The following is a 57,671-nucleotide window of genomic DNA, read 5'->3' on the forward strand; positions in this document are numbered from 1 at the left end:
CAGGGATACCTCAGCGATGCCCGCATTCTTGCGCTGAACAGCTACGAAAATCGTGTATACCAAGTGGGCATTGAAGACAAAGACCCGCTGATTGCCAAGTTCTATCGCCCAGAACGATGGACCAGAGAACAGATCGAGGAAGAACACCAGTTCACCCTTGAGCTTAAAAATATGGAAATGCCGGTGGTCGCACCGTTGGTCAATGAAACGGGTAACTCGCTGCATGAGTTTGAGGGGTTTCTCTTTGCTTTGTTCCCACGTCAGGGAGGCCATGCTCCCGAATTGGATAACCCTGACAATCTTCTAACGATGGGGCGCACTCTGGGTCGAATCCATAAACTGGGTTCAGCTGTACCGTTTCAAAACCGTCCGGAAATCACATTACAACGCTACGGCATTGACAGTGTTGAATACCTGCTGGAAAACGATTTCATTCCGTCTTCACTGATGGAAGCTTATCAGACATTAACTCGTGACCTGCTTCATCGGCTAGACCGAATCCGTCAGCAAAATCAGTGGCAATCCATTCGTGTTCATGGCGATTGTCATGGTGGCAATATTCTCTGGCGGGATAACGCACCGCACTTTGTGGATTTTGATGACACCCAGACGGCGCCAGCCATTCAGGATTTATGGATGTTACTTTCCGGCGACCGACAAGAGCAAACTCTGCAAATGGCAGAGCTGTTGGACGGTTACAACGAATTTATGGATTTCAACCCGGCAGAGTTGAACCTTGTTGAGTATTTCAGAACCTTGCGTTTATTGAATTACAGTGGCTGGCTGGCGAAGCGCTGGGATGATCCGGCATTCCCCATGGCGTTTACCTGGTTTAATACAGAGCGCTACTGGGCAGAACATATTCTGGAGTTGAGAGAGCAACTGGCGGCACTGGATGAACCGCCTCTGGTGCTATTCGGTCAGGTTTAATTCTGACCGTTATTCATCATCAAAGCGCCCATAGGCATCGGGCGCCAAGTTCTCAAACCGGGTGAACTGCCCAATAAATGCTAAACGACAGGTGCCGATCGGACCGTTACGCTGCTTACCAATAATAATCTCTGCAACGCCTTTGTATTCCGTATCGGGGTTGTATACTTCATCCCGGTAGATAAACATGATAACGTCCGCATCCTGCTCGATCGCACCGGATTCACGAAGATCGGAGTTTACAGGGCGCTTGTTGGGTCGTTGTTCCAGAGAACGGTTCAACTGCGACAATGCAATCACCGGAACTTTAAATTCCTTGGCAATGGCTTTTAACGATCGCGAGATTTCAGAAATTTCGTTGGTACGGCCTTCGCCAAAACCGGGAATCTGCATCAACTGCAAATAGTCGATCATGATCATCCCCAGCTCGCCATGCTCACGCACCACACGGCGAACCCTTGAGCGCATTTCCGATGGGCTGATGCCAGCGGTATCGTCAATAAACAGTTTTTTATCTTTGATGCGCTCAACGGCAGACAATAGCTTCGGCCAATCTTCTTCTTCCAGCTGACCACTTCTCACTTTGGACTGGTTGATGCGACCAAGGGAAGACAGCATACGCATCATCAGCTGTTCACCTGGCATTTCCAGACTGAATACCATGACGCCTTTTTCGCTGTTCAACAGCGCGTTTTCCACAAGGTTCATGGCGAAGGTCGTCTTACCCATGGAAGGACGTGCCGCTACAATAACCATATCCGAAGGCTGCAGACCGGAAGTCATTTCATCCAGATCTTTAAAGCCTGTGGTGGTACCGGTAATGGCGTTACCGGCGTTGAACATTTCATCGATTTTCTTAACGGTGTTTTCAAGAATCTCCCGAACACCCACCGGCCCACCGGTATTGGGTCGATCCTCGGCGATGTTGAACACCATTCGCTCAGCTTCATCAAGCAGCGTCTGGCTGTCTTTACCGTCGGGGTTGTAGGCACCGTCTGCGATTTTCTGACCAGTGTTGATCAGCTTACGAAGCAGTGAACGTTCAAAAATAATATCTGCGTAGGCCCGAATGTTTGCCACGCTGGGCACGCTGCTGGCCAGCTCAGCCAGATAAACCAGACCTCCGACGTCATCCAGATCGCCCCGGTTTTCCAGCACCTCTGCCACGGTGAGTGGGTCAAAAGGTTTGCTCTCATTGGTCAGATAACTGATGGCAGCGTAAATGTGCCGATGGCCGGGATTGTAGAAATCTTCGGCCGTCAGTTTATCTACCACACGGTCCCAGGCCTGGTTGTCCAGCATCAGGCCACCCAGGACGGACTGCTCCGCTTCTATGGAGTGGGGAGGGGTTTTGATGGCAACCGTGGCTTCATCAATAGGAAGCTCGGGCTCCCGGGAAAGGGCATCCAGCATAGTTGGTCGTCTGAGAAGTAAACAGGAATTCAATATCTGAGATTTAGCATACCTGATTCCAGGTCAAAAAAGCACTGAAGATCATTACTTCTCTTATAGAGAATAGAGCTGAAGCATCACTTTTTACACCCACTGCGTAGAGAGTACGGGCCTGTTGTAGATTATTTATGGAAGAGTTTTCAAACGTTCTCGGCCAGCAAAAACTGACGAGGCTTTATTAACGAAACAGAGGGGAGAGCGTACTTGTGAGACTACTTTTGTGGTGTCACAAGCAAAGTTCTAATTAACTATCAATCGCCGTCTGGTTTTGAGCCATCAGTTTCCAGATCTCACCAATGATGATTTCAGACTGTTCTCTGGAAACCTGTATAAATTTGGAGGCTTCAAGCTCAGTAATATTGAAATCGTAGTTATGAACGGCTTTGTTTCTCAATACCCGAAGCTCACTCACAATCGAGAACGTATCAGAACTGATAATCTTTTTATTCACCAACGATTTCAGTATGCCGCTGAAGGAGTGAACTTTTTCCACAGAGTCCAAGTCAAGCAAACGATACGTCGATGTTACCGAGTTTTCCAGGGCAATCCATGATTCCAGAATGGCAGCTCTTGGTGAGGACTTTTTCACCTCGTCAAGGTAGTACTCTTCTTCTTTGTCTGGTGTTACCGGGTTAGGAAAAATGGATCTTATCGCGTCGGACCGATTCTGCAGCTTGTCCAGTTCATTGTTAAAATCCTCAGCAACTATTACCTGCTTCATCCCGGTCAATGTTGCGAGAATCTCAAGAACCGGTGTCTTTAAAATATAAACAACCAGTAATGTGGTGAGCGGCCAGACCAGAATCTCAAGCACGTCCGTAAAGAATTCCATAACACCCCTTTGTACCAATTCTGTTTTTAAATTTTGGGCTGCGCAGAGACTACCCCATCCTTTTGAAACAATACCAGCAAAAAAAAACCGGAACTCGAAAGGGCTCCGGTTTTTCGTATCAAGTCCAACCAAACTGATTACTCAGCTTCGATGAATACCTTGATAGTAGCGGCAACGTCAGAGTGCAGCTGGATACCAACATCGTACTCACCAGTAGCACGGATTGGGCCTTCTGGCAGACGAATTTCGCTTTTGGCAACCGCAACACCGGCAGAAGTAATTGCTTCAGCCAGGTCACGAGGACCGATAGAACCGAACAACTTACCTTCGTCGCCAGCTTTGGCAGTCAGGGTTAGTTCGATTTCAGCCATTTCTTCAGCACGCTTCTGAGCAGAGCTCAGAAGATCGCCAGCGGCTTTTTCAAGCTCAGCACGACGTGTTTCAAAAGTAGCCAGATTCGCTTCAGTAGCAGGCAGAGCCTTACCAAAAGGAATCAAAAAGTTGCGGCCATAACCGTTTTTAACGGTGACCTTGTCGCCCAGCTTACCAAGCTTGGCGATTTGCTCGAGCAGGATCACTTCCATTTCGCTAGCCTCTATCTAGTACCTGTCATCCCTGATGCAGTCGGTTATTCACACGGGTGCGAAAATCTAAAAGACTGTCCAGACATGCAGTTAAAACAATGACCGGGTACGCCAGCTGCGTGGCGAAGATTAACAGGATGTAAAAACCCACCAGCCAGAAACTTCCCATCTGTTTCATCCCTACTAAGCCGTGGATCATCGCCAGACCCGCTACCAGTAAAGGCAGCGTAGCCACAGGCACCACGACCAGTAAAGATGGAACAGCGGCAACACCCACAAGGGTAAATGCCAGAAGCCCCATAGCCATCGGCGCTGACAGGCGAATTCGATGAAACTCTTCACGGAATCCACCCGGATTGTACAGTTGCGCTTGCCAGGCTCTGCCCAGTATCAGCCCAAATATACAGCTCACCAGGTTAAACCAGGCGACCATACCGATTACGCAATATTCAACCAGCGTCCTGAGACCTACTATGTCGTCCGTAGACTGACCGGATTGTTGGAAATAGTCATGAATAAACTTCACGACCAATTCGCTGATCTGGGCAATCTGTTGTGGAGCCAGCTGGGCCATCACGAGAGCAGCAAGCACTCCGAGTGGCACCAGCGCCAGTAGCGTTTTTTGCCAGGAAACGGTGTTGCGTAATGTCACCGCCAGAGCGACGGTCATTACTAATCCTGTGATGGTGGAGAACTGTCCCATTGCTGCCCAGGCAATACCGGGCAAGATGGCCCAGCCGAGTACTTTCAGCCCTTCAGCGGTGCCGCGACGAAGCGTCACCAGCGAAATAATGGCTGCACTCACCCAGAACAACATGGGAATACAGGCAAAAATCGTCGCCAGAACAGTTGCCTGTTTCGGGCCACGCATTGCCAGTTCCGCCAATCCACGCATCAGTTATACCCTGTTAATAAGGTGACAGTATTTAATGGCGATCGGTGTATGGCAGCAGAGCCACGTAACGAGCGCGTTTGATGGCAGTTGCCAGCTGACGCTGATAACGAGCCTTGGTACCAGTGATACGGCTAGGAACAATCTTGCCGGTTTCAGATACATAAGCTTTCAGGGTGTTCAGATCTTTGTAATCGATCTCTTTCACGCCTTCAGCGGTAAAACGGCAGAACTTTCTGCGACGGAAAAAACGTGCCATGACAACGTCTCCTTGAATGATTGCGCTTGTATGGTTAAGAGAAGAGCTCTGACGACCTCAAGGGTCAACGCAGAAAACTTACTCTTCAGACTCGCCTGCATCGCTTTCAACAGCGACTTCTTCAGCACGCTCTTCGCGACGCTCACCGCGATCTTCGCGACGGTCTTCACGACGGTCACGCTTTTCGTCAGCCTGCAGCATGATAGAAGCTTCGGTGATGGCTTCATCACGACGAATAACCATGTTACGGATAACTGCGTCGTTATAACGGAAGTTATCAGTCAGCTCGCTCAGGGATTCATTGCCACACTCAAGGTTCATCAGAACGTAATGAGCTTTGTGGATTTTGTTGATTGGGTAAGCCAGCTGGCGACGGCCCCAATCTTCAAGACGGTGTACCTTGCCGCCATTTTCAGTGATTGTGCGAGTGTAACGCTCAACCATGGCTGGTACTTGTTCGCTCTGGTCAGGATGAACCAGGAAAACGATTTCGTAATGACGCATTATTTGCTCCTTACGGGTTAAATAGCCTTCTGCGTTACGCTAGTTCCGGAACAAGCCGAAAACAGTGTTATGCAGTAAGGCAAGGAGAGCGGGAACGCAAGCGTTCACCAATGTACTTTATATAGAACTTGATGCGTTGTGATCTGGAATACGCTTTAATGCGGCTTTAAAACAGCTTCAAAGCACTCAGACACATTGCCCCAAGCATATAAAGAGCGGAGATTCTAGAGATTTGTCCCGTGGGATGCAAGGGGAGCGAGCAACTTCCGTGCCGGTAGTATCCGGAACCGTAGTAGTCATTTACCTTTATGAAGCAAAACACCGCCACTACTATTGAAATATGATTAATCTTAATAGCCACCGGCTCATCAGGTATTTGCTCACCACAAGGTTTCGCAACCTGTGGTTTGCCGTGGCGATTATCTTGTTTTCCAGTACCCTCAAAGCCAGTGAAATCACATGGAAAATTAATGGGTTAGATAGCGAGCTCCAGCAAAATGCTTTGATGTACCTGAAAAACCTGCCTGAGTTTCCAGCCAGCCGTTATCAGGATCACCAACCTGAAATTCGCGAAGCATTGATTAGCGCACTGAAAGCCCTGGGTTATTACCAACCCTCGATCCAACTCACCTACAACAAAGATAAGCCCAAAACGCTCTCCATAGACATTAATGCCGGCCTGCCCGTGATTGTACGAGCGGTGAAGATAACCCTGAACGGTGATGCTCAATCCGACAAAGCCTTTAAACGCTTAATAAAGCAACAACCATTGACCGTGGGAGAAGTACTCAATGATGGCTTGTATGAATCGCTGAAGACCAGCCTGACCAGCTTAGCCCTCAGCCGCGGCTATTTTAATGCTGAGCTTTCCAGGCACCAGATCCGAGTTTCGCCTCAAAGGCAGTCGGCAGAAATCATTCTTGCTCTGGATTCAGGCCAACGATATCGGTTTGGTCAGGTGATTTTTGATCAATCCATCACCAAAGGCATCCGTAAACTGATCGCCCCGATGATCACCATGGAACCGGGCAGCCCTTACCTGGCTGAAAGTGTCAGCCAACTCAGCCGGGATCTATCAACAACGGGCTATTTTAATTACGTTGATGTGCAACCTTTAAAAGATCAGGCCATGAATGATGAAGTGCCCATCAGCATCAGCGTCACGCCAAAAACAGCTTGGGAGCTGGAAACGGGAATCGGTTACTCCACCGATGAAGGGCCAAGAATAACCCTCAGCATCGATAAGCCATGGCTGGGAGAAAAGGGTCACAGTTTTGCCAGCGACATCAAATATTCAGACAAAGTGAGTGAGCTCAGCGGACGCTATAAAATTCCCTATGGCAACCCATTATCGGAATACTACAGCCTGGACGGCGGTTATCAGCGAAACACGTTAGAGGATACCAACAGCCAACTAATCTCTACCTCGATCAACAAATGGAACAAAAGGCCTGGTAACTGGGATCAAGATTTCTTTTTCCGAGTAGATTACGAAGACTTTACCCAAGGGCTGCAGACGAGTAGTTCTTTGCTGCTCATTCCCGGTATGTCCCTTGATCGACGGAAGGTGCGAGGAAACCCTACCGACCCTCGATCCGGTAATGTTTTCAATTTTAAAATCGAAACGTCCTCTACCGCCTGGCAGTCCGATGTGGATTTTGTGAAAGCCTGGGGGCGAGCCAAATGGTTAACCCGTTTCCGTGACGACCATCGATTGATTGCCAGAGTTGAACAAGGCGCCATCTGGGTGGATGACATTCAGAACATACCCCCATCCATTCGCTTCTTTACCGGTGGCGATCAAACCATACGCGGTTACAGCTACAACAGCATCTCGCCAAAAGACAACAGTGGCCAACTAATTGGCGGGCAATATCTCACTGTTGGCAGCCTTGAGTATAACTTTGAGATTTCTGAAAGCTGGCGGCTGGCGCTGTTTATTGATAAAGGCACCGTGACCAACTCCTATGCAAAGGACAAAGTAGAGTGGAAGACTGGCGCAGGCCCTGGCATTCGATGGATAACACCCCTGGGACCATTGAAGCTGGATTTTGCGTTTGCCATCAGCGAACCCGGCTCACCACTTCGAATCAGTTTCACCATAGGGCCTGATCTATGAGTTCAGATCCCGCCAAAGCCGGACCACACGCTTTCCCTGATAAGAAAGCCAAAAGAAATATCACTCTGGCCACCAGAATCACATCGGTTCTTCTTGGCCTGGTTGCAGTTATCCTGTGTTTATTCAGCCTTCTGGTGTTTACCCAAAGCGGCAATGCATTAATCTGGCGACAACTGGCGTATTCAATTTCGCCATTAAACGGAGAGTTTGTGAAAGGAGAGCTTCTCTCCGGCTGGACATTAAACAATCTTACATGGACTGACCATCAAACACGCTTCAACGCCGACGAAGCCATACTGGAGTGGCACTTTGCCAAGCTGTTAAACAGAGAGTTACCTATACAACTTATTCGATTAAAAAACACACGACTGATAATAAATAACATCCCTGAAAAAGTAGATGTAGTAAAGACAGAGCCTGAAGCCGATTCACCTTTCAAGCTGCCCTTCAACCTCAGGGTTGACCAGATTTATCTGGATAATTTCACGTTGCAAAGCCCTAAAGCAGATCTTTCTGTCGGTATCCTGCATTCAGTCATTCAGCTAAAAAACAACCGGCTCACCATTCCAGAACTGATCGTTGATCAGTTTCACTTGAAGATAAAACCGACAGAACAAACACCGCCCTCTGCAATAGGCTCATTTTCGCTAGCAAAAGGTATAGACCTTTCTAAAACGAATCTTCCCAGGATTCAAACCCCGATCCCCATTACACTGGACAGATTTCTGCTAACCAATGCATCTCTTGAGAATCAGAATGTTAAGGAAAGTCTGCAAAAATTAGAGCTGGGCTTAACGTGGGATGACTCCGAAATAAAAAACCTTTCGGCTGCCCTGAAATCCCCAAAAATTGATGCTCAATTAATAGGCACAATGCAGCTGTCTGATAATTATCCTTCGGATATAAATCTCGAGGCCACGCTCTACGACAACTTCAACATAGCTGAACTGAATGGCATCAAGGATGAGCAACTAACCCTGAAAACCTCTGGTAACCTGAATCTGCTGACGATCGATGTTAAGACCAGAGGCCTGATCAACGCAGAGATACAAGGAACCATCAGCCCGTTAAAACCACAAATCCCCATGAATTTGCGTATCTCATGGCAGAACCTGAAGTGGCCGCCTCTGGCGGATGCGCCACAATTAATCTCTGACTTCGGATCAGTTCACCTTTTCGGCAAACTCGACCAGTATCAATTGACGATTGATGCTGCCCTGCACGCTATTGACCAACCTGAAGCGCACCTCAAACTGATAAGTAATGGCAACCTGGAAACCTTATCGATCAATGAACTGTCTGCTAATCCAGTAGACACGACCAATAAAGAGACAAATGCTCAAAAAGCAGTCAACATTACCGGTATGTTGAACTGGAAAAATGGCATTCAATGGCAGGGAAAAGTGCAGCTCTCACAGTTAACACCAGAGCTGTGGTTACCGGGTATTCCGGGTACATTGAATGGCACCCTGCAATCGCAGTTTTCGCTGCAAAATGAGAAATGGCAGTTACAACTTTCAGATATGGACGTCAACGGCACTCTGCTTAATCAGCCGGCATCCGCCAAAGGCAAGCTAAAAGCGACCAGTATACGTTCATCGTCTTATGCTCTGCCTTTTACCGCTACGGCCAACAACCTGCACCTTTCTTTGGGTGATAACCAGCTGGATGTTCACGGTACTCTGGCTGAAAAAGTAGCACTGCGAGCTGAAATAAATGCCCAAACACTTGGGTTGCTGCATCAAGACCTTGCCGGCCAACTTCAAGGTAACATTAACGTCAGTGGCACTAGCCAGCAGCCATCCCTGTCCTATTCAATTAACAGCTCCCGATTCGTTTATCAACAAACCAGCATCACCGGACTCAAAGCAACCGGCAACTTAACAAAAGGTAAAGTAACTGAAGGGAGGGCTAAAATAGGTGCTGTCGCTCTGAATCATGGGGCTTTGCAATTAAACGACTTTTCCCTCACAGCCAGTGGCGATGAGCTGAAACACATCATTGCGATTAAAACGGCTGGTAACCCCATTGGCGGTGAGCTCACCTTTAATGGTTCCTGGAAAGACAATCAATGGAATGCTGACATTCCTGAAGCATTATTGGCAACACCTGTGGATAAGTGGACACTGGAAAAGCCTGTCTCCATCCAATTAAACCGGAAACAAATTGCGACTATCTCAGATCAGTGCTGGCTATCAAGCCCTGCAAAACTCTGTATTGGGAGATCCCATTTTTCACCAAATCAAGCTACCACCAGCTTTGTGTTATCGGATCTCGATTTATCCACGCTGGGCCCTCTTTTTCCCAATACCTTTAATTGGGAAGCAAAACTCTCTGGCAACGGTGAACTTCAATGGATTGATGGTATTCCAAAAGCCAACGTCAGATTGAAAACGACACCCGGTAAGTTAATCAACAAATCTGCAGCATCCATCATCGCTGAATACCAACAGCTAAACGCCAGTATAAACCTTGACTCAGAAACCTTAACGGCGAAACTCGACTTCCTGTCCAAAGTACTGGGAACTGCACAATTAAACCTTTCTGTCAGCGATATTCAGAGGCAACAGCAATTGAGTGGCACCGCTGATATTCAGAGTATGCAGTTAACGTTCCTCCAACCTCTGATACCAGAGCTAAGCCGCCTCGATGGGCTCCTCTCTATGAATACCCGAATGGCGGGTACACTGAAAGAACCACTGCTGTATGGCAAGCTGCAACTCAGTGATGGCAACGCGATAACCCGGGGAGATACTGTCAGAGTCAGCAGCCTTAAAACGCAACTGGCCTTTGAAGGCGACCATGCTCGGATAAATGGCAGTCTCAAGGTGGGTGATGGTGATATGCAACTGTCGGGCGACATGAACTGGCAACAGCAACCACTTCGCGGGCAACTGACCATGAAAGGAAAAGACCTGGAGGCTCGTTACCCGGGCATTCTTCAGCTGAAAGCCTCACCGGATTTAACCATCAACCTTGGTGATTCCGACACCCTCTCCGGCACTGTTCATATTCCCTGGGCCAGAGTGCAAGTGAAGCAACTACCAAAGCAGGCTGTTAAACCGTCGGATGATGTCGTTATTGTCACCTCCGAATCCACAACAAAAACCAACTCTGCTACCACTTTATCCATGAATGTTAATATCGTTCTCGGTAACGACATCAAGATAGACGCCTATGGTCTGAAGGCTAACCTTGCTGGCCACTTGAGAATAAACCAGCAACCGGAAAAACCACTCACAGGCAATGGCTCAATCCAGCTACTGAAAGGCCGTTATCATCAGTTCGGTCAGGACTTGTTAATAAAAGAGGGTGATATTATTTTCTCCGGCCCTCTTTCCAGCCCTTATCTGGCGGTCAATGCCATTCGTAACCCCGACAGTATAGAAGGCAATGTAACGGTAGGCGTTCAAGTCAGTGGTCCACCGGATCAGCCTCAATTCACCATTTATTCTGACCCCGCTATGGCACAAGAGGAGCAATGGTCTTACCTGCTTCGTGGACATGGACTAAAGGGCGATGATAACTCTGCAGTACAGGCTATGTTAATCAGCTTTGGGGTCAGTCAATTTGGCGGTGTAGTGACAACATTGGGCAAAGCGGTGGGAATATCCGATGTGACATTAGCCACACAAGGCAGCGGTGATGATACTCAGGTGACCATTGGTGGAACACTGGCACCAGGGCTCAGAGTTCAATACGGCGCTGGTGTCTTCAACTCCATTGCCGAATTGAAGGTTCGCTATGAACTGATGCCAAGGTTATATCTTCAAGCCGTCAGTGGTGTTGCTCAGGCTGTTGACCTGTTTTATCAATTTAAGATCCAGTCCAACGACCATGATCCGCTAAGCATGCAATGAATCATCAACACACCATGATATAACTAAAAAACCTTCTCTGCTTCACCAAATACAAAGTGAATGTCTACTTTGTGAACTTTTGTCAGATTTTTTGATTATTCAAACAAGTGTTTGTATAGTAATTGATCAGATGAATCATTATCACGGTTTGTATTTACCGTATTTATGGTAAAGCGTTGATGCTTCATTGAATAAGGATCTGTTGAGTTCAAGGTGTCCCCCAGAACCTGATTGACAATAAAAATAACAATCAAGAGATCTCCTATGAAAACCAAACTAACCGGCTGCAGTCTGCTGGCTTGCGCTGCCCTGCTTTCGTCAGGGCTACAGGCCAACCCCGCAGAAGATGCAGTATATAGTCTTGCCCAGGGATGCTATGCCATCCAATCACCACACAATGGCAACTACCTTAAGAAGTTTTATAAAGGTGGCGCTGTTGATAACGGTTTAAGTTATCGTTTTGACAACAATAATATAGATGACGCTGCACGTTTCTTTATGAAGCCAACGTCGTTTTCTCATTATTTGATGACTGACGTTGATGGCCGTTACCTCGCATCTCATCTTCCCGCAGAAATCAGTGCCGGCCGCTACGCCGGTGAATTCGCTGAATGGCGCATTAACGCTGTACCAATTACTGGCGGTGAGCACTTGTTTAGTTTCCACGGTACAGGTCTAAACAGAACACTGCGCCACAACTGGGCAGATGGCGGGCTCTACTTCTTTGACCTGCTGAACCCAAATGATTACACCAGTGAAAACCGCTTTAAACTGGTTGCCCAGGAAGACTGTACACCGTTCCCTGAAATAGAAGTGAACGTTGCAGGCCCTATTGATGGACTGAAAGGCGACCCAGCCAGCCCGGTTCGAGGCTACGTTGATCCTCATACCCACATCACCTCCTATGAATTCATGGGCGGCAAAATGATGCACGGCGAACCATTCCATCGCTGGGGTGTAGCGGAAGCACTGCGCGACAGTAAAGACATTCATGGCCCTGACGGCTCTCTGGATATCATCGGTAATCTCTACGCCTTTAACGACGTAAATTTCCGTTACGACACCCGAGGCTGGCCTGAGTTTCCCTTCTGGCCAAACAATAAATCCTTGAGCCATATGGGTTACTACTATAAGTGGATTGAGCGAGCGTATCTCTCAGGCCTGAAGATGATGGTCACCCATCTTGTAGAAAACGAAGTGCTCTGTAATGTGCAGAAAACGGTCAACCCTGGCAGCTGGATTAATCCAAACAGCTGTAACACCATGGACAGTATTCGTCTGCAGATTCAGCGGTTGCATCAAATGCAGGCTTATATTGACGCGCAATCTGGCGGTCCGGGCAAAGGCTTTTTCCGTCTGGTCACATCACCCGAACAAGCACGACAGGTGATGGCCAATGGTCAGATGGCAGTGCTGATGGGCGTCGAAGCGTCAGAAACCTTCAACTGTGGCCAAAAAGATAAATGCAATCGCAACACCGTAGAAAGTGCGTTGAATGAATTGTACGACGCCGGTGTGCGAGTTATTTATCCAACCCATAAGTTTGATAACCAGATTGCCGGCTCCAGAGTAGAAAACGGCTTTATCAACGTGGGCCAGTGGCTTGCCGGTAACCGTTTCTTTGAAACCAAGGCCTGTGATGCAGAGACCAAAGGGGCAGCCTTTACCTCTGGTTTCCCAATCCTCGGTGAAGTGCCGTTTATCAAGGATATCCTTTCCGGTGTTGGCTTAGACCCTCAGTACGATGAAACCATCGAGCACTGTAACAAGCTGGGTCTTTCCCAACTGGGCGTTTACCTGATCAATCGCATGATCGATAAGAAAATGCTGATTGAGATGGATCACATGAGTCCGGATACTGCGACATCTGTTATGGACATTGTTGAAGCCCGGAATTACAGCGGTGTGGTTACTTCTCACAGCTGGATGAATGCAGCCCATGATGGTGGTCTTCATAAAAACACCAAGCGTGTGATTAAAGCCGGTGGTTTCTCTGCGCCTTACAACTCAGATGTCTACGGAATGGAATCGAAAGTTTCTACCTTCCTCGATGAAATTGAGCAGACGCCTTATCTTGCCGGTGTTGGTGTTGGTACCGACATGAGCGGCCTTGGTGGTCAACATGGTCCTCGCAGTGATGCAGAAACTGATCCACTTGAGTACCCGTTCACTTCTGAGTTTGGCCTGACCTTTGATGTGCAACAGTCGGGCAATCGAGCATTCGATTACAACAAAGAAGGCATGGCACACTACGGCATGTTGGCGGACGAAATTCAGGACATCCGTGAACGGGGTTCGAACCGGGTGTACGAAGCGGTAATGAATTCTGCAGAAGCCTACCTGCAAGTTTGGGAAAGAGCTGAAAGTAATACCGACGTCGCTTATATAGACCCACTTGAGCCGTTTGTGAAAATCGTCAACCGTGACGCTAACCGCTGTATGGACATCGATGGTCGCGATAATAATCTGGTTAACGGTGCCAATGTCCAGCTCTGGAATTGTGATGATTACTCCTACGATCAGGATTGGATCTTCAACAAACATTCCGGAATGCTTGAGAACAGAGCAGATCGCAGCAAGTGTCTGGATAACCGCGGCGAAGCCTACAACAATGGCGGAGTCGTCATCTGGGACTGTGTCGACAGTGATAACCTGCGATGGACGTATAATGCCAACAATATTTCCAGCATCTACAATCCGCTGATCGTTGCTGACGCCTATGGCTTAATCAACGGCAGTAATGTAGGCCAGTGGGAATACCATGGCGCCGCCAGGCAAGCGTGGGAGCTGCGCCCAGAGTCTGCTATCCATCGCTGGGTTGATTTCCGTGATAAGCGTTCAGGTAAATGCTGGAATGTCGCCAATGGCAGTAATACCAGCGGCACAAGCGTTCAACTCAATACCTGTAACGCAACAGCCGAACAGCAATGGTATTTTGATCCCATCAAAGGCACGATCAAAAGTCAGTTGCCGGGTAATATGTGTATGTCTGTACCTAACGGCAACACCGGAAATGGTACGCAGCTGCAAATTGCCCAGTGCGATGAGAACAACATCAGCCAACAGTTCAACAAAAATGGCGCTCGATTTAGCCCGAGGCTGAATGGTAACCAGGTGATTGATGCTGATGGCACCAGCGATGGTGTCGCCATTATCTTATGGAGTAGCCATGGTGGAAATAATCAAAAATGGCGGGCAGGTTTGAACTAATACCAATGGCGTTTTTAAATTTTGGAACGAGCAAGTTATTTTGGACGACTGGGCAAGGCGAAGAGACGAGTCATAGCCGTAGCTATGGCGAGGAACTTCAACGCAGATCCAGTCGGTCAAAATAGCTGCGCAGCCCATAATTTAAAAACAGAATTGGTATAACCCGATTTGCTTTTAAATACGACTAAGAAGCCAGCTCTTATGAGCTGGTTTTTTTTCAATGGCATCTTTCAGTTTTAAAACAATGATTCACCACATAGTAGTCCGTCGACACAATTAGAGATAGAACATCAAACACTGCGCTGCCGAACAGCCTCAAAAAGACACACACCAGTAGCCACTGACACATTAAGACTACTGACCGAACCCGCCATTGGAATAAAAATCAGAGAATCGCATAAATCGCGAGTTAAACGACGCATGCCTTTGCCTTCTGCGCCCATCACCAGCCCAAGTGGCCCTTTTAAATCGGACTGATAAACATTGCCAGAGCTTTCACCGGCAGTACCAATCATCCAGATACCACGCTCTTTCAACCACTCCATGGTTCTGGCGAGGTTAGTCACCTGAATGAGTGGCACATTATCCGCTGCACCACAGGCCACTTTCGTAGCAGTCGCATTAAGCGTGGCAGACTTGTCTTTTGGCACAATTACCGCCTGAACACCGGCAGCATCAGCAGTACGCAGGCAAGCGCCCAAGTTATGAGGATCGGTCACACCATCCAGAATGAGCAGAAACGGTGCTTCACTCAGAGCATCCAGCAGATCTTCCAAATCTTCTTCCCGATAAACCCGGGCAGCTGAGACTTTGGCCATAATCCCCTGGTGCACACCATCGACTTTGGCATCCAGGCGACTGCGCTCTACGAAACGAACCACAACGCCCTGATTTCTGGCTTCATCCACCAGCGCGTTAATTCGCTTATCCGTTCTACCCTTTTGAATCTGCAATTCCAGCACTCGTTCAGGGGATTTTTCAAACAGGCTCTGCACCGCATGCAGGCCAAAAATTACATCATCGTTCATGGATTTCCCGTCAGGCTGATCAGGAGAGATAAACCGGTAATACTAACAGATATGCAGCATCAGGAGGTATCGTCCGGCGCACCGGTCATAAATCCGCCTTGATTGACCGGTTTTGAGAAGTTACGCCAGAGCGGAACGATCTAAGCAGGGCTTCAAAACCGCAATACCCTGCTCTCTTTCTTCCCCTGTCGTATTTGCAAAGCCCAATACCAACCCCTGCGTTCTCAAGGATGAATAGTAATAACTGCTCAAAGGTGAACTTCCAAACTCCTGCTTTCTGAATTTCTTACTCACCTGAGCATCATCCATCCGCTGATCATCAAAAGTCAGTGCGATGTGCATACCGGCACTTTGGGCAACCGGCGTCATCAACCCCGTAAGGTGTTGTGTGCATAACTGCTGCATATGTTCCCACTTTTGTTGATAGCTTTTCCGGCAGCGGCGAAGGTGTCGATAGAAATGCCCTTCTTCGATAAAGTCGGCAACCACCGCTTGGGTAAACAGTGGCGTTTCACCACTGCTAAACGCTTTTGCATCCACAAAAACATCCACAAGGTGTTCAGGTACGACCAGGTAACCAAGCCGTAGTCCGGGTAGCAGTGTCTTACTGAAACTGCCCATATAGATAACCGGCGTCTGCTCCGCCATACCAGCCATGGCTGCAATAGGCTTACTGTAATAATGAAACTCACTGTCATAGTCGTCTTCAATGATCCAGCATTGGTTTCTTTCAGCCCACTGCAATAATTCCATACGTTCACTGGCGGATAAAATACCGCCCATCGGGTATTGATGGGTCGGCGTGCAACAAAGCGCACGATAATCGCCAGTCTCAGGCAGTTCTGAAATATTGATACCGTTATTACTGTGTCTTATTGGGGAAATGTGCGCTCCCATTGCAGAGAATGCGTTTCGGGCGCCGGTGTAGCCAGGCTCCTCCATTAGCACCTGATCACCTGAATTCAGTAATAACTGCGCACACAACGCCAAACCGTGCTGAGCACCCTGAGTAATAACAATTTGCTCTGAACGGCAATTCATTCCTCTACTGGAATTTAGATAGGCTGCCAGTGCTTTGCGTAAAGGCTCATAGCCCTGGTAATCGTGATAACCCATCAATACACGACGATCGCAATGACGACGAATCAGCTGCTGCCAGACTTTATTGGGAAATAATCGAAAATCAGGCAACCCAACCGTGAAAGGCAGGTTATCCATAGTCCCTTTTTTATCGTTCCTTGCAGAAAGCCTATGTAGACGACTGCCGTATTCAGAAAGCTCAGGCCACTGATTTAACCGTTTTCCTGACACCGCTTCAGGCGCAAGATCAGCCCTAGGCAATTGAGCACTTATGAAAAAGCCACTGCCTTCTCGACTGGTCACATAGCCTTCAGCACGTAATTGCTCATAGGCACTGTTTACTGTGTTTCTACTAATGCCCAGATCACTGGCCAGTACCCGGGATGCAGGTAAACGACTACCTGTGGATAACTGGCGAGCCAGAATCTTCTGCCGTAAAGCAAAAAACAGTTGCTGACTGAGAGAAGAGCCGTTTCTCTCTGGTACTGACTGCTGGAGTTGAATATCCCGTAAATCCAAATTGGTACCCAGATTATTATAAAATTGGATCTTATTAAGAGACCAATACCTTAAGATAATTATGCCCATCTGAACAGAATTGAGCCTTCAGGAATAAAGCAATGGATCAGGTATGCCCAACCAGACAACAGAAAGTTGATGATCAATTTTCCACCACTGCCCGCTCCACTGTTCTCCGTGGTAAGAAAAATGCCAGCTATGACAAGCAAGCGGTCTTTCAGCTGATTGATGATTTAAAACTGGGCCACATGGCATTTATGGATAAAGGCAGCCAGTGCCCGGTAATTATTCCCATGACCTTCTGGCGGATTGATGAACACCTGTACTTTCACACTCTGAATAAAACCCGGCTCGATACGCTGATTTCAAATGGTGCAGAAGTCAGTATCTCGTTTGCAGAAGCCAGCGAGTGGGTGCTTTCCAAATCCGCCTATCACACCAGCGTCAATTACCGGTCTGCGGTTTTGTTCTGCACTGGCAGTCGAGTAGATTCACCCGATGAATTTGATCTGGCCTTCCAGAAAATCATTGATGATATAGAACCCGGGCGATGGAGCCAGGTTCGTCCACCGAACGACAAAGAAAGAAAAGCCACCGCGCTCCTCAAACTGACCATTAATGAGGCATCTTTTAAATCCCGCACTGGAGGCCCTAATGAAGATGAAGAAGATCTGTCATTACCAGTCTGGAATGGCACACTACCGATTGACGGCCCGAAAGGTGGAGGGTGCCCATTCCAACGTTAGTTCCGCTGGTTATGATTATCCTCTTTCCCCATCTCCTCATTTGAAAACAATAAATAAACTTCTAATTTAGAGTTATCTAATATAGAATATACTGAATTAGGTCTTAGGGAAGTGGCATTGAAGAAAATACCAGCACACGTCATTCTCGCGAAGGCGGAGATGATGCCGGTATCATCTTCCCTTCCAGTTAGAGACTTGGAATTATTCAATCAGGCCAAGAGTTTATCTCTATGATGCTTAACGAGATGCAGGCAAATGCGTCAGAAGCTGCTGGAATTTTGAAAATCCTATCCCACCCAGCACGACTAATCGTGGTTTGTCAGTTGGTCGATGGCGAAATGGGCGCAGGGCAACTTCAAGAAAGCTCGGCCCTCAGCCAGTCCGCTTTTTCACAGCATCTAACCGTGTTACGAAATCACAAGTTGGTGAAAGTGCGCAAAGAATCTCAACAGGTTTTTTATTCTCTGGCAGACCCGAGAATAAAAGCACTGATACATGCCATGCACGAGATTTTTTGCAGCCAATAATAATGAAAAGAGGGAGATTTAATGGAGTTTGCAGTTCCATGGTCGTCTTTATTGGGCGGCATACTTTTGGGTGCATCAGCGCTTCTGTTATTACTGTTCAACGGTAAAGTTGCTGGCATCAGCGGTATTATTGGAGGCCTGATCAGCCCCGAAAAACAAGATTTTCTCTGGCGACTGCTTTTTCTTCTGGGAATGATGGGTGGCGGCTGGCTTGCTATCCAATTTTTGGGGATTACCTTCCCTTCCGATTTCAGCGCTTCTCCTATGGTCATTATTATCGCAGGTCTTTTCGTTGGGCTTGGTTCTGGTTTGGGAAATGGCTGTACCAGTGGCCATGGCATCTGTGGCATTGGTCGTTTATCAGTCAGATCCATTGCCGCTACCTGCACGTTTATGGCCGTTGCTGCGGTGACTGTTTTTATCCGACTTCACGTGATGTAAGGGAGTGTTGCTGATGTTTTATATTATCTCTTTACTCACGGGTCTGATATTTGGGATTGGCATGGCGTTATCCGGCATGATTGATCCCGCGGTGGTTATTGCTTTTCTGGATGTAGCCGGCGAATGGAACCCAGCTCTGATGTTTGTGATGGGCGGTGCGCTGCTGGTATTTATTCCGGGTTATCAGCTGCTCATTAAAAAGCGACAGCAACCGTTTATTGCAGCGAAATGGTCACTTAATTCGCTAAAAGCACTGGATCGACCGCTGATTATCGGTGCTGCACTGTTTGGATTGGGATGGGGAATTCTGGGCGTTTGCCCCGGACCCGCAGTGACGTCCATGCTTGCGGGTAACAGTGATGTATGGCTATTTATGGTTGCCATGATCGCAGGGCTTTTCATCAGTCAAAAGCTGAAGCAAAAGATCAACTGATCTTCCGCTTGCGGGGCTGCTTGCCTGCCGGTTTTCCTGAAGGCTTTTCTGAAGGGCTTCTTGAGGGCTTAGCTGTGCTGGCAGCACCTGCTTTATCGCCAGTCGCCTTTTTCTTTTTGGCGACGGTTTTCTTTTGAGCCGCTTTTACTGGCTTACCCTTCTTGGTGGTTTTCTTTTTTGCTGGTTTCTTTCCTGAGCGACCACCGTCTTCGGATTTAGCACCTTTGCGTTTCTTCGCAGCCTCTTCCGCTTCCTTCGCTTCTTTCAGCAGTTTTGCTTTAGCAGCAGAGGATTTGAAGCGACTGCCCAGCGCAGCACTGCCTGAGGATTTCGATTTGCCTGCAGATTTCGACTTTCCAGCTGATCTTTTACGACTCGGGTTGCTCACGGTAGAGAGCAGTTCAAAATCGATCTTCTTGTCATCCAGGTTGACCTTACTGACCATCACTTCCAGCTGATCACCAAGGCCAAAACGTCGCCCTGTGCGCTCACCTTTCAGGCAGTGGTGAACATTGTCGTAGATGTAATAGTCATCTGGCAGACTGGTAACATGCACCAGACCTTCGACAAACACATCTTTCAACTCCACAAACAACCCAAAGCCAGTGACCGCAGCCACCACACCATTAAAGGTCTGACCGATATGCTGCTGCATGTAATCACACTTCAGCCAATCCATAGCGTCTCGGGTCGCTAGATCTGCTCGACGTTCAGTCACAGAACAATGTTCGCCTAATGCCTGAATATCACCATGGTCGTAGGGATAAATTTTCTTTTTGGGAATTGGCAGAGCGCCCACTCGAATCACATGTTTCGATGCAATATCAGAACGTATCACGTGACGTAGTGCACGATGTATCAGTAAGTCAGGGTAGCGACGAATCGGTGAAGTAAAGTGTGCATACTCTTTAAACGCCAGGCCAAAGTGTCCTTCATTCTCGCCACTGTAAATGGCTTGGCTCATCGAACGCAGAACCACTACCTGAATAACATGGAAGTCCGGGCGATCTTTTACTTTAAGCAACAATGCCTGAATATGTTCCGGCGTAATCTTGCCCGACGGTAATGCCAGACCAAGAGTGCTCAGAAAGCTGTTCAGGTTCAGTCGCTTCTCCATAGTTGATCCTTCATGGACACGATAGAGACCCGGCAGATTATGCTTTTTCAGGAATTTTGCAGCGCAGACGTTGGCGCAGAGCATGCATTCTTCAATCAGCTTATGTGCATCATTCCGAACTGTTGGAACGATTTGCTCGATCTTACGGTTACGACCGAAAATGATTTGTGTTTCTACGGTATCAAAATCGATAGTGCCGCGATCCGCACGAACAGCGATCAATGTCTTATAGAGCTCATAGAGTTGATCAACATCTTTAGTAACGTGTTGATACTCTTTGCGCAGGGTCTCACCTTCTTCACTATGGGACAGCATCTCCCACACTTTGGTGTAGGTTAGGCGTGCGTGAGAACGGATAACCGCTTCGCAGAATTTGTAACCGGAGATTTTACCTTTGGCGCTGATGGTCATTTCACACACCATCGCCAAGCGATCGACTTCAGGGTTCAGTGAACACAACCCGTTAGACAACACTTCCGGCAACATGGGAATCACATGGCCAGGAAAATAGACCGATGTTCCCCGATTATTGGCTTCTTTATCGAGGGCTGAATCCGGTTTTACGTAATGGGACACATCCGCAATAGCAACAAATAAACGCCAACCGCCGCCTTTCTTGGGCTCACAGTAAACAGCATCATCAAAGTCACGGGCATCTTCACCGTCAATGGTGACAAACGGTGTTTCCCGAAGATCGACTCTCAGCTCTTTATCTTTTTCTGCAACTTCGGTTTTGAAACCTTTGCACTGGTTTTCTACAGTTTCCGGCCACTCATGGGGAATGCCGTGGGTGCGAACCGCCACTTCCACTTCCATGCCCGCATCGGCACGACCACCGAGGATTTCTTTCACGATCCCCATTGGCATATTGCGACGGCCAGGCTGGCGGGTAATTTCCAGCAGCACATATTGCCCTTCTGTTGGCATTAATGGCCCGGGCTGAACGATGACTTCGCGACTGATTCGCTGATTTTCCGGCACCACAAAAGCGGCACCGGATTCTGTATAAAAACGACCGACAAGTTGTGTCGTATTCTGTTCAATGACTTCGACCAGCTGACCTTCTCTGCGGCCACGGTGGTCCACGCCGGACTCTCGAACAACAGCTCGATCACCATCAAAGAGTTGACGCATTTCGCGAGGGGACAGGTACAGATCTTCCCCACCGTCGTCTGGTATTAAAAAGCCAAAGCCTTCTTTATTGCCTTGTACCCGGCCTTTGATCAGGTTCAGTTTGCTGACCAAGGCAAAAGCGTTCTTACGATTCTGCAGCAGTTGTCCGTCACGAATCATCGCTTTGAGACGAAACATCAATGCTTCTTTCTGTTCTTCTTCCGTGACGCCCATCTCTGTGCACAGAGTGCTATGGCCGGCTGGCGCGCCCCGCTGCTCCAGAAACTCCATAATATACACACGGCTGGGAACCGGGTTCTCATACCGCTGAGCTTCGACAGAAGCCTGACTATCCTGATCTTTCCACCCTTTTGACATGTGGTTTATTGCACCTCGTTACCAGCCAGAGGCTGCTTTTGAATTTGAAAAGGCTGCCGGTGTGTCATTCCGATCATGCAGGGGTATACCAATTCTGTTTTTAAATTATGGGCTGCGCAGCTATTTTGGCCGACTGGATCTGCGTTGAAGTTCCTCGCCATAGCTACGGCTATGACTCGTCTCTTCGCCTTGCCCAGTCGCCCAAAATAATTTGCTCGCTCCAAAATTTAAAAACGCCATTGGTATTACTATTGCATCCATTCTTTATTAGTACATCGTTAGGTGAGTTTATGCAAAACAGGCAGGGAGTATACAACATAAGAAGAATAGCCGATCCTGAATATGGATCGGCTATTTCATTGTGCTTACCCGAAAGAATGATCAGGCAAACGGCTGGCGCAGGATGATGGTTTCTACACGGTCAGGACCGGTAGAGATCAGGTCAATCGGCGCACCGGTGACTTCTTCCAGACGCTTGATGTACGCAACAGCGTTCGCTGGCAGATCATCAATATTCTTCGCGCCAAAGGTAGACTCAGTCCAACCTGGCATCTCTTCGTAAACCGGCTGAACGGCTTCGTACTCTTCCACATCCACTGGCGTCGTGATGGATTCGCCTTCGGCGTTTTTGTAATCCACACAGATACGGATGGTTTCCATACCGTCCAGAACATCCAGTTTAGTCAGACACAGACCGGTCACCGAGTTGATCTGAATCGCCTGTTTCAGGGCAACCGCATCAAACCAGCCACAACGGCGTGGGCGGCCAGTAGTAGCACCAAATTCGTTACCGACTTTCGCCAGGTGACGACCATTCTCGTCATCCAGCTCCGTTGGAAAAGGACCAGAGCCGACACGCGTCGTGTATGCCTTGGTGATACCCAGCACGTAATCCAGATACAGAGGACCAAAACCGGAGCCTGTGGACGCGCCACCAGCAGTTGTGTTGGAAGAGGTTACGAACGGATAAGTACCGTGGTCGATATCCAGCAGGGAACCCTGTGCACCTTCAAACAGAATGTGATCACCACGATCGTGGTGAGCGTGGAGAGAGTCGGCGACACGGTCAACCATCGGAATCAGTTCTTTGGCCATTTCCAACGTGTCGTCCAGAACTTTCTGGTAATCAACCGCTTCTACTTTGTAGTAGTTAACCAAAGAGAAGTTGTGATATTCCATCACTTCTTTCAGTTTCTTAGCGAAACGCTCTGGGTGCAGAAGATCAGCAACACGCAGGCCACGACGAGCTACTTTATCTTCGTACGCTGGACCAATACCACGGCCAGTCGTACCGATTTTCGCTTCACCACGGGCCAGTTCACGAGCCTGGTCCAATGCAATGTGGTAAGGCAGAATCAGCGGGCAGGAAGGGCTCAGTTTCAGGCGCTCACGCACCGGAACACCGGTTTCTTCCAACTGCCTCATCTCTTTCAGCAGCGCTTCCGGAGACAGAACCACACCGTTACCGATGTAGCATACAACGCCGTCACGCAGGATGCCGGAAGGAATCAGGTGCAATACGGTTTTTTCGCCGTTAATAACAAGAGTGTGCCCAGCATTGTGGCCACCCTGAAAGCGAACAACCGCTTCCGCCTGCTCAGTAAGCAGATCAACGATTTTGCCTTTACCTTCGTCACCCCATTGGGTGCCAAGTACGACAACAGTCTTACCCATGGTAATTGGTCTCTCAATTTCATGCGATACAACACAGGTACAATACAAGTGTTGCATATATTTTACCTGCAAAGCAGATACAGTTCTGAGCGGAAACGCCGCTCATCCAAACCCATGAAAATGGCTTCGGAGAGCCGCATTTTCATAGCAGTCACGACAATACGGTTTAGCCAATCGGCTCAACCAACCACTTGCCGCCTCGGCAGACCAGCTGACGGTTACAACCCATGTCCGCTGCTTCTGTCTTTTGCCCGGGCAGCTGACAAACTACCCTTTGGCCCTGTTGGCGCAATGACTGGACAGTTCCAGCATCCACACCCAAAGGTGCAAAAACGGTTAACTCTTCGGTCTGTTCACTGACGTTGCCAGCTTGCAGCTCCAATAACGCTTTCAAATCCGTACTGAAACCTGTTGCCGGACGTGAACGACCAAAGGCCTCACCAATCCCATCATACCGGCCACCTTTGGCAATCGCCTGACCTTGATCAGGAAGATAGGCCGCAAAAACGACACCTGTATGATAGTTGTAGCCTCTTAACTCACCCAGATCGAGGTAGAACCCAGTCCCCTGGTAACGAGCGCTGATATCACGGGCAATGGACTCAAGTTCATCCAACGCGACCTGCACACCCTTAGGCGCTTTTTCCAGAGCAGCTCTTGCCCGATCAAGAATGTCGATATCACCTGCCAGTTGAGGTAGTGCGTTCAGCATGGCTGCAACGTCTTTATCGATATCCCACTGATTCACTAGTTGCTCAATCTCTGAGATTGCTTTGCGCTGTAGCGCATCAAACAGCTCGTGTTCCTGAGCATCAGTCAAGCCGGCCTGATCCGCCAACAGTCGATAAATCTGCACATGGCCAAGATCCAGGTTAACGGACTCTGCACCCACTCTGCCCAGTGTTTCGAGCATCAGGGCAATCACTTCCAGATCACTTGCCACACCAGAGTGACCGTATAATTCGGCACCGATCTGAATCAGTGAGCGTGATGCGCCCAGCGTCTCCGGTCGAGTGTGAAAGACACTGCCTGAATAACACAATCGTACCGGGCCATCCTGATTCAGTGCGTGGGCATCAATTCTTGCTACTGCTGGTGTTGTGTCTGCCCGCAGACCAAGGGTTCTGCCGGTCAGCTGATCCGTCACTTTAAATATCTGCAGATCCAAATCGTGACCAACACCGGCGGTCAATGATTCCATAAACTCAAGATGCGGTGGAATCACCAATTGATAACCCCATCGATCAAACAGATCGAGTATGTCGCGTCTTAACTTTTCAGCACTTCGGGCTTTGCCTGGCAGAATTTCTTCAATTCCATCCGGCAGCAGCCAGCGATCAGCAACGGTCATAACAATCTCTCTTTTTGTTCATATCGAGTGTTACGGAAAAACCACCTAACAAGGTCGGTAACGCCAACAGCGTTGCCGACATAGCGAACTTCTCGTCGGCAATCCTTTGGATTACGACCTACAGGGTTAACAGGTTTAGCATTAACCATTTATAAGGTAGAGCAGACCAACACCCACCAGCATACTGATAAGGCCGCCCACTCTGAGCTGTTTGTCATCAATTTCTGCAAGTTTGCTCACCAATTGACGCCAGCGCTGGGGATAAAGAAAAGGCACTATACCTTCAATCACCAGCATCAGGCTCAATGCGATCAGCAACTGCTGTATAAAGTCTATTTCCACACAGCCCTCACACGAAAAAACCGGGCGGAGCCCGGTTTTGGTAATACTACCACGGTTTTTTCAGACTAACAGCACAATCTTGTGCTTACTTATCCTGATTAAAGTAACGGAAGAAGTCACCTTTTGGCTCAATCAGCATGATATTGCCGCTTTCGCCAAAACTTTCCTTGTAAGCCTGAAGGCTACGATAGAAAGAATAGAACTCAGGATCCTTCTTGTAAGCTGCCGCATAAATCTCAGCAGACTTCGCGTCACCATCACCTCGGATAATCTCAGACTGACGGTATGCATCGGCCAGCAGTACTCGCTTCTCACGGTCAGCATTAGCCATGATGCCTTCGGCCATTTCCTGTCCACGTGAACGATAGTCCTGAGCTTCTTTTTCACGCTCGGAAGACATACGTTCAAACACGGAATCGCTTACCTGAGGCGGTAGATCGATACGTTTGATACGAACGTCCATCACGCTCACACCCAACTCTTCCTGAGCCACTGTATTCAGCGACTTGGTCAGATCATCCATCATCTCGTCACGCTGTCCGGAAACCACCTCGTTCAGAGTCAGGCTACCAAACTGGTTACGCATGCTGGATTCTGCACGCTGGGCAAGCAGATTACTGGCACGGAATACATCACCGGCAGTTGCACGATAGAAGTCGTACACGTTGTGAATACGCCACTTGATGTAGGAATCCACAATAACCGCTTTCTGCTCAAGGGTCAGGAATCGTTCAGATGGCACATCCAATGTCTGCAGACGTCCATCAAATACCTTAACCTTGTCGATCAGAGGAATTTTCACGTGCAGGCCAGGCGGAATAGTGTCGCGCACTACCTGTCCGAAACGCAATTGAACCGCTCTCTCCCGTTCGGAGATAACAAACAGACTACCCCAAGCCAATATAACGGCCACTACGGCGATAATCAGTCCAGTGAAGGCTTTCTGACTCATCGGCTAACCCTCCCCCCACTGGCCCGTGAACTATTCACGCGCTTGTTCAATTCTTCCGTCACCCGGTTAGTAATCTCATTCAAATCCTGAGTAGACAGCTGTTTGGATGGCATGGCGCTATTGCTGCTGGACTGCATAATCTTGTCCAGTGGCAGGTACATCATGTTATTTCCACCTTCAACATCCACCAGAACCTTGTTGGATTTGCTAAGCACTTCCTCAATGGTTTCAATGTACAGACGCTCACGGGTTACCTCTGGTGCACGTTTGTACTCGGTTAGCAGCTTCACAAAACGATCAGCTTCACCTTCAGAACGTGACACAACCTCATCACGGTAACCATTGGAGTTTTCGATGATGCGCTGAGCCTGACCACGGGCTTCAGGAACCACCTTATTGGCGTAAACCTGAGCCTTGTTCTTGGCACGCTCTTCGTCCTCACGGGCACGAATTACATCGTCAAACGCCGCCTGCACTTCCTTGGGAGGATGCGCACTTTCAATGTTGACCTTGGCCACATTCAGACCAGAGCCGTAGCTATTCAGGTATGTCTGCAAACGTTCACGTACTTCAACCCCCATGACCTCACGGCCTTCGGTCAGTACCTGATACATTTCAGAACCACCCACTACATGACGCAATGCGCTCTGAGTCGCCTCTTCAAGGCTGACCAGTGGCTTGGCAACATTCAGCACGTAATCCTGGATGTTATCAATGTTGTACTGAACGGACATGGAGACTTCTACAATGTTTTCGTCTTCAGTCAGCATCTGCTGGAGAAGATTGTAGGTACGCAGTTCCGTCACACGCTCCTGAAACTTTTGTTCAATAGGAGGAAAATACACGTGCAGACCAGCACCAACAGTAGAGTGGTATTCACCAAAACGGAGAATAACAGCCTGCTCTTTTTCATCCACGGTATAGACGGCATTCCACAGATAAGCGATTGCCGCCAGAATCAAGATGCCGATGAACATTCCAGAAGACGAACCGCTTTGAGCGCCACCGCCGGAACTGCCTTTTCGGCCTCCACCGAACATTCCGTTCAGTTTTTCCTGAAATTTACGAAAAGCATCATCCAGGTCTGGTGGTCCCTGCTTATCGCCTTTGTTACCACCGCCCCATGGATCCTGGTTATTTCCACCCGGCTCGTTCCAGGCCATATATGTCTCCGTAGAGTCAGTATCTAATTGAATATTGGTCGCGCATCCCTAGCTTCTACAGACGATCGCGCAAGACAAAATCGCCTGTCATCGACATTCACTCCACCACAGAGGGGTTGAAAATGCAATGAACCAGTACCGCCAGAACTCATAGTGTACCTTATAATTGCGTTCAAGCTGAACGCACTTTGAAAGGCAATACCTGAAGCCAGATTGTAGGGTTTGGATAGCGAATAGCGCAAGCCGAATTAGTAAAGACCGAAACAGCTCATCTTTACAATTCAATTTTATGAATCAAAGATACGATCCAGCCAGCTGCGCTTTTTATAGCTTGCGGCCACACCTTTGGACAGCATAAAGGGCACATATTCACGATCTTCTTCGAGAATATGTTTACTCAGCCAGACTCTTAAAAAGTGCAGAAGTTCAAAGGTGACGTGCTGGCCATCCAAAACACGCCGATGCAGACCGTTAACTTGTTCGATTAATTGACCATGGTGTTTTTTGTGCTCTTCATAGTCTGGATAGTCCAGAACCCGCATCAGCGCTTCTTCGACGGCAAAATGGATTCGTGTATATTCCACCAGGCGACCTAGAATTTCAGCTGCCGCTTCAGAACCGTGATGTTCATGAATGGCTCGGTGCAACTCATTCAGCAAATCCACCAGCACACGATGCTGGGCATCAATTTCTTCGATGCCGATGCAAAACTTGTCCGACCAGGGAAATAATTCTTCGATATCTGCCTGCACTTCTGCCGCATTCATACTCGCCATTTTGATACCCTATTTCTATTTATTCTGATAAGTCTCTCTGCATTATTTACTCATTACATACACAACAATCGTCGTTAAGTGACAATTCACGGTAGCAAATGGTGGGTTTTTAAAGCAGATGAGATTGGTATGCACAATACTGACGGGAATGATTCCCACCAGCATTGATACAGATCAATATTTTGAAAGGGTTTTCAAGCTAACGATGAAGAGAAGCAGTCATCCGCCAAACCTTCCTGCTTGGCAATGCGATCATAATCTGGTCGGGATACGCGGATGTGCAACACAATGTCGCCAGTCTCCGAATAACCTTCAGACTGAATGGCGCCCAGTTTGTACAACCTCGCACGAGCCCGGCCTTGAGCCGGTTTCAAGGTTAACTCTCCCTCCAACATATCGTCAGAGAGCAATTCTTTGATGGCATCCAACAATAAATCAGTGCCAGCACCAGTGACTGCAGAAACCCAGACACGCACCGGGCGGCCTTGATCATTCCGCTGAATTTTCGGCTCAACGCCCTGCAGCAGGTCAATTTTGTTATAAACCTCCAGCATCGGGACTTCGTTGGCATCGATCTCTTTCAGCACTGACTCAACCTGATCGATATTATCCAAACGCTCAGGATCATGGCTGTCGATCACATGGATCAGAAGATCGGATTGCCGGGTTTCTTCCAAAGTCGCGCGGAATGCTTCCACCAATTTATGCGGCAAATGCCTTATAAATCCAACCGTATCCGCCAGAACAGCCGGCCCAATATCCTCAAGCTCAATTCTTCGCAGCGTCGGGTCCAGTGTGGCAAATAGCTGATCTGCGGCATACACCACAGATTCCGTCATACGATTGAAGAGCGTCGATTTACCGGCGTTGGTGTAACCCACCAGTGCAACCTGAGGCACTTCTGCTCTTACTCGGGAACGACGACCTTGCTCACGTTGCTTACGGACTTTATCCAGCCGACGCAGGATACTTTTGATACGAACTCGCAGTAGTCGACGGTCGGTTTCCAGCTGAGTTTCACCAGGACCACGAAGACCAATACCGCCTTTTTGTCTTTCCAGGTGCGTCCAGCCTCGAACCAGTCGTGTACTCGTGTGCTGAAGCTGCGCCAGTTCAACCTGCAGTTTACCTTCAAAGGTACGGGCACGTTGGGCAAAAATATCGAGAATCAGGCCGGTGCGATCCACTACACGACACTGAAATTCTTTTTCGAGATTTCGTTCCTGGCTGGGGGACAGCGCATGGTTAAACAGCACAACATCCACATCGTGCAGAACCACCAGCTCACGAATTTCCTGCACCTTGCCAGGGCCAATAAAGAAACGGGGAGTAGGATGCTTGCAAGTCGTAGAGATGAAGGCGGCAGACTCAACACCGGCAGAGCGAACCAGCTCCATGAATTCCTGGGGATCTTCCCGCTTGCGCTCATCGTTCACATCGATATGAACCAGAACTGCGGTTTCACCACCCTCATGGCGATCAAAAAACAAGCATAACTCCTAAACAACCATGTCAGTAAAATGAGAATGCTGCATTATCACTTCTCGTTCTCATGCCCTGAGGCTGCCGCAAAACCCGTAGGTCGGTAATTCTGTAAGAATTGCCGACATCTCGCAGGCCTGTAGGTGCTGATTGTCGGCAACCCTTTGGGTTACCGACCTACAACATCTGCTCTTGCTGATCTTTTGCGACACCCTCGCTATGCATGAGAATCCATAATTAATCTCAAAAGGCATGGAAGCCAGAGCTTAGAGATTTTGCAGCATTAAGAGACACAATATTTATTCGAAAACTGATATAGCAGAAACAACTAAAGGCGCATTAAGCGCCTTCAAGATGCAAAAAGCAAGATGCTGTTTTTCAAGCTTTACTCTTGCTCGCCTTCGGTACCCTGCATTGGCAGACGAACCGGACGGCTAGGAACCACAGTAGAAACAGCGTGCTTGTACACCATCTGGCTGACTGTGTTCTTAAGAAGAATCACGAACTGGTCAAATGATTCAATCTGTCCCTGAAGCTTAATACCATTAACCAGGTAAATAGAAACTGGCACACGCTCTTTGCGCAGCACATTCAGGTAAGGGTCTTGTAGAGAATGCCCTTTTGACATTTCTGTACTCCTTTTAATTCTCGAGTTTTGAATAGCCTAGTTTCACTCTGGGGGAGGACTATCCGCTATACCGGCTGTGCCAGTACTAATTGTTTAATAAGTGTACAGCCTGTAGAAAGCCGACTCACATTAAGCTAACCCCACATCGTACTCAATAAGTAATACTAGCTACTCCCGTCAGTCCTGCAGGAACTATTACGTGCACCAATGTACTATTTTGTAAAAGCCTTCAGACCAACTTCGTTCAAAAACCCGATAGGCTTTGCTTGCCAGCTGGTTATATACCCGAAGGATTTCAAGTTGCTACGCGGCGGCAAGTAAGCGAAGCCCCGTGAGCCTACAACGAGTAGGTGATCGGGGTGAGCGCACGCAGCCAACAAAGTAGCAACCTGAAAGGCGATGGGTATAAATACGTCAGACCTATATGAGGACGTTACCCAAAACTTTCAAGGCATCGCTTTCAAGATTAGGCGATAAGGTATCAAGCCAATGAACATCCGACCAGCCTCGCAGCCAGGTCAACTGCCGTTTTGCCAGCTGCCTTGTTGCGATGATTCCTCTTTCGACCATTTCTTCGTACGAAAGTTCCCCATCTAGATACGACCATACCTGACGGTAACCAACTGATCGAACAGCTGGCATGTTGACGCTTAAATCACCACGCGCATACAACGCTTTTGCCTCATCCAGAAAGCCATTTTCCAGCATAAGTCGAAACCGCAATGCAATTCGCTCATGGAGCACAGCGCGATCTTCCGGAGCCAGCGCAAGACTGGTGATATCCCATGGCAGCTTTTGCCCATCCTGCTCTTGGTGCCACTGGCTCAGTGGTTTGCCCGTTAATTGATAAACCTCCAGCGCCCGTTGAAGTCGCTGAGTGTCTGTCGGTTTAATGCGCTGAGCGGCTTTCGGATCCACCTCCACCAGTTGCTGATGCAAAAACGCCCAGCCTTTCTCTTCTGCCGTATTCAATAAGGCCTGCCGAACACGATCATCCGCCGAAGGCATGGATGCCATACCATCACGAAGCACTTTAAAGTACATCATTGTGCCGCCCACCAGTAAAGGAATGCGACCTCGTTTCGTGATGTCCGTCATCAAGGCAATCGCATCCTGACGAAAGTCCGCTGCAGAATAAGCTTCCGATGGATCCAGAATATCAATCAAATGGTGTGGCGCATCCGCCAGCACGTCGGGCTCGGGCTTGGCAGTGCCAATATCCATGCCCTTGTATATGAGGGCTGAATCAACACTGATTATCTCAAATGGATACGATTTGCTGAGCGCCACAGCAAGGTCGGTTTTACCCGACGCCGTAGGGCCCATTAAGAAGACAGCAGGAGGAAGCCGTTTTTCCTCAAATGTGGTCATTTAGCCGAAATTACCCAGAATTCTTGAAAACCGTTATTGTATAGGAAGATGTAGACCGTCGGTTACCGGAAAATATCCCGGGACGATGTCAGCCAGGCGTTTAATAATCATCAACTTTGCGGGATCAGCACAGAATATGGCGCTTTAGGGAAAGCCTTTTTCACTGCCAAGCTGTACGCTCTCGCCCTGACTCCGGACGATCAGAACTTGATTCTGCAAAATAATAAGAAAAACCAAAGAGGCATGCTGTAACAATGATCTCAGTCCCTGGTAATGATCAAGCCTTGACGCCGAACCGGTGTCATCCGGCATTTTATTGTCGTTTACTCTCGTTGTTTGCTGCCTTCTGCGGGCTTCTCTTTACCAACGTATCTACCGCTCAAGCGTCTGAAACGGAATACGCCATTATCAGTGATATGGCGAGTCAGTCACTGCTATTAGACATTACCCTCGCGCCCGAATCTGTTCGCCTGATCACCGTAGGCGACCGTGGTCATATCCTTTATTCCGACGACCACGGATCAAACTGGCAACAGGCAAAAGTACCGACACAACAAATGCTCACTGCCGTTTACTTTCCTTCCTCGTCAACCGGCTATGCCGTTGGCCATGACGCTTTGATTTTAAAAACTGTCGATGCCGGCGATTCATGGCACATCGTTTATGAAGACCGCGCCCTTGAAGCACCTTTGCTCGATGTCTGGTTTGAGAATGAAACCCGTGGCATCGCCGTTGGCGCTTTTGGCACCCTGCTTTCTACGGATGATGGCGGTAAAAGCTGGACTGATCGCACTTACGATCTGGATAACGAAGACGGTTTTCATTACAACGCCATCGCCGGAGATGGCGAAGGCAATGTCTATTTAGTAGGTGAAACCGGTTTACTCTTCCATTCCAGCGACAACGGAGACAACTGGAATCGTCTTGACAGTATTTATCAGGGCAGTCTGTTTGGTGTTTCCGCTGATAAAAAACGGGTCATGGTCTTCGGCCTTCGTGGTAATGCTTTTCTCAGCACCGACAAAGGCGACAACTGGCAACCCATTTCCACCAACCTTCAGGAAACGCTGTTTGGCTCCACCATACTTAACAATGGTCAGGCCATTCTTGTGGGAAATGCCGGCGCAATTGTCAAAGAGAGTCAATCAGAAGCGTGGTTAGCCACTAACAGAAGTAACCGACAGCTGTTGAATGCTCTGGCCGAAAACGCACTGGGCCAACTCATCGCAGTAGGGCAAGGCGGCATTCATAGACTGGACAGCCACCTACAAAACTAGTCGTCTTCCGTCTTTAAAAGATAACAACAAAAATCATTATCAAGGTCGAAGCCATGTCGTCTGACTTATCCACACTGCAGCACAGGCTGGAACGGGTTATTTTCACTAACCGTCCACTGGTTTGCCTGTTGATTCTGTTCGCCACTGTTCTCTTAAGCTGGAAAATGGTCACCGGACTGCGCATCGATGCCAGCTTTCAAAAAATGATTCCTATGGAACATCCGTTTATCCAGAACATGTTCCAATATATGGAGCGCTCTGGCTCTGGAAACACCCTTCGTATCGCAGTGAAAAATGATAGAGGCGATATCTTTGACCGCGAGTACATGGAGAGCCTGAAGAACATCGGCGACGATATTTTCTTTCTTTCCGGAGTAGATCGTGCCGGCGTAAAATCCCTATGGACACCCAATGTGCGCTGGACAGAAGTCACTGAGGAGGGATTTGAAGGCGGCCCGGTCATTCCCCAAACCTACGACGGTAGCCCTGAAAGCCTGGAAGATCTCCGCAGAAATATTCTGCGCTCCGGTCAGGTTGGCCAGATTGTCGCCAATAATTTTCAGTCCAGCATTATCAGCGCACCCTTGCTGGAAAAAGATCCAACCACTGGCGAAACGCTGGATTACGCTGCCCTTTCTGCGGAATTGGAAAATTTGCGGGAACAATACAAGGCGGAAGGCGTTAGCCTGCATGTTGTCGGTATTGCCAAGGTATTTGGTGACCTCTTTGAAGGCGTGAAAGCCATTGTCGTTTTTTTTGGCGCAGCGGTATTTATTACCCTGATACTGCTTTACCTTTACTCACGGTGCTGGCGCAGCACTCTGGTACCGCTGGTAACCTCTCTGGTGGCGGTAGTCTGGCAAATTGGTCTATTGGCGTCCCTGGGCTTCGGGCTTGATCTTTACTCAGTGCTGGTACCTTTTTTGATATTTGCCATCGGGGTCAGCCATGGTGTGCAGATTATTAACAGCACGGGTATAGAGGCAGCTTCTGGCATTGATAAAGTAGGTGCCGCTCGTCGTGCATTCCGGGCACTGATTATTCCGGGGATGATTGCACTGTTATCCGATGCCATCGGTTTTCTGACGCTTCTGGTCATTGATATTCAGGTGATTCGTGATCTGGCGGTGACTGCCAGTATTGGTGTCGCAGCCATCATCATTACCAACCTGGTACTTCTGCCAGTATTAATCTCTTATCTGGGTACAGGTACAAAAGCCATTGCCAGAATTCAGGCCAACCAGAAAGTTACCGGTGGTATATGGCAGTTGCTGTCTAATTTTTCGACTCCAAAGGTAGCACGAGTATCTCTGCTGATCGCCATCGCCGGTTTCGGTTTTGGTTTCTACCAATCTCAGGATTTGAAAGTGGGTGACCTTGATCCGGGCGCACCGGAATTCCACCCGGATTCACGCTACAATCGAGATAACCACTTCCTTACCAGCAATTACTCCACCAGCTCAGACCTTTTTGTAATGATGGTCACGAGCGCTCCCGACCAATGTTCATCATATCCAGTAATGGATGCTATGGATCGTTATATGTGGGAGATGGAAAATGTAGAAGGTGTGCAACAAGCCATTTCCATGGTGACTTTCTCCAAGCAAATGATCAAAGGGCTTAACGAAGGCAACCCGAAGTGGCAGACCCTTTCACGCAATGCTTATGTGCTGAATGGTTCAATCGCCAGCGCCTCATCTCTGTATAATTCTGATTGCTCCATGGCGCCGGTCATCGTATTTCTTGATGATCACAAAGCAGAAACGCTTGAGCGGATAGTGGATGCCAGTAAAGCATTCGCAGATAAATACGACAACGAACAATTTCAGTTCCGATTGGCAACGGGTAATGCCGGCATCGCCGCAGCCACCAACGAAGTAATTGATACAGCTCAAACAGAGATGAAAATCTGGGTCTATGCCGTGGTTTGTATCCTTGTATTACTGACTTTCCGCTCTTTCAAAGCCGTGATCTGCATCGTGGTTCCCCTGATGCTGACGTCTGTGCTTTGTCAGGCATTGATGGCGGCATTGGGTATTGGTGTCAAAGTTGCAACATTGCCGGTTATTGCGCTGGGGGTCGGCATTGGTGTGGATTACGGAATATACATCTATAGCCGTTTAGACAGCTTGCTTAAACAAGGTATGCCATTGCAAGAGGCCTATCACAAAACTCTGCAGATCACCGGAAAGGCTGTTACGTTCACCGGCTTAACGCTGGCGATCGGTGTTGGCACCTGGATTTTCTCACCACTCAAGTTTCAAGCGGATATGGGCATCTTGCTAACCTTTATGTTCGTATGGAATATGATCGGTGCGATTTGGTTGCTGCCGGCACTGGTGAGCTTGCTCAACCGCAATGCACCAACACCACAACAGAACTAACACTCAGTTCATCCCATCTTTTGAGCCAGTACACTGTACTGGCTTCGATAAGAACGCTTAAATTTAGTAACAGAATCCCGGCAGCTCTTTAGTACTACGCAGCACAATGAATCCTCATTTTCAAAACGACTTAACGCTCTTTGATATATGGCTGACCAATGGCTTTAGGTGCAATCGAACGCCCAATAAAACCAGCCAACAACACGACAGTGAGTATATATGGTAGCGCTGAAAACAACTGAGTTGGCATTTCACCGATAATAGGCAATTCAACACTTTGCAGCCGTGTTTCCATGGCCGACAACACACCAAACAACAAACAACCTAACATCGCACCCACGGGTCGCCACTTGCCAAGAATCACCGCAGCCAGTGCAATGTATCCCTGCCCAGCGGTCATCTCTCGAACAAAAGCCGCATTCTGAGCCATCGACAGATACGCTCCAGAAAAACCACACATGACGCCGGTAATAATCAATGCCTGATAGCGAACTTTACTGACCGAAATACCTGCCGTATCTGCCGCTTTTGGCTCTTCACCCATAGCTCTGACCCGCAGACCAAAACGCGTTTTAAAAAGGACAAAAGCAGCAACAGGCACCAATAAAAAAGCCAGATAGACCAGCACGTTATGCCCTGAAATCACATCATGATAAAAACTACCCAATACCGGAACATGCTCTGCCACCCACTGAGCACCAGGCCATTCAAGAGCATTAAATCGCTGATCGTTAGACAGAGTTGGTGTTTGCCCGCCCATATCAAACAACGCATGCCCAATAGTCACCGTTAAACCGGATGCAAAAAAATTAATCGCCAGTCCGGATATAATCTGATCTCCACGCCAGGTGATCACCGCAAAGCCGTGCATCATTGCCATTAACACCGAACTCAATACGGCAGAAACCAATCCCAACATGGGCGAACCGGTGAGCGCACTGGTCGCCGCCGCTGCAAAAGCAGCCATCAGCATTTTTCCTTCCAAACCAATATCCACAATGCCGGAGCGTTCTGCATAGATACCGCCCAGAGCTGCAAATACCAACGGCACTGCCAAGCGAAGGCTGGAGTCCATTGAGGAGTAAACCCAACTTAATACGTCCATGGTCAGCCTCCTGCCTGCAGATTTGCACGGGTTGATGTATAGAGCGCTTCTATTGGGTTACGCACTAAACGCTCCAGAGCACCGGTAAAGAAAATCACCAGCCCTTGTATCACTAGAATCAATTCCGGGTTCAGCCCTGGCATTTCAAATTGCAACTCCGTGCCGCCCTGATACAAAGCACCAAACAACAAAGCCGCTAAAACGACACCGATCGGGTGATTTCTCCCCATTAATGCCACGGCGATACCGATAAAACCAAAGCCATTGGTGTAATTCAGAATCAAACGACTATGGGCGCCATACACTTCGTTCACAGCCATCATGCCCGCCAGAGCACCGGAAATGGCCATGGTAATAATGATGATCTTTTTAGCATTGATGCCTGCATATTCAGCCGCAGAAGGATTCTGCCCCATAACACGAATCGCATACCCCAAACGTGTTCGCCAAATCAAAACCCAGACCATGACCGCACAAATCAGAGCGATCAGCAGAGTAGGGTTCAGTAAACTAAAAGCCGCACCTTCGAACAGTTCATGCCATTTTGGAAAAACAGCGCTGGACGCAAAGTAACGACTGTCCGTCGCTTCGCCAGACAACGGCGCAATGATACTCACCAGCAAATAACTCATGAGCGCTGCGGCAATAAAATTGAACATGATGGTGGTCACAACAATGTGAGCGCCGCGTTTTGCCTGTAATATTCCCGGAATTACTCCCCAGAGAGCACCAAACAGTGCTGCAGCAATAATCACCAGAGGCGCCATCAACCACATGGGCAGCAGGTGATCTAACGACAGGGCAATAATAGTAACGCCCAACCCACCCAGATAGGCCTGACCTTCACCACCAATATTGAACATCCCTGCATGAAAAGCGACAGCCACCGCAAGCCCTGTAAAGATAAAATTCGTGGCGTAATAAAGCGTGTTGTGCAATCCACCAAATTCCAGATTCAGCGCTCCCTGAACCATCACCCGGAAGGCCTCTATCGGATTTTCTCCAACAATCAACACCACCAGGCTGGAAACCATTAATGCCAGTGCCAGCTGCAACAATGGAATAACCACCGATGTCAGCCACACTGGCACCTCCTGAACATTCACACGACTCATGGAGAAACCTCCTCAGGCAGGGTGACTTCTAACGTTTCCCTGATAGTGCTGGCGGCATTAGACATCAGCAGACCTAACTCCTGCTCATTGGTCTGACTGGGCATTACCTCACCGGATATACGACCATCAACCATCACAATAATCCGATCAGAGAGCGCAAGAATTTCTTCCAATTCAACGGACACCAGCAATACAGCAGCACCTTCATCCCGAGCTTTGATTAACTGTTGATGAATAAACTCAATAGCACCAATATCCACGCCTCGGGTTGGCTGCCCAACAATCAAAATGTCAGGCTGACGCATCATCTCCCGGGCAATAATCAATTTTTGTTGATTGCCGCCAGAAAAGTTGGCGGTTTTTAATTCAGGAATGGCTGGCCGAACATCAAACGACGCCATCATCGTCTTGGTGTCCGCTACGATATTGTCTGTAGACAACAGGTGTTGTCCATATTTGGCATCACCTTCATAACCAAGAATGGCGTTTTCACTGGCGGCAAAATTGGGCACCAGACCTTGCTTTAAACGATCTTCCGGCACATGTCCGACACCCAACTGCCGGAACAAACGGGCATCTCTGCTCTCGTTTGCGACAAACCGCTGCTCACCTTTTGATGTGAGAATATGCAGCTCGCCCTGTTGAGCAGTGATCACACCACTGAGAATTTTTAACAGCTCCGACTGACCATTCCCGGCAACACCCGCGACACCGAGAATTTCTCCCGACCTTAGCTCAAGATTGATATTGTGCAGTCGTTCGATACCGCGGCTATCTGTGTAATGAACACCGGAGGCGGTTAATCGGGCTTCGCCAATCTGTGTTGAGGGCTTGTTTTCCATCAACCCAACCTTGCGCCCAACCATCAGGCTGGCTAATTCATCGGTTGATGTTGCCACTATACGTCGATGAGCGACCATTTCCCCTTGCCGCATCACGGAAACCTGATCACAGATGTGCATGATTTCCCGGAGCTTATGAGTTATCAACAATACGGTTACGCCATTGCTGCGCAACTGATCAAGAATCTCAAATAAGCGATCCGCTTCCTGAGGTGTCAATACGCCCGTCGGCTCATCAAGAATCAGAATACGAGCACCGCGATACAGTGCCTTCAATATTTCAACACGCTGCTGCATGCCAACCGGTAATTCGCCAACGATGGCGTCTGGGTCGACCTCCATGCCATGGGCTTTACCAATACGTTGTAAAGCTTTACGACCATGATTTAACACTTTGCTCAGTAATGATTTTTCTTCCGCACCTAACAAGACATTTTCCAGAACTGAAAATGTCTCCACCAGCATAAAATGCTGATGCACCATGCCAATGCCAGCATCAATAGCCTGTTGGCTACTTTGAATAGAGAGAGGCTTACCATTGATCGCTATCTCGCCGGAATCTGCTGTGTAGAAACCATAGAGAATGGACATAAGAGTGGATTTACCGGCGCCGTTTTCGCCGACAATTCCGTGAATAGTGCCGGGCATAACAGTTAAATCAATATCCCGGTTAGCCCATACCGGACCGAAGCGTTTATTGATTCGTTTAAGGGAGATGGCAGGTGTTGGCATAGAAGCACGCAGGTGTTTTATTATTTACAACAGCGCAGCGCGAGCTAAATAAGCCCGTGCTGCGCGAGTTATATTAACCGACAATTAATCAGTAAGTGCAGGACTGGGTGTCTTCCCAATTATGTACACTGATGTTGCCGTCAATAATTTCCTGTTTGAGGTTATTGATCTGAGCAACCACCGTTTCGTCCAACAGCGGCTGGTTGAACTCATCCAATGCCCAATCAACACCTTCTTCTTTCAGGCCGAGCACCTGCAGTCCAGAGGTGAAGTTATCATTGGCGACGTCTTCAAAAGCTTTGTACACGGCAACGTCTACACGTTTGACCATAGAAGTCAGCATGGTGCCCGGGTGCATATAGTTCTGATTGGAATCCACGCCGATAGCGAGTTTGCCGGAATCCACTGCAGCCTGATTGATACCAACACCGGTTCCACCAGCAGCGCCATAAACGACATCAGCCCCTTGATCGAACTGCGCACGAGCCAACTCAGAACCTTTTGCTGGATCATTCCAGGCAGCAGGTGTTGTGCCCGTCATATTCTGAAGGACTTTAACGTCATTGTTCACATACTTCGCACCCTGCTCATAGCCGCAGGCAAACTTACGAATCAGCGGGATGTCCATACCACCGATAAAGCTGACGGTATCGGTTTTACTTTTCAGGGCCGCCAGAGCACCCACCAGGAAAGAACCTTCCTGCTCTTTAAAGACGACGGAGCGTACATTAGGAAGATCAACCACCGCATCAATCAAGACAAACTTGGTGTCAGGGAATTTCTTGGCAACCCGCTCAACAATGGGCGCTTGCTGAAAACCAGCCACTACGATAGGAGAGTGACCACGCTGAGCCATACGCAACATAACCTGCTCACGCTGGGCTTCGTTCTTGATTTCAAAGTCTGCGTATTTTGTACCCGTATCTTTCAGGTACTGTTCGGCGCCGTTGTAGGAGGCTTGGTTGAAGGATTTATCAAACTTACCTCCCATGTCGTATATTACAGAAGGTTTGAGGGCAGCTTGAGCCGTCATGATGGATAAGCCGGTCACCAAGCCGGCGAGGGCCATTATGCTTTTTTTCATGGCTATTCTTTTCCTGAGCATTTTATTTATTATGATTCGAAAACTGCATCAAGAGTCAGTTTTAAAGCATCCGGCTTGAGTAAGCAATGGTTTATACCCGTCGCCTTTCAAGTTGTTACTTTGTCTGCTGCGTTTATGCCCTCGGGTGCTCGCTCACCCCAATCACCTACTACTCGTAGGCTCATGGGGATTCACTCGGTTGCCGCCGCGTAGCAACTTGAAATCCTTTGGGTATACACTCGAGAAATCAAGAGCTATCTCAACAAAGACAGCTCTTTTGGGGAGGGTTAGCCTTTCAACTGATCACAAAGGTTTTTTGTTTGATTCATAGCGAAGTGAACATTCTTTGTATCAATGCTATTGATGGGAAGCTTCAAAGCGTCTCTTTCTTTTTCATTCATGACACCTTCAATGAATGCATTTTCCAGAACAAGGCCGGCCTGACGCATCAGCACTTCTGCCTGAATCACATCCGCTTCACTGGACAGTGGGTGACTATCTATATATTGCGATGCATTTTCCAAACGCACGCTGGCAGCACAAACCGCATCTCTCAACAGAACATCATTCTGAATGGGCTTATAGCGAGAAATACCGCCAGTCATCGGGTCGATCAGTGGACCAAACAGTGCGCTGCTCACTGCGCGGCGAATAGGTGAATGAGCAAGGTAGTAACCACCATCGGGGCCGACCGTTGTCGTTGATACTGATTCTTCAATACCGGGCGCATAAGAAATTACTTTTCCGGTTTCACGATCAAGTAACCCAACACCAATGGATATCGGCATTCTGAAGGCGCCTTTTTCAAAACCGCCTCCCAACACGACAGCTATACCGTTAGCAGTGACAGATGCAGTCAGCAGATTCATATTTTTATGCCCGGCCTTTTCCGGAAACATGTCCAGATCCGCTGCCCAAACCAACTCACCAGAATCACCGTTGTCCTTTAGCTTGAACAGCGCTCCGGCAGTGATGGCGTACAACTCATTATTTTCACTGGCCACGGTGATGGACGCTAAAATCTGTTCACCGACCGATTGTTGCCAGAGTTTATTGAGTTCCATATCAAAGGCAATCACATTTCCATTGTCGTCTGATACATACACTCTCTTACCATCCGCACGAATAGCCGGTGTCGAGCCAGTGCCACCTTTGAAGAACGCACTTTTGGTTACTGATAGACGATATTTTCCAGAGCCATCTGGTTGCATATCGATGCCATACAGTGCTCCGTTTTCGGATGCACCATCAACGGTGCCATCTTTCTCGTCAGGCGCTGTGGCGGCAACCATCATGCGGCCAGATTCCGGATTGATGGAAAAATAGTTGGCTATTTTGACGTTACGACCACCCAGAATATCGAGCACACGGCTGAAACGACCACCAACCGCAGGGTCTTCACCAAATACTTCCTTGAGTTTTTCATCGGTGCGCTCAGTCAGCCACTCTCCCGGCCGTGTCGAATCATCACCTTTTGCGGGAGCGCCAGGAATAACAAACGGCTCACTTAACATGGGAGCACCGGTTTTACGATCCAATACAAATACTTTGCCGTCTTCCACTATCCCAACAATAGTATCCGACTGTGGATGATAATTTGCCCCAAAGTTATGAGCTGAACGCTTATCGCCTGATTGTACAACCGGCTCCCTGATCCCGGTTTCTACGTCCCAGATAATCGTGCCATCGGGTTTAACCGCCAGTGCACGTTCATACAGCGTCAGATAAATAATCTGTTCTCCGGGGTTATCAGGGTCATCCAAAACCAGTGGTGTTCCACCACCGGCGGACATTGGTTTTCCCGGAATAGCCCAGCGTCGTTCTCCTGTGTCTTTATCCAGACTGACCAGCACCACAGATTCAGACGGGGCAATTGGGCTGAAATAGAGATGACCTTCACGATCAATGGAGGGCCCTTCAGCAATAAACAGATGTTCTTCAGCCACCCAATCCAGCTCTACTTTCGGGGCGGTTGCTGTCAGCACTTCATCAGAGTTTCGAGTACTGCCATGCAACGAACGAAAAGTGTCGTTTATACCAAGAACCGGATGAACCGGCAGTGCATGACGTGGAGAGTCTGGCCGCCATTGGCTGACATCGGCCACCTCATACTCTTTGGGCGTTTTAAGATGGCCGCTTAAATAAAAACCACCAGCACCCAGGACTGCAACCAGTGAACCGGTGAAAAACAGGGACTTTTTCATAAAGTGTTCTTTTTATTATGGTGTCTTTTATTGCAAACAATAAAAGTACAAATTAGAGGTGCGCAGCACTCATGCTCCCACAGTGCTGCGCTCAGATAGTCAGTTAAGTTTATTTACCCCAGCGACGTATAGCAGCCGGTGTGTAATCAGACTTGCTGGCCATAACACCAAATTCAAGAGGCTCTTTAATGGCGTTGGCCAGGCCATTGGTCACATAGCGACCGGAATTCAGGTCATAGAAAACCTCATTCACCAGCCAGGGTACCTGCTTGGGGTTGTACTGAATGGCGTGCGCTTCCCCCATTCTCCACAGTTGATTTCGACTATCGTAATGATCGACGATGGACGCCTGCCAGGTATCTTCATCAACGTAGAAGGTTCGCTTGCTGTATACATGACGCTCGCCTTCTTTCAATGTTGCTTCCACTTCCCAAACTCTATGTAGTTCATAGCGAACCAGATCAGGGTTGATGTGTCCTGGGCGAATAATGTCGTCATTGGTGAGATTTTTGTCGTAGAGGGCATAGCTGTTATAAGGAATGTACAGCTCTTTTTTGCCGATCAACGTCCACTCATAACGATCTGGCGCACCATTGAACATATCTGAGTTATCAGCTGTTTTCAGGTTATCCGTTCCGCTGGCTGGATTGTCGTAAGCGACATTCGGCGCCCGACGTACACGACGCTGACCAGGCAAATATTTCCACGCTCGCCGAGGTTCTTCTACCTGGTTAATAGGTTCATGCACCAGAGTGACTTCACCCGCCAGTCTCACAGGTGACAATACTTTGGATTTATAGAAAAACAGCAGGTTCTTGTTGTCTCCAGCATCGGTAATGCTGGGTGCAAAGTGCCAAACCGTTTCTTTGGTTACTTCCTTGTATCGACCACTGGTTTCTGCAACCACTTGAGACAATGGCAAGGTGATGCTGTCACCGCGATAGCGCAGCATATGATTCCAGATCACTTCAATGCCCGTTGTCGGGGTTGGAAAAGGAACGCCATTGGCCAGTTGGTTTAATCCATTGCCATTATCGGTCAACTGGACTTTTTCTGGGTTGGTCTTTGTGGCTTGATAGTAAGCTTCTGGATAACTGGCACTGCGCCGGGTTGGATAGACGTTCATTTTATAAGTGTCTGGATGACGCTCAAACATGGCAATCTGACCATCGGAGAGTCGGTCACGATACTTATCAAGGTTTTTTGCTGTGATCGTGAATTGCACAGCATCATTTTTGAATGGATTATCCATTGAACCATCAGACTGCAGAACCCCTTGGTCCGGTAATAAGCCACCGTTCCATTCAGGTATGGTACCGTCAGTATTGCCCGCTTTTTCTGCGCCCACCGGTGTCAGACTACTGCCCAATAATTCGGTATCAGCTTGCGCCTGCATGGCCAGAGGTGTCATGGCCAACAATGCGCTGAAAGCCAGGCTTTTTGCTGCTGAGCGTTGAGATATTGTGTTTTCAGGTATCAGGTTTTTAGTTTTCATTATTATGTTCCCCGATTAGAAGCTGGCGCTAACGCTGAAACTCACGAAGTCTCGATCATCCAGCGTGCTGTATTTGTTGTTACCGAAGAAACCGGTGTAGGCAATATTTGCCGTATAATTATTTTGGTAAGTCGCAGACAGGCCAAGGGTTGATGCCATTTGCCCTTCCATGAAGGAGCCGCCTGACTCATAGGAGTAACCGTCAACGTCATGTCGGAATGACAGAGAAGGCTTCAGAAGCACTCCCGGAATGATACCGCTGTACGCCAGCGCCGCTCTCAAACGATAACCCCAGCTGTTCGCAGTGGTATAACCTTCATTCGTACAAAACTCGGTGGTTACGTTGGGCTTAGGGGCAGCGCAGGCACTTGAACCAGCCCCAGGGCCAAACATAGCACTTCGACCGTATCGATTGCCGTCATCCAGATCGGCAATATGCACATAGCCAATTTCACCGGCCAGAGAGAGTTCGGACGCGCCCAATACTTGTGGGAATGAATTCAGTAACGAGATTTGGAGCTGTGTCACTGGTTTCGTCACGAAACCTTGAACAGATTCACCATCCCGCGATGCCGCTGCTTTACCTAGCAGATCATTAATATTTATCTGCTGTGGCATATCCGGGCGATAACTGAGTTCACCACTGATAGACCAACCACTGTCGAGGCTTGTATTAAAGCTCAACCCGTACAGTTTGATGTCTTCTGGGAAGGCCGCATTATAGGTAGCGCCTTCAACAAATCGAATGGTCGGTGAAGGTCCCCCAGGTGTGATATTGATAGGAAAATCAACATCGCCGGAAGGCACTCCGGAGATTCCACTCCAATCGGCATTAACAGCATTCACGAAAGGCAAACGACTGTGGTAGTTCATTGCGTATAAGCCAAACTCAGTGCCATTTAGTGCTTCTGCATAATATTTGAAGGAAACACCCCACTGACCGCTGTCTCCAGGCAACTCATCAGCAGTACGATCAATCACTGATCTACCTAAAGCTTCTTCTTCAGCATTGCTCTTATTAGCCTGAGTATAAATCCCTTCACAGCCCGGCTGAATGGCATCCGTTGTGGCAAAGAATGTGCTACAACCATCCAGTACCGTGGGTCGCCAATTCATTTGATAGAACGCTTCCAACGTCACTTCAGGGGTCAGCCCCATGCTGGTATACAACGCTTCAACAGGTAGCAAACCTTCCTTGAGCTCAACACCGGGACGATTGAACGCCGCAGCATCCACAGGGTTGATCACATTAATACCACCCTGAAGAAACATCCCTTCGCCCCAACTGATGACTTGTTTACCCAGTCGTACATCAACCGGCACTTCACCAACATCAAAGTAAGTCCAGCCGTATGCATCCAGCAATTCAACACCGCTAAAACCGGCAAGATCATCAAAGCCCGTATCGTCAAATTCGGTATAACGTCCGCTCTTGGTTTCCAGCCAGTGGTCATACCAATACTTCACACTGCCCTTGAATCCGTAATTCTTATAATCCAGAGCCAGTTCAGTCAGACCTTTATATTGGTTAGAGATCACATCACCTTTGCGGTAATTCAATCGCCCATTGTCAGCATTAACACCCGTGCCTTTTCCCGGCGTAATGTCGTCTAGCCCTTTACTTTCTCCGTAAGTGTAAAGATTCTTTTTCGGATCTTGAGTGCTGACACTGACACCAGCACTCAAAGTGGTGTTGATGGAGCCAGAGACTTCACCATCCATAAACTCAAAACTGGCTGCCGATGACTGGCTAGCAGCCGTCGCCAGCAAGATACCCAAGCACAGGGGCGATAGCGAAAGTGGTTTATTCACATCCATTCCTTTTTTTATTGTTGTAATTGCAATGTCGTGTTTATTTCACAGGATCAAACATAGAGAGAAAGCTAACCAGCGAAGGCAGCTCGATAATGCCGCCTTCTACCGACAGCTTGCCACTGGCCAGAGCCGCAGGAAAACTCCCACCGCCGGCAACCAGATCAATCCAGTCATCAGCGCTCACAGACACCTGGATGTCGGCCTGTGCATGGTCACCTCGGATAAACTCAGCTACGCCATCTCTGACATGAAGGGAGTACTGCTCATTGATATCGTTGAAATTAAACGTCAGAACTTCATTAACACCTGAGCTTTTTTCAGGGTTTAAAGCGACAGTCATCGCCTGAATAAAGTTCTCGATAGGGAACGATTTCACCAGTTCCAGCATTTCTGGCGTAATTTCTTCTTCAGGGAAATCATGACCTTCCAACTGCAATGCCTGTGTCAGGTAATAGTTACGCCCATTGGGGTTCATGGAAGCATGGCCAAGGTTACGCATCGCTTCGGCCTTCAGGGCTATGCCTTTCGGATGTTCTGGCTGGACAAACAGCAGATAATTCACCAGCTCCAGTGCCCAGCGATTTTTATCATTTTCGATGGCTGTTTGAGCTTCGGTCAGGAGTTTCTCTTCCCCAAGCAGTGCGAGCATATTCTCGCCACGCTCTTTCTCGGTGGCTTTGGATAACGTCGAAGCATCTCCGTCAAACCACCCCAGATAGCCATTGAAAATATTGCGTACAGACCATTCCACTGTACCGTAGAGTTCCAACAGGAAAGGATGATCCACTAACGAATCCGGCAGCTGAACGTATTCCACTAACTGATCTTCCGTCATGCCAAGGTTCATACCACGAATGCTTTGATCATGAACAAATTGGATGGCGTCACGATAGGCCGTCAGGGTTTCCTGCACTGCTTCACTGCCACTCAAAGGGCGGGTATGGCTTGGCACAAGATATTCAGGGTTCAACTCGCGCATTGTATCCAGGCTGCGAGCCCAGCCGAGAACATCGCGATATAAGGTGCCACGTATGGTGTAAAGGTTTGGAAATGCGCGATAAATATTATCCCCGGGCATCAACACATCATGGTCTGGCAGATAAACAAATATCTGGTCGTTGGTTTCACCGGGCGCGTGGATCATCTGGATTTTCACACCGGCGATTTCAACGTCAAGCTCATCAGAAAATGTTTTATTTGGACGGATCAACGTCGGCGTACCGCCACCATGACCTGCATCCAATGCCGGACCAATCCCGGCATTAACAAGGCCGTTGTCGCCTTTTTCAAGCAAGTTGCCAAACATTCGACTGCTTCGCTCTGTAATCACTGGACGAAGCTGGTTCACTATACGATTGATGTATTGATTGGTGGTTTCATGGGCATACACATCCACCTCACCAGAAGGGACAAAACCTTTCCCGCCCAGCACATGATCTGCATGATTGTGAGTGTAAATAAGAGCCTTGACCGGCTTATCGGTGATCTTGCGAAATTCTTTCATAACCGCTTCGGCGGCTTCTTTACTCTCCATCACGTCAACAATGATGATGCCGTCATCGCCTTCTATCATGATGGAGTTAGCAAGCCCGAAACCCACAGCGGAGTAAACACCGTCGGTTACTTCATAAACCTTACGGTCAAATTCGTAGGTATGTGCTTTGAGGACAGGGTGAGCAAGGCTTTCTGTAGCATGGGCGGCAGCTGTTGTTGATGCTTCCTGTTGGTTACAGCCAACAAGCAGGGCTGAGATGGAAAGAAACAGAGCAGTCTTTTTTATAGTTCTCATAGGACCCTTGATACAGCAGGTATTGTTGTTTTTATTGCGCACAATGGTATAACCAGAAAACCCTCAACGGCTTGACATAAACAGACACTGTTTTGACATGACGTGACACTTACGCCGACCAATTAAACGACAAAGATTTGCTATAAGCGCCTAATCAGCTGAAAATATATCCCTGTTCAGCTGCCTACCGACAGACCCAATAACAATCATGACAATGACCACTCAGCACAGCACCAAAGCCATTACGGTTGATGATGATGCCACCACACTCAGTACAAGTGCACTGTCGTTGGTGAATGCGCTGAAAATTCGTAATTGCCCTGTGGACGCCATGCTGCAGGAAGCGGATATTGACCCAGCACTTCTGACGCAGATGGGAAAACGCATTCCTATACGTAAGATGGAGGTGTTCTGGAAAGCGGCTGTCCGTGAGACAGGCGACCCGGCCATTGGCATCACCACAGCTGAACACTTCAAAGCCAACTACCTCCACGCTTTTCATCATGTGATTCAAGCCTGCGACAGTATCGGTGAGGCACTGCAACAAATCGTGCGTTTTTCTGCGGTGATCAGTACGGTGATAGAGATTGATTTTCTGCAACACAAAGAAGAAGTTGAGCTGGTTTTTCGGGTTAGAGAGGGTTATCCAAGCCCTTGTCATGAAGCTATGGATGCCGTTGCGGCCATTACGCTAAATTCAACCGTCGCCAATATTGGTTTATCCAAAGAAGATGTCACGCTGATTCAGCTGCCAAGAAGCCTTCCTGATAATCCTGAACTATGGCTAAAAAGGCTGGATGTCCCTGTGTCTTTTGGAGCCGATTTTCTGCGTATTGGTTTTAAAGCCAACGCCATGAATAGACCGGTACTCACCGCCAGCCCTGAAATTGCTGATACTAACAGTGAGCTTTTGCAGCGATATCTGGAAGGGCTGAACCAGAACTTTGTTTCTCGAGCCAGACAACAACTGACAGATCTGTTGAAAGTCAGTGAAGGCACTCAGGAAGCTCTGGCGTCGGCATTAAATATGAGCGCACGAAGCCTTCAACGGCGACTTCAGTCGGAGAATACGTCCTTTCGACATTTGCTGGATGAGATTCGACAACAACAGGCCATGTCTGAAATGAAGTACTCACAAAAGCCCATCACAGACATTGCCCTTGAGCTGGGTTTTTCAGACTCTGGTAGCTTCAGCAGAGCATTCAAGCGCTGGACAGGGCTCGCACCCTCTCAATACCGCCAGCAGAATGCTACCTCATGAACATATAAAGAAGTCAGCGACCACGCAAAAATAGCTTGTCTAACTGATCCATCGTCAGCAGCGTCCAAGTTGGACGACCATGGTTACATTGCCCACTGCGCTCAGTTTTTTCCATATCCCGTAGAAGTGCGTTCATCTCTTCGATAGACAAACGACGATTGGCGCGAACAGAACCGTGACAGGCCATCGTCGCCAGGATTTCATTGATGTGAGCTTCTACTCGATCACTGTTGCCGTGTTGCATCAGATCAGAAAGTACATCTCTCAGAAGCTGTTCTACATCCGCATTCTGCAGCATGACGGGGATCTGACGAACCAACAGGGTTTCTGGCCCCATTCTTTCCAGCGTTAATCCAAGCCTTACAAAATAGTCGCTATGCTCTTCGGCACAATCGGCTTCACGTTCACTAACCGCAACGGACTTTGGCACCAGCAATGGCTGAGCACGAATACCCTGCTCTTGATAAGACACCTTCATTCGTTCGTAGGTGATGCGTTCATGGGCGGCGTGCATATCCACCAGCACCATGCCCTTATCGTTTTCTGAAAGAATATAGATGCCTTTTAACTGGGCAACAGCATAGCCGAGCGGTGGCACATCAGAATCACTTTCTGGCAGTGATACCGTGACTGCTGGGGTGCTATAAGCAACATTAGCTTCTTGAACCACGCCATCACCCACGGCTTTTGCAGCACCATTATCCAGAGCCTCTGCAGCGGTTGAATAAAGCTGACTATAAGCCTCGATCTGTCGTTTAACCTGCCCGGGAGAAGGTGCTTCTGTCTGTGGAGGACGAGCACCACCGAAGCCAGAACCGCTGGAAGATCCGGAAGGCTGTGGTGCCAGACTCATATTTTCCTGCCCCTGAAACTCTCCGGCAGATACGCCGGAAATCATGGGCTGCTGTGCCGACGATAAAGCAGCAGGTGCTAACTGATCTTCAGGCCGAACGGCACCTAGTGCCCGATGCAGCGTACTGAACAGAAAGTTATGCACCGTTCTGCCATCACGGAAACGCACTTCATGTTTGGTTGGGTGTACGTTGACGTCTACAAGAGCTGGGTCTAGCTCAAGATAGAGAACAAAGGTTGGATGCCTACCGTTGTATAAAACATCCCGATATGCCTGCCGAACCGCGTGCGCTACCAGTTTGTCGCGAATTACACGACCATTCACGAAGAAATATTGCAGATCTGCACTGGAACGGGAGAAGGTTGGTAAACCCACCCAGCCATAGAGTTTCAGGCCAGATGCATCCACATCAATAATAACGGCATTTTCGATAAATTGAGGGCCACACAGGGCAGCAACCCTTCGATCTTTTTCAGCCTGAGTCGCTGCAGGTCGTAACTGGTGGATGCTGCGCTGATTATGGCGCAGGGTAAAACCGACATCGAAGCGTGACAAAGCGAGCCGCTTTACCACTTCTTCCAAATGGGAGAATTCCGTTTTTTCAGTACGGAGGAATTTTCGTCGAGCCGGTGTATTGAAGAAGAGGTCTTTTACTTCAATGGTGGTACCTACCGGGTGAGGCGCAGGCATCATCTGGGCTTCCATATCTCGCCCTTCGACTCTGGCCTCCCAGCCGGATTCCTGACCTTCCACATTAGACGTCAATGTTAATCGGGAGACAGAACTGACCGATGCAAGGGCTTCTCCACGAAAACCGAGAGTGGCTACGCCTTCCAAATCTTCCAGCTCAGATATTTTACTGGTCGCGTGTCGTGAAAGTGCCAGGGCCAATTGCTCTTGAGGAATGCCATGGCCGTCATCACGAATTCGAATGAGCTTTACGCCACCGCTTTCAACTTCAACAGTGAGCCGTTTTGCGCCGGCATCAATGCTGTTTTCCAGCAGTTCTTTTACTGCGGATGCAGGGCGCTCCACCACCTCACCGGCAGCAATCTGGTTAGCCAGTCGATTATCAAGGAGGCGGATCGGTCTCATAGTTCAGCTTTACTCTGTAAATATCTAATTCGGGATAACTAACACCTGTCCAACTCGAATATTATTGGCGCTGGACAACCGGTTCGCACGTTTCAAGGCGCTGAGGCTGGTATCAAACTGGTTCGCTATTCCCAGCAAGGTGTCACCGGCTTTAATCACATACTTGGATGGACGGGTTTTAAGAGTACCATCCTGCTTCCACTTGGCAACCAGTGTATCCGGTGGTGGCTTTTTATAGAACCAGGTTTTCGTACCGCTAAAAATTGCTTTTGCCATAGCCTGCTGATGGCTACGGCTCTTGAGCTTACGGGACTCTTCAGGGTTGGTCAGAAAGCCGGTTTCCACCAGAATGGAAGGAATATCCGGCGATTTCAGCACCATAAAGCCCGCCTGCTCCACATGTTTTTTGTGCAGTCGGTTGATAATGCCCATATTGGTCAGCACCTTGCTGCCCACTTCCAGGCTGGATGACAGCGTCGACGTCATGGACAAATCCAACAATACACCCGCCAGCACATCGTCTTTATCCCCAAGTGATATGCCATCTTCACCACCAATTTGATCCGCCGCGTTTTCTTTCTGAGCAAGCCAGCGAGCCGTTTCGGACGTTGCCCCTTTATGAGAGATAGCGAAAACCGAGGCACCTTTAGCACGTCGGTCTTTAAAACCATCGGCGTGAATAGAAATAAACAGGTCAGCGTTATTGTCCCGGGCAATTTTTGTTCGACGGCGCAGGTCAATATAGTAGTCACCCGTTCGCACCAACACTGCTTTAAACCCTTTTTCCCGATTAACTAAAGCCGCAAGGTCTTTGGCGATGGCCAATGTGACGTGTTTTTCGTATCCACCACCGTAGGCAATGGCGCCCGGATCTTCACCACCATGACCAGCATCAATGGCAATGACAATATCCCGCAAACCCGCAGGTTGTTTTTTAACAACAGGCTTTGGCTTACGGCTTTCGTCGTCAAATAAGTCGATAACCAAACGGTGACCATAAGTGCCATAAGGTTTTAGCAGGAAAATCTCATCGGACACTTTCTCAGTCAGATCGAAAACAATCCGCAGATCTTTTTTATTTCTAGTACCATGACGAATCTTGCTGATTGGCGTGTTCTTTAATTCCAAGCCGCTGAAAGAGCCGCTGAGCTTGGCGTCATTAATATCAATAACCAGCCGGCTTGGATTACTCAGATGGAATTTCTTGTGTTCAACCGAATTGGTAACATCAAACACCAGACGTGTTTTATCCGGAGACCGCCAGAGTCGAACGTTTTTGATTAATCGATCAACCGCTTCTGCGATCTGCACTTTCAACACAGAAATACCAACAGCCAGAATACCCAACTGTCGAACAAAACGTCTTCTGCCCAGCGAAGCAGCTGCTGACCTACTGTCTACCTGCTGTAATGTAAACAAGCGACGGGTTAATGCATGGAAGACTCGACGAACAGTCCCTGTCCTCTGGCTCATCCGGCCTCCTGTAATGCTTGAATCGTAGACAGTGCTTTCAAGCCGGCTTCAGAGTTAGCGACAATAGACGCTTTTCTGCCGGGCAGGTTGTAATCGAAAGTGATTTCTAAATCTGCAGCTGGTAACTCACCGTGACCACGGGATGGCCATTCCACAAGACAAAGCGCCGCTTCACTGAAATAATCTCGGCCACCGATGTACTCAAGTTCTTCCGGGTCTGCCAGGCGATAAAGATCAAAATGGTAAACCTTTTGACCATTCACCTCATAAGGTTCGACCAGGGTATACGTCGGGCTTTTTACTGCCCCCTGATGTCCAAGATGACGCAACACACCACGACAGAACGTGGTTTTTCCGGCACCGAGGTCACCGTGTAGATAGACGACACCTCTTTCACAAACGGCGCCAAGTGCTTCTGCCAGATGACCACCCAGTGTGACCATTGCTTCTTCGTTGTCTATCAGCAAATCATATCTGGCTGACATAAAAATTCGTTCCGACTAACTTATTCAAGTTCTGCCTGATCACTGGAATCAGCTCCGTTGCCCGAAGCCCGATCTCACCTTGTCTGGCAACAATGTCATCCGCTGCAGTGGCATGCAGCCATGCGCCCATTCGAGCCGCATCAATAGGTTTTAAACCCTGAGCCAGCAGTGCGCCAATCACACCACTGAGCACATCACCCATACCTGCAACTGCCATTCCGGGATTACCATCGGAGCAGAGAGATATTGCATTTCCATCAGAGATCAGCGTGCCTGCACCTTTGAGTAACAGAGTGACATTCCTTTCGCCTTCTGCCTGATCCCTGAGTTGTTTGATGCCGTTTGTCAGGGCAGTAAAACGATTCTTTTGAATATCTGCAATGCTATTCCCCAATATACGACCAAGTTCACCTGGGTGGGGAGTGAAAATCATCGGCAACTTTCGCCCTTTTAGCAATTGTGGATGATCCGCTAAAAGGTTCAGTGCATCGGCATCCAGTACCAGCGAGCAATCTGCGCTCAATGCGTCTTGCAGCAGTTTGAATGCCCACTTATCTTTGCCAAGCCCGGGACCAATAACAATCACGTTTTTGCCACTGATGGCGTTTTCAAGCCCTTGTTCGCTATCGATAGCCATGCCCATCACTTCTGGGCAACGCACCGCTAATGGCGTCAAGTGTTGCTTGCGAGTCGCCACCGTCACTCGTCCTGCTCCGCAGGACATGGCACTCTCCGCCGCCATCAAAATAGCGCCGGGCATACCTTTGTTGCCGCCCACCAGCAGTACATGACCGAAGTCGCCTTTATGAGCGGCTCTGCGTCTTGGCGATAATAAACCGGCAAACTGTTTGGGCGCTATTCTCTGGGATTGGCTGGCAACGTTTTCATAAACCGCTGGCGGAATGCCCAGGTTATCAAATACCAACTGGCCGCAATATTCCGGGCCAAACCCCGTCAGCAAGCCCTGTTTTAAACCAATCAATGAAACCGTTACATTCGCTCTTACCGCATCGCCCAATGGTGCGCCCGTATCAGAACAAAGACCGGACGGGATGTCCACCGAACAGATCTCACAATTGGATTTATTAACCCATTGAATTACTTCTGAATAATCACCTCGAACATTACCGGTAAGACCGGTTCCCAGCAGAGCATCAATAATAATATCGGCTTTAATCAGAGGCTGATTATCATAAGATCGGATATCAATATTGGCCGCCGCACAAGCGAGATAAGCCGTCTTTGCATCGCCCTGTAGCGCCTCCGGATCTTTAAGAAACAACACGTTCACCGACAATCCCGCTTCTTTTGCCAGCTTCGCAACCAGATAGCCATCGCCACCATTGTTTCCGGCACCGCAAAGTACGAGCATCGATTTCGCGTCTGGCCAACGCTGCTGCACAGCTAAGAAAACCGCGCCGGCTGCTCTGCTCATTAAATCAAAACCCGGTATCCCGAATTTGTGGATCGCCACATGATCCAATCGGCGAACCTGTTCGGCGGTGTAAAGATCCTCTGGTAAGCGCTTATTCATCAGGGTGTCCACAGTGGTACAATAACCAATTGTCAATTATGCCAGAGAGCGCAAAGAGTTTCGTGACTGATCAGCCACCTTTACCATCCACTGTACCTGCAATGCCGAGTGACTCGCCACTGCCGGATATGGAAAAACTGACAGAGAAAATCCGTATCTGGGCCAGAGAGCTTGGCTTTCAGGCTATGGGGGTCAGTAAAGCCGAGGTGCCTGAGCGTGATGTCGAGCATCTGAAACAGTGGCTGGCAAAAGGTTTTCATGGCGATATGGGGTATATGGCGCAGCATTTGGCATTGCGTGCCAATCCTGCCGAGCTTCATCCCGGGGCGCTCAGAGTCCTATCGTTTCGGATGGATTATCTGCCCGCTGAAACCGAAACCGTCAAACTGCTTGGTGAACCGGAGAAAGCGTATGTGTCCCGTTATGCCCTTGGGCGTGATTATCACAAATTGATTCGCAAACGACTGACACAACTGGGCAAGCAGATAGAAGCGGAAGTGGGCGAACACGGATTCCGTGCTTTTGTGGACAGTGCGCCCATTATGGAGCGACCGATTGCCCAACAGGCTGGCCTGGGCTGGATGGGCAAGCATTCTTTAATTATCAATCGTCAGGCGGGTTCTTTCTTTTTCCTGGGTGAGCTGTTTACCAATCTGCCGCTGCCGGTGGATGAACCCTATGAAACCAATCATTGCGGCCGTTGTTCATCCTGCATGGATAAATGCCCAACCGGCGCCATTGTTGCGCCTTATCAAGTGGATGCCCGCCGCTGTATTTCTTATCTGACCATTGAGAACAAAGGTTCAATTCCTGAAGAACTGCGACCTCTGATGGGCAACCGGATTTATGGTTGTGATGATTGTCAGTTGGTTTGCCCCTGGAACCGCTTTGCCAAATCCACAAAAGAGAGTGACTTTCAGCCACGGCATAATCTGGATGCCAGTGATCTGGTGGATTTATTTAGTTGGACAGAAGAGCAGTTTCTGGAAAGAACGGCAGGATCACCTATCCGCCGGGCTGGTTATGAAAGCTGGCTGAGAAATATTGCCGTGGCGTTGGGGAATGCGCCTGCCTCAGGCGCAATTATTGCCGCATTGAAAGCACGTTTGGAATACCCTTCAGAGCTGGTGAAAGAGCACATTATTTGGGCTCTTTCACAACATGAGGCCAACTCTTAACCGGGAGAGGGCAAACCAAAGCGCGGCAATGAAACATTTTTGTAAAGTGCCAGCAGTCGTAAAATTAACACTGTGATCGCCGCAATTACGGCGGTCATGTCATTGTCGTTTAATACCGGCGCCAGTAACACATACACAACACCACCCACCATGGCTGCAGATGCATAGATTTCCTTTTTCAGTACCATCGGCACTTCGCCGGCCAGCATATCCCGAATGGCGCCACCACCACAGCCAGTGAGAACCCCCATCATGATCGCTACCAGCGGGTCCGCGCCATAGGTCAACGCCTTCGTTACGCCAATCACCACAAATACCGCCAGCCCCAGGGCATCAGACACCTGCATAATCCACTTGCTGCTTTCATGCCATTTGCGAATCATCAAAGCCAGCAGGGTAGTGGCAAGAATCACTTGCATGTAGAGCGTGTCCTGAATCCAGAAAACTGGCGTAGCACCTAACAACACATCACGTATGGTGCCACCGCCCACGGCAGTGACAAACGCCAACACCATGGCGCCAAACAAGTCCATATCTTTACGGCAGGCCAACCATACACCACTGATGGCAAACACGCCGGTACCAAGCAGGTCTAGCAGATAAAGCAGCATTGATAATTCTACTAATAAATTTTATAAGACCATGTGATTATAAATGGCTACATTCACTGCCCATATAGTCATAAACCATTACAACCGGTGAAATCTCTTCTATAGATAGTCATGACTTATTCATCATCACTGAATGACCGCTATGAGTTTTCCTGCTGATTTTTTATGGGGTGCGGTCACCTGGTGGGCTGAGTCTTTTGGCTTCCACTAGTATTACGACCCGATTCTAAAAGGAGAATACCCTGCGGAATACACCCGCTGGAATTGGGAAATCTGCCCGGATGCACTGCACGATGCAATGAAGCGAATTCACGCTCGTTATGGTGATATCCCCATCTATATCACCGAGAACGGTTTGGGTGATGAAGATTTAGTGGTCAATGATGAGATTCTGGATGAACCCCGCATTGACTATATCCGCCGTCATCTATTTGCCTGCCAGCAGGCTATTGAGGAAGGTATCAAGCTAAAAGGTTATTACGCCTGGTCCTGGATTGATTTACTCAGCTGGCTGAATGGCTACAAAAAGCAGTATGGTTTTGTCTATGTGGATAGGGACAACAAATTAAAGCGAATAAAAAAGCAGAGTTATTTCTGGTATCAAGACATTATTGCGACTAATGGGGTGTCACTTTGATAGCGGTTTATAAAATTAATATGACTTCAGTAGCTATTTGCTAGCAGTCAAAAAAAGCTCCAGCAGTACTGGAGCTTTTCTAACTAAAAACAAGCTTTAGATATCATTTTTTTTCTTCTGCTGCTTTTGCTCTTTGATATCAGCTGCTTTTAACAATACATCACTCGCCTTATTAATTTCATCAATCTTATGTTGTGATACAACTTTTACAAAAGCTTGAAATTTCATATGATTCTTATATTCATCAACAAGCTTCAAAGCATGGTGTTTCATAAATGCATGGTATTTAACTTTATTAAGCACTTCCTTCTTCTGAGCTGGAGCCATTTTTTCATATTTGAAGCGTCGAGCATTGTGTTTAAACAAGGCTTCATGGATAGCTGCTGTTCTTTGCTTTCTCTTTAGCCTCGTTGCAATTGCTCTCATTCGCAATCCTGCTACTCTGTTTGCTTCATAATAGCTATCAAGAGCATCATCACGGTCAGCAATAGCCTGATCCAATTCCTCAAGCGTATAAGAGTCAAGCGTCTTTTTTATACGAGGCTGCTCAGCAACTTTTGCCACTTCTGCTGTTTCAACCTTTCGCTCACTGAGTGATTTAAACCCGAAATTTTCAGCAATCTTTCGAAGCAACTTAGTAGCTCCGTTTGAAGCCACCTTAACAAACTTACAAAAAGATTTAAATTTGCGAAAAACAAAGCTTTCTTTCTTTTTCGCTTGTGTTTCGCCGTGTTGCAATTGAACCGCAACTTTAGGCCCATGTAAGTTAGCAACACTCATAACACACCTCCTTGGTGATACAGCTAAATTCCATTTAAACTCGACTTTAGAGTTCCCAAAGCACAATAGTTCAACAACAATCGAATAATCAGCTAAAAAGCAACCATCCCCAACGACCAAGTTTGAGATGGCTGCCATGCTCACTTCAGATCATCGAAC

46 protein-coding genes (1 of these 46 running past the window's edge) are annotated in these 57,671 nt (G+C 48.4%); 14 read left to right on the plus strand and 32 right to left on the minus strand.

Features of this window, described 5'->3' with window-relative positions; genetic code table 11:
- Positions 1–930: serine/threonine protein kinase (locus Q1B11_RS15700; RefSeq protein WP_299734267.1), on the plus strand; the 930-nt coding region annotated here is incomplete at its 5' end.
- A gap of 9 nt (positions 931–939) precedes the next feature.
- Here the strand turns inward: Q1B11_RS15700 and dnaB are convergent.
- From dnaB to rpsF, 6 genes are all read right to left on the minus strand, one after another.
- Positions 940–2,343, minus strand: a complete 1,404-nt coding sequence (dnaB, locus tag Q1B11_RS15705) for a replicative DNA helicase (protein ID WP_299734268.1) — start codon at positions 2,341–2,343, stop codon at positions 940–942.
- A gap of 283 nt (positions 2,344–2,626) precedes the next feature.
- The gene (locus tag Q1B11_RS15710) at positions 2,627–3,214 is read right to left on the minus strand and encodes a DUF4145 domain-containing protein (protein WP_299734269.1); all 588 of its coding nucleotides are present in this window, start codon (positions 3,212–3,214) and stop codon (positions 2,627–2,629) included.
- A 137-nt stretch (positions 3,215–3,351) separates the two neighbouring features.
- A complete protein-coding gene (gene rplI, locus Q1B11_RS15715; RefSeq protein WP_067515458.1) occupies positions 3,352–3,798 on the minus strand; it encodes a 50S ribosomal protein L9 in 447 nt (148 codons plus the stop codon).
- A gap of 25 nt (positions 3,799–3,823) precedes the next feature.
- Entirely contained in the window at positions 3,824–4,693 is an 870-nt protein-coding gene (locus Q1B11_RS15720; protein WP_299734270.1) for a hypothetical protein, read from the minus strand.
- 31 nt (positions 4,694–4,724) lie between these two features.
- Positions 4,725–4,949 (minus strand): 30S ribosomal protein S18, encoded by a 225-nt coding sequence (gene rpsR, locus Q1B11_RS15725; protein WP_020584246.1) that lies wholly within the window; start codon positions 4,947–4,949, stop codon positions 4,725–4,727.
- 78 nt (positions 4,950–5,027) lie between these two features.
- Entirely contained in the window at positions 5,028–5,453 is a 426-nt protein-coding gene (gene rpsF / locus Q1B11_RS15730) for a 30S ribosomal protein S6 (protein WP_299734271.1), read from the minus strand.
- 424 nt (positions 5,454–5,877) lie between these two features.
- Here rpsF and Q1B11_RS15735 point away from each other — a divergent pair, with 424 nt between their 5' ends.
- The 3 genes from Q1B11_RS15735 (at position 5,878) to Q1B11_RS15745 (ending at position 14,642) form a co-directional block, all read left to right on the plus strand.
- Positions 5,878–7,572 (plus strand): autotransporter assembly complex family protein, encoded by a 1,695-nt coding sequence (locus Q1B11_RS15735; protein WP_299734272.1) that lies wholly within the window; start codon positions 5,878–5,880, stop codon positions 7,570–7,572.
- Positions 7,569–11,432, plus strand: a complete 3,864-nt coding sequence (locus Q1B11_RS15740; protein WP_299734273.1) for a translocation/assembly module TamB domain-containing protein — start codon at positions 7,569–7,571, stop codon at positions 11,430–11,432. The genes Q1B11_RS15735 and Q1B11_RS15740 overlap by 4 nt, the downstream gene beginning before the upstream one ends.
- A 264-nt stretch (positions 11,433–11,696) precedes the next feature.
- Positions 11,697–14,642, plus strand: a complete 2,946-nt coding sequence (locus Q1B11_RS15745) for a ricin-type beta-trefoil lectin domain protein (RefSeq protein WP_299734274.1) — start codon at positions 11,697–11,699, stop codon at positions 14,640–14,642.
- 290 nt (positions 14,643–14,932) lie between these two features.
- On the opposite strand, the gene rlmB is transcribed toward Q1B11_RS15745, so the two are convergent.
- Entirely contained in the window at positions 14,933–15,670 is a 738-nt protein-coding gene (gene rlmB, locus Q1B11_RS15750; RefSeq protein ID WP_299734275.1) for a 23S rRNA (guanosine(2251)-2'-O)-methyltransferase RlmB, read from the minus strand.
- 120 nt (positions 15,671–15,790) lie between these two features.
- Positions 15,791–17,269 carry a PLP-dependent aminotransferase family protein gene (locus Q1B11_RS15755; protein ID WP_299734276.1) on the minus strand — a complete coding sequence of 493 codons (1,479 nt, stop codon included), beginning with the start codon at positions 17,267–17,269 and terminating at the stop codon, positions 15,791–15,793.
- 101 nt (positions 17,270–17,370) lie between these two features.
- Between Q1B11_RS15755 and Q1B11_RS15760 the strand changes: the two genes are divergently transcribed.
- The 4 genes from Q1B11_RS15760 to Q1B11_RS15775 all read left to right on the plus strand — a co-directional run bounded on the left by Q1B11_RS15760 (position 17,371) and on the right by Q1B11_RS15775 (position 19,416).
- Positions 17,371–18,015, plus strand: coding sequence for a pyridoxamine 5'-phosphate oxidase family protein (locus tag Q1B11_RS15760; RefSeq protein WP_299734277.1), 645 nt, complete (start codon positions 17,371–17,373; stop codon positions 18,013–18,015).
- A 230-nt stretch (positions 18,016–18,245) separates the two neighbouring features.
- Positions 18,246–18,542 (plus strand): metalloregulator ArsR/SmtB family transcription factor, encoded by a 297-nt coding sequence (locus Q1B11_RS15765; RefSeq protein WP_067515468.1) that lies wholly within the window; start codon positions 18,246–18,248, stop codon positions 18,540–18,542.
- A gap of 21 nt (positions 18,543–18,563) precedes the next feature.
- Positions 18,564–18,983: a YeeE/YedE thiosulfate transporter family protein gene (locus tag Q1B11_RS15770; protein ID WP_299734278.1), complete on the plus strand. Its 420-nt coding sequence runs from the start codon at positions 18,564–18,566 to the stop codon at positions 18,981–18,983.
- Between the two features lie 13 nt (positions 18,984–18,996).
- Positions 18,997–19,416 (plus strand): DUF6691 family protein, encoded by a 420-nt coding sequence (locus Q1B11_RS15775; protein WP_299734279.1) that lies wholly within the window; start codon positions 18,997–18,999, stop codon positions 19,414–19,416.
- Here Q1B11_RS15775 and rnr read toward each other — a convergent pair.
- The 10 genes from rnr to miaA form a co-directional block, all read right to left on the minus strand.
- Positions 19,409–22,024, minus strand: coding sequence for a ribonuclease R (gene rnr / locus Q1B11_RS15780; RefSeq protein WP_299734280.1), 2,616 nt, complete (start codon positions 22,022–22,024; stop codon positions 19,409–19,411). The genes Q1B11_RS15775 and rnr overlap by 8 nt on opposite strands.
- A 381-nt stretch (positions 22,025–22,405) precedes the next feature.
- Positions 22,406–23,698: an adenylosuccinate synthase gene (locus Q1B11_RS15785; protein ID WP_299734281.1), complete on the minus strand. Its 1,293-nt coding sequence runs from the start codon at positions 23,696–23,698 to the stop codon at positions 22,406–22,408.
- 166 nt (positions 23,699–23,864) lie between these two features.
- Positions 23,865–25,049: an ATP phosphoribosyltransferase regulatory subunit gene (locus Q1B11_RS15790; RefSeq protein WP_299734282.1), complete on the minus strand. Its 1,185-nt coding sequence runs from the start codon at positions 25,047–25,049 to the stop codon at positions 23,865–23,867.
- Positions 25,050–25,190: 141 nt separating this feature from the next.
- Positions 25,191–25,391, minus strand: a complete 201-nt coding sequence (locus Q1B11_RS15795) for a DUF2065 domain-containing protein (protein WP_299734283.1) — start codon at positions 25,389–25,391, stop codon at positions 25,191–25,193.
- Between the two features lie 85 nt (positions 25,392–25,476).
- Positions 25,477–26,343 (minus strand): protease modulator HflC, encoded by an 867-nt coding sequence (hflC, locus tag Q1B11_RS15800; protein WP_299734284.1) that lies wholly within the window; start codon positions 26,341–26,343, stop codon positions 25,477–25,479.
- The gene (hflK, locus tag Q1B11_RS15805) at positions 26,340–27,506 is read right to left on the minus strand and encodes an FtsH protease activity modulator HflK (protein ID WP_299734285.1); all 1,167 of its coding nucleotides are present in this window, start codon (positions 27,504–27,506) and stop codon (positions 26,340–26,342) included. The genes hflC and hflK overlap by 4 nt, the downstream gene beginning before the upstream one ends.
- Before the next feature lie 287 nt (positions 27,507–27,793).
- The gene (locus Q1B11_RS15810) at positions 27,794–28,282 is read right to left on the minus strand and encodes a bacteriohemerythrin (protein WP_299734286.1); all 489 of its coding nucleotides are present in this window, start codon (positions 28,280–28,282) and stop codon (positions 27,794–27,796) included.
- Between the two features lie 194 nt (positions 28,283–28,476).
- Complete coding sequence (hflX, locus tag Q1B11_RS15815) at positions 28,477–29,772, minus strand: ribosome rescue GTPase HflX (protein WP_067515476.1); 1,296 nt, start codon at positions 29,770–29,772, stop codon at positions 28,477–28,479.
- Positions 29,773–30,149: 377 nt separating this feature from the next.
- The gene (hfq, locus tag Q1B11_RS15820; RefSeq protein ID WP_067515477.1) at positions 30,150–30,392 is read right to left on the minus strand and encodes an RNA chaperone Hfq; all 243 of its coding nucleotides are present in this window, start codon (positions 30,390–30,392) and stop codon (positions 30,150–30,152) included.
- Between the two features lie 420 nt (positions 30,393–30,812).
- Positions 30,813–31,763: a tRNA (adenosine(37)-N6)-dimethylallyltransferase MiaA gene (gene miaA, locus Q1B11_RS15825; protein ID WP_299734287.1), complete on the minus strand. Its 951-nt coding sequence runs from the start codon at positions 31,761–31,763 to the stop codon at positions 30,813–30,815.
- 254 nt (positions 31,764–32,017) lie between these two features.
- Between miaA and Q1B11_RS15830 the strand changes: the two genes are divergently transcribed.
- Entirely contained in the window at positions 32,018–33,040 is a 1,023-nt protein-coding gene (locus Q1B11_RS15830) for a YCF48-related protein (RefSeq protein WP_299734288.1), read from the plus strand.
- 53 nt (positions 33,041–33,093) lie between these two features.
- Entirely contained in the window at positions 33,094–35,424 is a 2,331-nt protein-coding gene (locus Q1B11_RS15835; protein ID WP_299734289.1) for an MMPL family transporter, read from the plus strand.
- Between the two features lie 130 nt (positions 35,425–35,554).
- On the opposite strand, the gene Q1B11_RS15840 is transcribed toward Q1B11_RS15835, so the two are convergent.
- From Q1B11_RS15840 to Q1B11_RS15875, 8 genes are all read right to left on the minus strand, one after another.
- The gene (locus Q1B11_RS15840) at positions 35,555–36,529 is read right to left on the minus strand and encodes an ABC transporter permease (protein WP_299734290.1); all 975 of its coding nucleotides are present in this window, start codon (positions 36,527–36,529) and stop codon (positions 35,555–35,557) included.
- A gap of 2 nt (positions 36,530–36,531) precedes the next feature.
- On the minus strand, positions 36,532–37,644 hold the full coding sequence (locus tag Q1B11_RS15845) for an ABC transporter permease (protein ID WP_366139480.1): 1,113 nt from the start codon (positions 37,642–37,644) through the stop codon (positions 36,532–36,534).
- A complete protein-coding gene (locus tag Q1B11_RS15850) occupies positions 37,641–39,218 on the minus strand; it encodes an ABC transporter ATP-binding protein (protein ID WP_299734291.1) in 1,578 nt (525 codons plus the stop codon). The genes Q1B11_RS15845 and Q1B11_RS15850 overlap by 4 nt, the downstream gene beginning before the upstream one ends.
- 88 nt (positions 39,219–39,306) lie before the next feature.
- Entirely contained in the window at positions 39,307–40,302 is a 996-nt protein-coding gene (locus tag Q1B11_RS15855; protein ID WP_299734292.1) for a BMP family ABC transporter substrate-binding protein, read from the minus strand.
- 287 nt (positions 40,303–40,589) lie between these two features.
- A complete protein-coding gene (locus Q1B11_RS15860) occupies positions 40,590–42,506 on the minus strand; it encodes a PQQ-binding-like beta-propeller repeat protein (protein ID WP_299734293.1) in 1,917 nt (638 codons plus the stop codon).
- 109 nt (positions 42,507–42,615) lie between these two features.
- Positions 42,616–44,001, minus strand: coding sequence for a DUF1329 domain-containing protein (locus Q1B11_RS15865; RefSeq protein ID WP_299734294.1), 1,386 nt, complete (start codon positions 43,999–44,001; stop codon positions 42,616–42,618).
- A gap of 15 nt (positions 44,002–44,016) precedes the next feature.
- Entirely contained in the window at positions 44,017–45,813 is a 1,797-nt protein-coding gene (locus Q1B11_RS15870) for a DUF1302 domain-containing protein (RefSeq protein WP_299734295.1), read from the minus strand.
- A 40-nt stretch (positions 45,814–45,853) separates the two neighbouring features.
- The gene (locus Q1B11_RS15875) at positions 45,854–47,605 is read right to left on the minus strand and encodes an alkyl sulfatase dimerization domain-containing protein (RefSeq protein WP_299734296.1); all 1,752 of its coding nucleotides are present in this window, start codon (positions 47,603–47,605) and stop codon (positions 45,854–45,856) included.
- A 214-nt stretch (positions 47,606–47,819) separates the two neighbouring features.
- Here Q1B11_RS15875 and Q1B11_RS15880 point away from each other — a divergent pair, with 214 nt between their 5' ends.
- Complete coding sequence (locus Q1B11_RS15880; RefSeq protein ID WP_299734297.1) at positions 47,820–48,866, plus strand: AraC family transcriptional regulator; 1,047 nt, start codon at positions 47,820–47,822, stop codon at positions 48,864–48,866.
- A gap of 13 nt (positions 48,867–48,879) precedes the next feature.
- Here the strand turns inward: Q1B11_RS15880 and mutL are convergent, their stop codons facing one another.
- The 4 genes from mutL to Q1B11_RS15900 are packed head-to-tail and all read right to left on the minus strand — an operon-like array spanning position 48,880 to position 54,306.
- Complete coding sequence (gene mutL / locus Q1B11_RS15885; protein ID WP_299734298.1) at positions 48,880–50,814, minus strand: DNA mismatch repair endonuclease MutL; 1,935 nt, start codon at positions 50,812–50,814, stop codon at positions 48,880–48,882.
- 24 nt (positions 50,815–50,838) lie between these two features.
- Positions 50,839–52,287: an N-acetylmuramoyl-L-alanine amidase gene (locus tag Q1B11_RS15890; RefSeq protein WP_299734299.1), complete on the minus strand. Its 1,449-nt coding sequence runs from the start codon at positions 52,285–52,287 to the stop codon at positions 50,839–50,841.
- The gene (gene tsaE / locus Q1B11_RS15895) at positions 52,284–52,772 is read right to left on the minus strand and encodes a tRNA (adenosine(37)-N6)-threonylcarbamoyltransferase complex ATPase subunit type 1 TsaE (RefSeq protein ID WP_299734300.1); all 489 of its coding nucleotides are present in this window, start codon (positions 52,770–52,772) and stop codon (positions 52,284–52,286) included. The genes Q1B11_RS15890 and tsaE overlap by 4 nt, the downstream gene beginning before the upstream one ends.
- A complete protein-coding gene (locus Q1B11_RS15900; RefSeq protein WP_299734301.1) occupies positions 52,756–54,306 on the minus strand; it encodes an NAD(P)H-hydrate dehydratase in 1,551 nt (516 codons plus the stop codon). The genes tsaE and Q1B11_RS15900 overlap by 17 nt, the downstream gene beginning before the upstream one ends.
- Before the next feature lie 101 nt (positions 54,307–54,407).
- Between Q1B11_RS15900 and queG the strand changes: the two genes are divergently transcribed.
- The gene (queG, locus tag Q1B11_RS15905) at positions 54,408–55,484 is read left to right on the plus strand and encodes a tRNA epoxyqueuosine(34) reductase QueG (RefSeq protein WP_299734306.1); all 1,077 of its coding nucleotides are present in this window, start codon (positions 54,408–54,410) and stop codon (positions 55,482–55,484) included.
- Here the strand turns inward: queG and Q1B11_RS15910 are convergent.
- Positions 55,481–56,095, minus strand: coding sequence for a trimeric intracellular cation channel family protein (locus tag Q1B11_RS15910; protein ID WP_299734302.1), 615 nt, complete (start codon positions 56,093–56,095; stop codon positions 55,481–55,483). The two genes, queG and Q1B11_RS15910, sit on opposite strands and share 4 nt — an antisense overlap.
- A gap of 223 nt (positions 56,096–56,318) precedes the next feature.
- Here Q1B11_RS15910 and Q1B11_RS15915 point away from each other — a divergent pair, with 223 nt between their 5' ends.
- Positions 56,319–56,732 carry a family 1 glycosylhydrolase gene (locus Q1B11_RS15915; RefSeq protein WP_299734307.1) on the plus strand — a complete coding sequence of 138 codons (414 nt, stop codon included), beginning with the start codon at positions 56,319–56,321 and terminating at the stop codon, positions 56,730–56,732.
- 96 nt (positions 56,733–56,828) lie between these two features.
- On the opposite strand, the gene Q1B11_RS15920 is transcribed toward Q1B11_RS15915, so the two are convergent.
- On the minus strand, positions 56,829–57,650 hold the full coding sequence (locus Q1B11_RS15920; RefSeq protein WP_299734303.1) for a hypothetical protein: 822 nt from the start codon (positions 57,648–57,650) through the stop codon (positions 56,829–56,831).
- On the opposite strand from Q1B11_RS15920, the gene Q1B11_RS15925 reads away from it, so the two are divergent.
- On the plus strand, positions 57,649–57,671 hold part of the coding region annotated (locus tag Q1B11_RS15925; protein WP_299734304.1) for a transposase (this coding region is incomplete at its 3' end). The annotated region continues 378 nt past the right edge of the window; 23 of 401 annotated nt are visible. The genes Q1B11_RS15920 and Q1B11_RS15925 overlap by 2 nt on opposite strands.

The sequence above is a fragment of the uncultured Endozoicomonas sp. genome (assembly GCF_947495845.1).
Classification (GTDB): Bacteria; Pseudomonadota; Gammaproteobacteria; order Pseudomonadales; family Endozoicomonadaceae; genus Endozoicomonas.

What these genes read in the sequence shown, in the direction of transcription:
- Q1B11_RS15745 (WP_299734274.1), top strand. Translation starts at nt 11,697, where the DNA reads ATGAAAACCAAACTAACCGGCTGCAGTCTGCTGGCTTGCGCTGCCCTG.
- Q1B11_RS15880 (WP_299734297.1), top strand. Translation starts at nt 47,820, where the DNA reads ATGACCACTCAGCACAGCACCAAAGCCATTACGGTTGATGATGATGCC.
- rpsR (WP_020584246.1), bottom strand. Translation starts at nt 4,949, where the DNA reads ATGGCACGTTTTTTCCGTCGCAGAAAGTTCTGCCGTTTTACCGCTGAA.
- rnr (WP_299734280.1), bottom strand. Translation starts at nt 22,024, where the DNA reads ATGTCAAAAGGGTGGAAAGATCAGGATAGTCAGGCTTCTGTCGAAGCT.
- Q1B11_RS15770 (WP_299734278.1), top strand. Translation starts at nt 18,564, where the DNA reads ATGGAGTTTGCAGTTCCATGGTCGTCTTTATTGGGCGGCATACTTTTG.
- Q1B11_RS15775 (WP_299734279.1), top strand. Translation starts at nt 18,997, where the DNA reads ATGTTTTATATTATCTCTTTACTCACGGGTCTGATATTTGGGATTGGC.
- hfq (WP_067515477.1), bottom strand. Translation starts at nt 30,392, where the DNA reads ATGTCAAAAGGGCATTCTCTACAAGACCCTTACCTGAATGTGCTGCGC.
- Q1B11_RS15890 (WP_299734299.1), bottom strand. Translation starts at nt 52,287, where the DNA reads ATGAGCCAGAGGACAGGGACTGTTCGTCGAGTCTTCCATGCATTAACC.
- Q1B11_RS15835 (WP_299734289.1), top strand. Translation starts at nt 33,094, where the DNA reads ATGTCGTCTGACTTATCCACACTGCAGCACAGGCTGGAACGGGTTATT.
- Q1B11_RS15920 (WP_299734303.1), bottom strand. Translation starts at nt 57,650, where the DNA reads ATGGCAGCCATCTCAAACTTGGTCGTTGGGGATGGTTGCTTTTTAGCT.
- Q1B11_RS15765 (WP_067515468.1), top strand. Translation starts at nt 18,246, where the DNA reads ATGATGCTTAACGAGATGCAGGCAAATGCGTCAGAAGCTGCTGGAATT.
- Q1B11_RS15760 (WP_299734277.1), top strand. Translation starts at nt 17,371, where the DNA reads ATGGATCAGGTATGCCCAACCAGACAACAGAAAGTTGATGATCAATTT.
- Q1B11_RS15855 (WP_299734292.1), bottom strand. Translation starts at nt 40,302, where the DNA reads ATGAAAAAAAGCATAATGGCCCTCGCCGGCTTGGTGACCGGCTTATCC.
- hflC (WP_299734284.1), bottom strand. Translation starts at nt 26,343, where the DNA reads ATGAGTCAGAAAGCCTTCACTGGACTGATTATCGCCGTAGTGGCCGTT.
- Q1B11_RS15840 (WP_299734290.1), bottom strand. Translation starts at nt 36,529, where the DNA reads ATGGACGTATTAAGTTGGGTTTACTCCTCAATGGACTCCAGCCTTCGC.
- Q1B11_RS15830 (WP_299734288.1), top strand. Translation starts at nt 32,018, where the DNA reads ATGATCTCAGTCCCTGGTAATGATCAAGCCTTGACGCCGAACCGGTGT.
- Q1B11_RS15865 (WP_299734294.1), bottom strand. Translation starts at nt 44,001, where the DNA reads ATGAAAACTAAAAACCTGATACCTGAAAACACAATATCTCAACGCTCA.
- hflK (WP_299734285.1), bottom strand. Translation starts at nt 27,506, where the DNA reads ATGGCCTGGAACGAGCCGGGTGGAAATAACCAGGATCCATGGGGCGGT.
- miaA (WP_299734287.1), bottom strand. Translation starts at nt 31,763, where the DNA reads ATGACCACATTTGAGGAAAAACGGCTTCCTCCTGCTGTCTTCTTAATG.
- Q1B11_RS15710 (WP_299734269.1), bottom strand. Translation starts at nt 3,214, where the DNA reads ATGGAATTCTTTACGGACGTGCTTGAGATTCTGGTCTGGCCGCTCACC.
- queG (WP_299734306.1), top strand. Translation starts at nt 54,408, where the DNA reads ATGCCGAGTGACTCGCCACTGCCGGATATGGAAAAACTGACAGAGAAA.
- Q1B11_RS15850 (WP_299734291.1), bottom strand. Translation starts at nt 39,218, where the DNA reads ATGCCAACACCTGCCATCTCCCTTAAACGAATCAATAAACGCTTCGGT.
- rlmB (WP_299734275.1), bottom strand. Translation starts at nt 15,670, where the DNA reads ATGAACGATGATGTAATTTTTGGCCTGCATGCGGTGCAGAGCCTGTTT.
- tsaE (WP_299734300.1), bottom strand. Translation starts at nt 52,772, where the DNA reads ATGTCAGCCAGATATGATTTGCTGATAGACAACGAAGAAGCAATGGTC.
- Q1B11_RS15845 (WP_366139480.1), bottom strand. Translation starts at nt 37,644, where the DNA reads ATGAGTCGTGTGAATGTTCAGGAGGTGCCAGTGTGGCTGACATCGGTG.
- dnaB (WP_299734268.1), bottom strand. Translation starts at nt 2,343, where the DNA reads ATGCTGGATGCCCTTTCCCGGGAGCCCGAGCTTCCTATTGATGAAGCC.
- rpsF (WP_299734271.1), bottom strand. Translation starts at nt 5,453, where the DNA reads ATGCGTCATTACGAAATCGTTTTCCTGGTTCATCCTGACCAGAGCGAA.
- Q1B11_RS15740 (WP_299734273.1), top strand. Translation starts at nt 7,569, where the DNA reads ATGAGTTCAGATCCCGCCAAAGCCGGACCACACGCTTTCCCTGATAAG.
- Q1B11_RS15810 (WP_299734286.1), bottom strand. Translation starts at nt 28,282, where the DNA reads ATGGCGAGTATGAATGCGGCAGAAGTGCAGGCAGATATCGAAGAATTA.
- Q1B11_RS15785 (WP_299734281.1), bottom strand. Translation starts at nt 23,698, where the DNA reads ATGGGTAAGACTGTTGTCGTACTTGGCACCCAATGGGGTGACGAAGGT.
- rplI (WP_067515458.1), bottom strand. Translation starts at nt 3,798, where the DNA reads ATGGAAGTGATCCTGCTCGAGCAAATCGCCAAGCTTGGTAAGCTGGGC.
- Q1B11_RS15900 (WP_299734301.1), bottom strand. Translation starts at nt 54,306, where the DNA reads ATGAATAAGCGCTTACCAGAGGATCTTTACACCGCCGAACAGGTTCGC.
- mutL (WP_299734298.1), bottom strand. Translation starts at nt 50,814, where the DNA reads ATGAGACCGATCCGCCTCCTTGATAATCGACTGGCTAACCAGATTGCT.
- Q1B11_RS15860 (WP_299734293.1), bottom strand. Translation starts at nt 42,506, where the DNA reads ATGAAAAAGTCCCTGTTTTTCACCGGTTCACTGGTTGCAGTCCTGGGT.
- Q1B11_RS15875 (WP_299734296.1), bottom strand. Translation starts at nt 47,605, where the DNA reads ATGAGAACTATAAAAAAGACTGCTCTGTTTCTTTCCATCTCAGCCCTG.
- Q1B11_RS15910 (WP_299734302.1), bottom strand. Translation starts at nt 56,095, where the DNA reads ATGCTGCTTTATCTGCTAGACCTGCTTGGTACCGGCGTGTTTGCCATC.
- Q1B11_RS15720 (WP_299734270.1), bottom strand. Translation starts at nt 4,693, where the DNA reads ATGCGTGGATTGGCGGAACTGGCAATGCGTGGCCCGAAACAGGCAACT.
- Q1B11_RS15790 (WP_299734282.1), bottom strand. Translation starts at nt 25,049, where the DNA reads ATGACCGTTGCTGATCGCTGGCTGCTGCCGGATGGAATTGAAGAAATT.